Source organism: Cupriavidus yeoncheonensis, from assembly GCF_905397275.1.
In the GTDB taxonomy this organism is placed as follows: Bacteria; Pseudomonadota; Gammaproteobacteria; order Burkholderiales; family Burkholderiaceae; genus Cupriavidus; species Cupriavidus yeoncheonensis.
In genome coordinates, this window is sequence record NZ_CAJPUY010000023.1 from 1 (window position 1) to 56,047 (window position 56,047).

Annotated in this window: 52 protein-coding genes (1 of these 52 cut by a window edge); 23 read left to right on the top strand and 29 right to left on the bottom strand. The window is 66.0% G+C overall.

Annotation, left to right across the window (positions count from 1 at the left end; all coding sequences use genetic code 11):
- Window positions 1-237: 237 nt before the first annotated feature.
- The 3 genes from KHO22_RS25895 to KHO22_RS25905 form a co-directional block, all read right to left on the bottom strand.
- Window positions 238-1,227 carry a Bug family tripartite tricarboxylate transporter substrate binding protein gene (locus KHO22_RS25895; RefSeq protein WP_211950032.1) on the bottom strand — a complete coding sequence of 330 codons (990 nt, stop codon included), beginning with the start codon at window positions 1,225-1,227 and terminating at the stop codon, window positions 238-240.
- 68 nt (window positions 1,228-1,295) lie between these two features.
- Window positions 1,296-2,246, bottom strand: coding sequence for a tripartite tricarboxylate transporter substrate binding protein (locus KHO22_RS25900; protein ID WP_211950119.1), 951 nt, complete (start codon window positions 2,244-2,246; stop codon window positions 1,296-1,298).
- An 80-nt stretch (window positions 2,247-2,326) separates the two neighbouring features.
- Window positions 2,327-3,109, bottom strand: coding sequence for a GntR family transcriptional regulator (locus KHO22_RS25905; RefSeq protein ID WP_211950033.1), 783 nt, complete (start codon window positions 3,107-3,109; stop codon window positions 2,327-2,329).
- Window positions 3,110-3,210: 101 nt separating this feature from the next.
- On the opposite strand from KHO22_RS25905, the gene KHO22_RS25910 reads away from it, so the two are divergent.
- From KHO22_RS25910 to KHO22_RS25930, 5 genes are all read left to right on the top strand, one after another.
- Window positions 3,211-4,062, top strand: coding sequence for an amidohydrolase family protein (locus tag KHO22_RS25910; protein WP_211950034.1), 852 nt, complete (start codon window positions 3,211-3,213; stop codon window positions 4,060-4,062).
- Window positions 4,063-4,238: 176 nt separating this feature from the next.
- On the top strand, window positions 4,239-4,673 hold the full coding sequence (locus KHO22_RS25915; protein ID WP_211950035.1) for a cobalt-zinc-cadmium resistance protein: 435 nt from the start codon (window positions 4,239-4,241) through the stop codon (window positions 4,671-4,673).
- A gap of 191 nt (window positions 4,674-4,864) precedes the next feature.
- Window positions 4,865-6,232, top strand: coding sequence for a TolC family protein (locus tag KHO22_RS25920; RefSeq protein ID WP_211950036.1), 1,368 nt, complete (start codon window positions 4,865-4,867; stop codon window positions 6,230-6,232).
- A 2-nt stretch (window positions 6,233-6,234) separates the two neighbouring features.
- Window positions 6,235-7,395, top strand: coding sequence for an efflux RND transporter periplasmic adaptor subunit (locus KHO22_RS25925; RefSeq protein WP_211950120.1), 1,161 nt, complete (start codon window positions 6,235-6,237; stop codon window positions 7,393-7,395).
- Window positions 7,396-7,400: 5 nt separating this feature from the next.
- Window positions 7,401-10,517 (top strand): efflux RND transporter permease subunit, encoded by a 3,117-nt coding sequence (locus tag KHO22_RS25930; protein ID WP_211950037.1) that lies wholly within the window; start codon window positions 7,401-7,403, stop codon window positions 10,515-10,517.
- A gap of 87 nt (window positions 10,518-10,604) precedes the next feature.
- Here KHO22_RS25930 and KHO22_RS25935 read toward each other — a convergent pair whose 3' ends face one another.
- The 3 genes from KHO22_RS25935 to KHO22_RS25945 all read right to left on the bottom strand — a co-directional run bounded on the left by KHO22_RS25935 (window position 10,605) and on the right by KHO22_RS25945 (window position 12,774).
- Window positions 10,605-10,787 carry a hypothetical protein gene (locus tag KHO22_RS25935; RefSeq protein ID WP_211950038.1) on the bottom strand — a complete coding sequence of 61 codons (183 nt, stop codon included), beginning with the start codon at window positions 10,785-10,787 and terminating at the stop codon, window positions 10,605-10,607.
- A gap of 144 nt (window positions 10,788-10,931) precedes the next feature.
- On the bottom strand, window positions 10,932-12,158 hold the full coding sequence (locus tag KHO22_RS25940) for an MFS transporter (RefSeq protein WP_211950039.1): 1,227 nt from the start codon (window positions 12,156-12,158) through the stop codon (window positions 10,932-10,934).
- A gap of 262 nt (window positions 12,159-12,420) precedes the next feature.
- Window positions 12,421-12,774 (bottom strand): hypothetical protein, encoded by a 354-nt coding sequence (locus KHO22_RS25945; protein WP_211950040.1) that lies wholly within the window; start codon window positions 12,772-12,774, stop codon window positions 12,421-12,423.
- A gap of 300 nt (window positions 12,775-13,074) precedes the next feature.
- Here KHO22_RS25945 and KHO22_RS25950 point away from each other — a divergent pair, with 300 nt between their 5' ends.
- The 5 genes from KHO22_RS25950 to KHO22_RS25970 all read left to right on the top strand — a co-directional run bounded on the left by KHO22_RS25950 (window position 13,075) and on the right by KHO22_RS25970 (window position 18,176).
- The gene (locus KHO22_RS25950) at window positions 13,075-14,826 is read left to right on the top strand and encodes a methyl-accepting chemotaxis protein (protein ID WP_211950041.1); all 1,752 of its coding nucleotides are present in this window, start codon (window positions 13,075-13,077) and stop codon (window positions 14,824-14,826) included.
- Between the two features lie 383 nt (window positions 14,827-15,209).
- Window positions 15,210-15,803 carry an acyloxyacyl hydrolase gene (locus tag KHO22_RS25955; RefSeq protein ID WP_230427026.1) on the top strand — a complete coding sequence of 198 codons (594 nt, stop codon included), beginning with the start codon at window positions 15,210-15,212 and terminating at the stop codon, window positions 15,801-15,803.
- Between the two features lie 157 nt (window positions 15,804-15,960).
- Entirely contained in the window at window positions 15,961-17,145 is a 1,185-nt protein-coding gene (locus KHO22_RS25960; protein ID WP_211950043.1) for an MFS transporter, read from the top strand.
- A gap of 64 nt (window positions 17,146-17,209) precedes the next feature.
- A complete protein-coding gene (locus tag KHO22_RS25965; protein WP_211950044.1) occupies window positions 17,210-17,566 on the top strand; it encodes a DUF2880 domain-containing protein in 357 nt (118 codons plus the stop codon).
- Between the two features lie 166 nt (window positions 17,567-17,732).
- Entirely contained in the window at window positions 17,733-18,176 is a 444-nt protein-coding gene (locus KHO22_RS25970) for a phosphate-starvation-inducible PsiE family protein (RefSeq protein ID WP_211950045.1), read from the top strand.
- Between the two features lie 70 nt (window positions 18,177-18,246).
- On the opposite strand, the gene KHO22_RS25975 is transcribed toward KHO22_RS25970, so the two are convergent.
- Both KHO22_RS25975 and KHO22_RS25980 read right to left on the bottom strand, forming a co-directional pair.
- The gene (locus KHO22_RS25975; protein ID WP_211950121.1) at window positions 18,247-19,698 is read right to left on the bottom strand and encodes a sensor histidine kinase; all 1,452 of its coding nucleotides are present in this window, start codon (window positions 19,696-19,698) and stop codon (window positions 18,247-18,249) included.
- Entirely contained in the window at window positions 19,698-20,450 is a 753-nt protein-coding gene (locus KHO22_RS25980; protein WP_211950046.1) for a response regulator transcription factor, read from the bottom strand. The genes KHO22_RS25975 and KHO22_RS25980 overlap by 1 nt, the downstream gene beginning before the upstream one ends.
- Window positions 20,451-20,626: 176 nt before the next feature.
- On the opposite strand from KHO22_RS25980, the gene msrB reads away from it, so the two are divergent.
- The 4 genes from msrB (at window position 20,627) to KHO22_RS26000 (ending at window position 25,102) form a co-directional block, all read left to right on the top strand.
- A complete protein-coding gene (gene msrB / locus KHO22_RS25985) occupies window positions 20,627-21,145 on the top strand; it encodes a peptide-methionine (R)-S-oxide reductase MsrB (protein WP_211950047.1) in 519 nt (172 codons plus the stop codon).
- 36 nt (window positions 21,146-21,181) lie between these two features.
- Complete coding sequence (locus KHO22_RS25990) at window positions 21,182-23,014, top strand: cytochrome c biogenesis protein DipZ (RefSeq protein WP_211950048.1); 1,833 nt, start codon at window positions 21,182-21,184, stop codon at window positions 23,012-23,014.
- A gap of 25 nt (window positions 23,015-23,039) precedes the next feature.
- The gene (gene msrA / locus KHO22_RS25995) at window positions 23,040-23,774 is read left to right on the top strand and encodes a peptide-methionine (S)-S-oxide reductase MsrA (protein ID WP_211950049.1); all 735 of its coding nucleotides are present in this window, start codon (window positions 23,040-23,042) and stop codon (window positions 23,772-23,774) included.
- A gap of 413 nt (window positions 23,775-24,187) precedes the next feature.
- Complete coding sequence (locus tag KHO22_RS26000) at window positions 24,188-25,102, top strand: serine hydrolase (protein WP_211950050.1); 915 nt, start codon at window positions 24,188-24,190, stop codon at window positions 25,100-25,102.
- 146 nt (window positions 25,103-25,248) lie between these two features.
- On the opposite strand, the gene KHO22_RS26005 is transcribed toward KHO22_RS26000, so the two are convergent.
- From KHO22_RS26005 to KHO22_RS26035, 7 genes are all read right to left on the bottom strand, one after another.
- Window positions 25,249-26,022 carry an anti-sigma factor family protein gene (locus KHO22_RS26005; protein WP_211950051.1) on the bottom strand — a complete coding sequence of 258 codons (774 nt, stop codon included), beginning with the start codon at window positions 26,020-26,022 and terminating at the stop codon, window positions 25,249-25,251.
- 10 nt (window positions 26,023-26,032) lie between these two features.
- Window positions 26,033-26,542 (bottom strand): sigma-70 family RNA polymerase sigma factor, encoded by a 510-nt coding sequence (locus KHO22_RS26010; protein ID WP_211950052.1) that lies wholly within the window; start codon window positions 26,540-26,542, stop codon window positions 26,033-26,035.
- A gap of 34 nt (window positions 26,543-26,576) precedes the next feature.
- Complete coding sequence (locus KHO22_RS26015; protein WP_211950053.1) at window positions 26,577-26,732, bottom strand: hypothetical protein; 156 nt, start codon at window positions 26,730-26,732, stop codon at window positions 26,577-26,579.
- A 375-nt stretch (window positions 26,733-27,107) separates the two neighbouring features.
- Window positions 27,108-28,664: a UxaA family hydrolase gene (locus KHO22_RS26020; protein WP_211950054.1), complete on the bottom strand. Its 1,557-nt coding sequence runs from the start codon at window positions 28,662-28,664 to the stop codon at window positions 27,108-27,110.
- Window positions 28,661-30,265 carry an aldehyde dehydrogenase (NADP(+)) gene (locus KHO22_RS26025; protein ID WP_211950055.1) on the bottom strand — a complete coding sequence of 535 codons (1,605 nt, stop codon included), beginning with the start codon at window positions 30,263-30,265 and terminating at the stop codon, window positions 28,661-28,663. The genes KHO22_RS26020 and KHO22_RS26025 overlap by 4 nt, the downstream gene beginning before the upstream one ends.
- A gap of 35 nt (window positions 30,266-30,300) precedes the next feature.
- Window positions 30,301-31,632, bottom strand: a complete 1,332-nt coding sequence (locus tag KHO22_RS26030; RefSeq protein WP_211950056.1) for an MFS transporter — start codon at window positions 31,630-31,632, stop codon at window positions 30,301-30,303.
- A gap of 132 nt (window positions 31,633-31,764) precedes the next feature.
- Entirely contained in the window at window positions 31,765-32,964 is a 1,200-nt protein-coding gene (locus tag KHO22_RS26035) for a fumarylacetoacetate hydrolase family protein (protein ID WP_211950057.1), read from the bottom strand.
- 150 nt (window positions 32,965-33,114) lie between these two features.
- Between KHO22_RS26035 and KHO22_RS26040 the strand changes: the two genes are divergently transcribed.
- The 5 genes from KHO22_RS26040 (at window position 33,115) to KHO22_RS26060 (ending at window position 39,364) form a co-directional block, all read left to right on the top strand.
- Window positions 33,115-34,053 (top strand): LysR substrate-binding domain-containing protein, encoded by a 939-nt coding sequence (locus KHO22_RS26040; protein ID WP_211950058.1) that lies wholly within the window; start codon window positions 33,115-33,117, stop codon window positions 34,051-34,053.
- A gap of 200 nt (window positions 34,054-34,253) precedes the next feature.
- Entirely contained in the window at window positions 34,254-35,261 is a 1,008-nt protein-coding gene (locus tag KHO22_RS26045) for a LacI family DNA-binding transcriptional regulator (protein WP_211950059.1), read from the top strand.
- 93 nt (window positions 35,262-35,354) lie between these two features.
- Window positions 35,355-36,689: an FAD-dependent oxidoreductase gene (locus KHO22_RS26050; RefSeq protein ID WP_211950060.1), complete on the top strand. Its 1,335-nt coding sequence runs from the start codon at window positions 35,355-35,357 to the stop codon at window positions 36,687-36,689.
- On the top strand, window positions 36,686-38,371 hold the full coding sequence (gene ilvD / locus KHO22_RS26055) for a dihydroxy-acid dehydratase (RefSeq protein ID WP_211950061.1): 1,686 nt from the start codon (window positions 36,686-36,688) through the stop codon (window positions 38,369-38,371). Before KHO22_RS26050 ends, ilvD begins: the two co-directional genes overlap by 4 nt.
- Before the next feature lie 18 nt (window positions 38,372-38,389).
- Window positions 38,390-39,364 carry a Bug family tripartite tricarboxylate transporter substrate binding protein gene (locus KHO22_RS26060; RefSeq protein ID WP_211950062.1) on the top strand — a complete coding sequence of 325 codons (975 nt, stop codon included), beginning with the start codon at window positions 38,390-38,392 and terminating at the stop codon, window positions 39,362-39,364.
- Window positions 39,365-39,620: 256 nt separating this feature from the next.
- Here KHO22_RS26060 and phbB read toward each other — a convergent pair whose 3' ends face one another.
- Together phbB and phaP3 are read right to left on the bottom strand one after the other, a co-directional pair.
- Window positions 39,621-40,364 (bottom strand): acetoacetyl-CoA reductase, encoded by a 744-nt coding sequence (gene phbB, locus KHO22_RS26065; RefSeq protein WP_211950122.1) that lies wholly within the window; start codon window positions 40,362-40,364, stop codon window positions 39,621-39,623.
- Window positions 40,365-40,630: 266 nt separating this feature from the next.
- A complete protein-coding gene (phaP3, locus tag KHO22_RS26070) occupies window positions 40,631-41,188 on the bottom strand; it encodes a TIGR01841 family phasin PhaP3 (protein ID WP_211950123.1) in 558 nt (185 codons plus the stop codon).
- Between the two features lie 555 nt (window positions 41,189-41,743).
- Between phaP3 and KHO22_RS26075 the strand changes: the two genes are divergently transcribed.
- Together KHO22_RS26075 and KHO22_RS26080 are read left to right on the top strand one after the other, a co-directional pair.
- Window positions 41,744-41,995, top strand: a complete 252-nt coding sequence (locus KHO22_RS26075) for a DUF2188 domain-containing protein (protein ID WP_230427027.1) — start codon at window positions 41,744-41,746, stop codon at window positions 41,993-41,995.
- Window positions 41,996-42,081: 86 nt separating this feature from the next.
- Window positions 42,082-42,312, top strand: coding sequence for a DUF2188 domain-containing protein (locus KHO22_RS26080; protein ID WP_211950063.1), 231 nt, complete (start codon window positions 42,082-42,084; stop codon window positions 42,310-42,312).
- 154 nt (window positions 42,313-42,466) lie between these two features.
- On the opposite strand, the gene KHO22_RS26085 is transcribed toward KHO22_RS26080, so the two are convergent.
- Window positions 42,467-42,940 carry a cupin domain-containing protein gene (locus tag KHO22_RS26085; protein ID WP_420839654.1) on the bottom strand — a complete coding sequence of 158 codons (474 nt, stop codon included), beginning with the start codon at window positions 42,938-42,940 and terminating at the stop codon, window positions 42,467-42,469.
- Window positions 42,941-43,300: 360 nt separating this feature from the next.
- Here KHO22_RS26085 and KHO22_RS26090 point away from each other — a divergent pair, with 360 nt between their 5' ends.
- Both KHO22_RS26090 and KHO22_RS26095 read left to right on the top strand, forming a co-directional pair.
- A complete protein-coding gene (locus tag KHO22_RS26090; protein ID WP_211950065.1) occupies window positions 43,301-44,629 on the top strand; it encodes an MFS transporter in 1,329 nt (442 codons plus the stop codon).
- 305 nt (window positions 44,630-44,934) lie between these two features.
- Window positions 44,935-45,291, top strand: a complete 357-nt coding sequence (locus KHO22_RS26095) for a SpoIIAA family protein (protein ID WP_211950066.1) — start codon at window positions 44,935-44,937, stop codon at window positions 45,289-45,291.
- A gap of 163 nt (window positions 45,292-45,454) precedes the next feature.
- Here the strand turns inward: KHO22_RS26095 and KHO22_RS26100 are convergent, their stop codons facing one another.
- The 11 genes from KHO22_RS26100 to KHO22_RS26150 form a co-directional block, all read right to left on the bottom strand.
- Window positions 45,455-45,928 (bottom strand): SRPBCC family protein, encoded by a 474-nt coding sequence (locus KHO22_RS26100; RefSeq protein WP_211950067.1) that lies wholly within the window; start codon window positions 45,926-45,928, stop codon window positions 45,455-45,457.
- A 2-nt stretch (window positions 45,929-45,930) separates the two neighbouring features.
- Complete coding sequence (locus KHO22_RS26105) at window positions 45,931-47,031, bottom strand: saccharopine dehydrogenase family protein (protein WP_211950068.1); 1,101 nt, start codon at window positions 47,029-47,031, stop codon at window positions 45,931-45,933.
- 60 nt (window positions 47,032-47,091) lie between these two features.
- Window positions 47,092-47,574, bottom strand: a complete 483-nt coding sequence (locus KHO22_RS26110) for a DUF2269 family protein (protein ID WP_211950069.1) — start codon at window positions 47,572-47,574, stop codon at window positions 47,092-47,094.
- Between the two features lie 150 nt (window positions 47,575-47,724).
- Window positions 47,725-48,255: a GbsR/MarR family transcriptional regulator gene (locus KHO22_RS26115; RefSeq protein WP_211950070.1), complete on the bottom strand. Its 531-nt coding sequence runs from the start codon at window positions 48,253-48,255 to the stop codon at window positions 47,725-47,727.
- 153 nt (window positions 48,256-48,408) lie between these two features.
- Complete coding sequence (locus KHO22_RS26120; RefSeq protein ID WP_211950071.1) at window positions 48,409-48,828, bottom strand: RidA family protein; 420 nt, start codon at window positions 48,826-48,828, stop codon at window positions 48,409-48,411.
- A 78-nt stretch (window positions 48,829-48,906) separates the two neighbouring features.
- Window positions 48,907-50,502, bottom strand: a complete 1,596-nt coding sequence (locus KHO22_RS26125) for an EAL domain-containing protein (protein WP_211950072.1) — start codon at window positions 50,500-50,502, stop codon at window positions 48,907-48,909.
- A gap of 208 nt (window positions 50,503-50,710) precedes the next feature.
- A complete protein-coding gene (locus KHO22_RS26130; RefSeq protein WP_211950073.1) occupies window positions 50,711-52,804 on the bottom strand; it encodes an acetate--CoA ligase family protein in 2,094 nt (697 codons plus the stop codon).
- An 88-nt stretch (window positions 52,805-52,892) separates the two neighbouring features.
- Entirely contained in the window at window positions 52,893-53,291 is a 399-nt protein-coding gene (locus tag KHO22_RS26135) for a Zn-ribbon domain-containing OB-fold protein (protein WP_211950074.1), read from the bottom strand.
- Between the two features lie 31 nt (window positions 53,292-53,322).
- The gene (locus tag KHO22_RS26140; protein ID WP_211950075.1) at window positions 53,323-54,489 is read right to left on the bottom strand and encodes a thiolase domain-containing protein; all 1,167 of its coding nucleotides are present in this window, start codon (window positions 54,487-54,489) and stop codon (window positions 53,323-53,325) included.
- A 53-nt stretch (window positions 54,490-54,542) separates the two neighbouring features.
- Window positions 54,543-55,538 (bottom strand): Bug family tripartite tricarboxylate transporter substrate binding protein, encoded by a 996-nt coding sequence (locus tag KHO22_RS26145; RefSeq protein ID WP_230427028.1) that lies wholly within the window; start codon window positions 55,536-55,538, stop codon window positions 54,543-54,545.
- Between the two features lie 117 nt (window positions 55,539-55,655).
- On the bottom strand, window positions 55,656-56,047 hold the 3' portion of the coding sequence (locus tag KHO22_RS26150; RefSeq protein WP_211950076.1) for a DUF2889 domain-containing protein. 202 nt of this gene lie beyond the right edge of the window; 392 of the gene's 594 nt are visible here — the last part of the coding sequence; its start codon lies off the right edge, out of view; its stop codon occupies window positions 55,656-55,658.

Here is a 56,047-nt window from a genome sequence, read left to right on the forward strand (position 1 = left end):
GTTGAACAGTAGAAGCGCATCGTTGATAGCCAGCCGCTCAGGCGACGCGTTTCTTGCCTACTTCTTGTCGCTCGGACAAGAAGTAGGTCGCCGGCTACGCCGGCGAAACAGGGGCGCCTGCCAAGAACGACACGCCAATCAAAACCAACCGGCTACGCCGGCGAAACAGCGGCGCCTGCCAAGAATGATGAGCCAGTCATCACCAAAAGTGCGCCAACACACCCGCCCCATTCAAAATCAGTCCGGCTTGATCTGCGCGCGCGCGATGATCGGCTTCCAGCGCTGTTGTTCCTGGGCGATGAAATGCGCGAATTCCTGCGGCGTGCTGCCCACCACCAGCGCGGCATCGGCGCTCAGCCGCTGGGTCGACGCCGGGCTCTTTACCGCCTTGGCCGCGGCGTCGGCGAGCTTGTCGGCGGCCGGCTGCGCGAGACTTGCCGGGGCCAGCAGACCGTACCACTGCGTCATCTCGAAGCCCGGGTAGCCTTGTTCCGCGACGGTGCCGACATCGGGCAGCTGCGGAATGCGCTGCGACGTGCCCGTGGCGATGCAGCGCAGCTTGCCAGCCTTGATGAACGGCAGGATGGCCGGCGCGCCAACCGCTGCCGCATCGAGCCTGCCGGACAGGAGGTCGGTGATCTGCGGACCGCTGCCGCGGTACGGCACGTGGGTAATGAAGGTGCCGCTGGCGGCCTTCAGGTACTCGAAGGCAAGGTGGCCCGCGCTGCCATTGCCGGCCGAACCGTAGTTGAGCTTGCCGGGCTTGCTTTTGGCCAGCGCGATGAACTCCTTCAGGTTCTTCGCCGGCACGTCGGGATGGATCACGTACAGGCTCGGCACCTTGGACAGCAGGGACACCGGGCGGAAGTCCTTGTTCGGGTCATAGGGCAGCCTGGCGAAGATGTAGGGATTCACCGCGAGCGTACCGATATGGCCCAGGATCAGCGTGTGCTGGTCGTCGGCGCGCGCCACTTCTCCCATGGCGACGTTGCCGGCGCCGCCGGGCTTGTTCTCCACGAACACCGACACGCCAAGCAGCCGGGTCAGTTCGGCGGCGGTCGAGCGCGCTACGATCTCGGAGCTGCCACCGGGCGCGAACGGCACGACCAGGCGGATGGGCTTGGCGGGCCACGCCTGCGCCCGCGCGAGCGCAGGCGCAAGGGCGCCGGCGCCTAGCGCGGCGGCGAGCTTCAGGACGTCTCGGCGGACGGGGTCAAACTGGTTCATGCGTTTCTCCGGAGAGGCTTGAGGGTTCTTGAAGGCTGGGCGCTTGCGGTGGGTGACCGGCGCTCACGTTATTCGGGCTTGACGTTGCCGTCCCGGATGACCTTGGCCCACAGGCGGGTCTGGTTGTCGATATAGCGGGCGGCCTCGGCCGGCGGCGCGGCCACGACCTCGCCGCCCAGTTCCGCGATGCGCTTGCGCACGTCGGGACTGTTCATGACTTTCTGCAGCGCCTCGGACAGCTTGCCGGCAATGGGCTGGGGCGTGCCGGCGGGGACGAACGCGGCATTCCATTCATAGACTTCGTAGCCGGCCACGCCGGCTTCCTCCATGGTCGGCACCGACGGCAGCGCCGGCGTGCGCGTGTGGCTGGTCACCGCAAGCGGCCTGAGCTTGCCGGCCTTGATGTGCTGCAGGCTCGATGCCACGTTGGCGAAGAACAGCGGCACCTGGCCCGCGATGACGTCCGTCATGGCCGGGCCGCCGCCCTTGTAGGGCACGTGCAGCAGGTCCACGCCAGCGCGCTGCTCGAACAGCACGCCGGACAGGTGCTGGGCCGAGCCGTTGCCCGACGAGGCGAAGGCCACCGTGCCCGGCTTCTGCTTCGCGATGGCCAGGACATCCCTGACCGAGTGCGCGGGGAATCCCGGCGTGGCGACCAGCACATTGGGATAGCGCGCCAGCACGCCAATCGCCGTGAAGGCCCTGGCGGGGTCATAAGGCAGGCGCGGATACAGGCTCGGATTCACCGCGTAGGAAGAGGCGTCGACCATCAGCGTGTAGCCGTCCGGTGCTGCCTTGGCAACGTACGAGGCGCCGATCTGCCCGCCTGCGCCGGGCCGGTTTTCCACGATGACGGACTGGCCGAGCTCGCGCCCGAGCCCGGGCGCAATCAGTCGCGCCATCAGGTCGGCGCCGCCGCCCGGCGGGTAGGTCACGACAATGGTGATGGGCCGGCTCGGCCATTGCGCGGCCGTTTCCGTGGCCTGCGCAAGGGCAGGGGTCAGCAGCACGGTGGCCATCACGGCCCCTGCAATGCGTGTTGTCGAATGCTTCAAGCTGGTCTCCACTTCAATGGACTCATTTTTCTGGGCAATGGACGTCAGCGGATGTCCGCCTGGTAGCGGAAGGCATAGGCATCGCCCCTTGTCAGCCGGTACTCCGCGCAGTGGCCTTGCAGGTCGTAGGCGCGCCGCGTCACCAGTGCGCAGGGGTGGCCGTCAGGCAGTTCCAGCAGGCCGGCCTCGTCGGTATCCAGCGTGCGGAAGGTCACCTCGTCCTCGGCGCGATGGATGGTGATGCCACACTGCGAGCCCAGCAGCGGATAGAGCAGGTCGCCCCATTCGGCCTTGGGCAGGCGCTGCAAAGGCTCGCAGCGCGGCAGCGGCAGCCAGATCGATTCGAGCAGGCGCGGCTTGTCATCGAGCCAGCGCCGCCGCGAGATCGCCAGGCCGCGCGCGCCGGCACCGAGCCCAAACAGGGCGGCCATGCCCTGGTCCAGCCGCGCCGCGCGGCACGACAGGATCTCGGAACGCGGAATCGCCAGGCCTGGTTCGGTGCCCGTGGCCAAGCTGCCCGGTGCCCCTGCATCGGCCCGGAAGCGGAAGAACCGCATCATGCTGGCGCCCGTGAGCCCGTTGCGCACGAAGGTGCCTTTGCCCTGCACGCGCTCCAGCAGGCCTTCCTGCACCAGTACGGCAATGGCCTGGCGGATGGTGCCCAGCGCCATGCCGAATTCGGCGGCAAGCGTGTTCTCGGCGGGAATGGCGGCACCCGGCAGCCACTCGCCGGCCACGATCTTGCGCTGCAACTGCGCCGCAATCCGGCCATAGCGGCTGACGCCGGGGGCGGTTGCGGCACGGTGCAGCGGGTCGTTGTCTGGCATCTGGTGTCCGTGTTAAATTGATGTCATCTAGAGGACTAGAGATTATCTGCGGGTCGCCCGGGACCATATCCGGGCTTACCCGCATGCGAGGAAGGCTGACGATGATGCGCAGTGCGATGCCGCTGGTGGATTGCCACTTTCACCTGTTCGACGCCGGGGCCGGCATGCCGTCTGCCCGTTATCGGCCCGCGTACGCAGCGCGCATCGAGGACTGGCAGCTACTGCTGGCACCGATGGGAGAACCCTGCGGCGGCGTGGTTGTCCAGACCAGTTTCCTTGGCACGGACAATTCCGCGTTGCTCGCGGCGCTGCAAGCCCTGCCGGGACGGCTGCGCGGCGTCGCCGTGGTGGATCCGTCGGTCTCGGACGAGGCGCTGGCCGACATGAGCGCGGCAGGCGTGCGTGGCATCCGGCTCAATCTATTCGATGACCCGGACTGGGCACGCATCGGCACGGCGCCGTGGCGCGCGCTGTTCGCGCGGGTTGCCGCGCTGGGCTGGCATGTGGAGCTGCATACCGGGAACGGGCAGGGCGGTGCGCTGCTGGCTGGGCTCGACGCCGCGCTCGGGCATTGCCCCGCACCCGTCGTGCTGGACCACTTTGGCAGGCCCGGTGAAGACGGTCTGCGCGACGCCGTCTTCGATGTGGCGGCACGGATGCTGGCGCGCCGGCAGGTCTGGGTGAAGCTGAGTGCTCCGTACCGGCTGCTGCCCGGAGCCGACTGGCGTGCGCTCGCCAGGGCATGGGGCCGGACGGTGGGGCATGACCGGCTCTTGCTGGGCAGTGACTGGCCATGGACCAATCATGAGTCCGCGGCCCGCGCCGATGAATGCGCGGCGTTGTTCGGCTGGCCGTGCGAGCCAGGTGCCGGCGGCGAGGGATCGGATGACCGCGGGTTTGCCGAGTCGCTACGCTGGCGGAACGCGGCGGCGCTCTACGGGTTCGACTTTTAGGGCCTCCGTGTCTTTCATGCGCTTTCCCACGAAGCCCTGCTCTCACCCGTTCCGAAGGGAACGAACCGGCCCATGCCGGGTCAATCGTAATCGTTAAGTTACAATGTTGTCCTGCAGCACGGCCGGCGCTTCCTTTGCGAAGTGCGGTATCAGGCCCTGCTGAACGCCCCCGACCCATGCGATTTCTTTTCCTGCTGCTGACTGCCCTGTGCCTGTCGCTGCTCTCCTTTGGAGCGGCGGCGCACGCGCACGCGGGTTTGCAGGGAAATGTCGCCGCGGTGGCCGCCCGGGCTGCCGCCGTGCCCGACAAGGTCACGGAAGTCGCGGCGCTGCCGTCCGTTGACGAGATGGGGCGGGTGATCGCCCCCGGCGATGACGGCCTGCACGACGAAGACGCCATCGACGACCCGCCACCCGGCTACTGCAATATCTGGTCGGCGGACCTGCTCGATCCGCTGGACCTGCTGGACGAGATCGAAGAGTCCAGCGCCTTGTTCGACCTGCCGACCGCGAAGCTCGTGCTGCCCGCGGAAGATTTCTGGCAGGCGCCCTCCGGGCGCATCGCGCCACCCGCCACGGCTTTCTTCAAGCCGCCGATTTCCCTCGCCTGATCCTCTTCGCGCCCGGTGCGCGGCATTGCCGCGTCCGGGGTGCGTCCCATTGCCTGGCCCGACTTCCCGGCGCGCCTCTGCGCTAGCCGGCTGAGTCCGCTGCGGCCGTCCGCCTTTTTGCGTTGCGTTGCATGCGCGAGGGCGGGGTCGCGGCGTGGCGCAGGCAGCCGCATCGCTTGCTTTCCCGACTCATGACAAACACCAAGCTGACCCTGATCGCGTCGCTTTCGCTGGTGGCGTTCGCCGCCATGCCGGCGCATGCCAGCGACGACGTGCGCCCGCCGGCCGCTGTCGTCCTCGCCGCCGGCAACACAGCGCCCGCGCCCTCCGCCCCTCCCTCCGCTCCCGTCGGTCCGTCCTACGGCCTGCACGACCTGCTGGGGATGGCGCAATCCACCAACAAGGGGGTCGAGGCCGCACAGGCCAATGTCGACGCCGCCAATGCCGCCATCACCAGCGCGCGCGCCTATCCGAACCCGCAGGTCGAGGTGATGTACGGCCGCCTGCAGGGCAAGCAGCCCGGCGTCACCAGCGGCAATGCGCCGACCTACGCCATCACCCAGAAGCTGGACTATCCGCACCAGCGCAGCCTGCGCGAAGACATGGCCACGCGCGGCCTGGAAGCGTCGCAGGCGGTGCGGCAGGGCTTCCGCGCCGAGCTTGCCGCGCGCGTGAAGACCGCCTACTTCGAAGTGCTGCGCCGCGAGAGCGAACTGCAGGCGGCGTCCGAGGACCTGGCCATGACGCGCCAGATCCATTCCCGCGCGCGCCTGCGCGTGGAGGTGGGCGAGGCCCCGCGCTATGAACTGATCAAGGCCGAGACCGAACTGCTGGCGGCGCAGAAGAGCCAGCAGACCGCCGAGCTGCGCGTGAACCAGGCCAAGGCCGCGCTGCGCCAGCAGGTCGGCGGCGCGATGCCGGCGCAGTTCGCGCTGGACGGCAGCCTGGGCCGCGCGCCAGAGGTGCCGCCGCTGCCGCAACTGCGCGGCACCATGACCGCGAGCAATGCCGAACTGGCCCAGCGCCGCATGGAACTGGAGCGCGCGCGGCTGGGCGTCGATTACCAGCGCTCGCTGCGCTGGCCGGAAGTGGCCGTGCGCGCGAGCACGGACCGCCAGCCGGACAACAACGTGTCGCAGATCGGCCTGGTGCTGACCATTCCGCTGTGGGACCGCCGCAGCGGTCCGGTGGGCGAGGCCACGGCCCAGGCCACGCAGGCCCGCAGCGCGCTGGAAGCGCGTGAATTCGAGCTGGCCCAGGAGCTGGAAACCGCCTACCGCCAGTACGAGATCACCCAGTCGCAGGTGACCGCGCTCGAATCCGGCATCGTGCGCGAGGCCGAATCGGCGCTCAACGTGGCCGAGTCGGCGTACCGCTTCGGCGAGCGCGGCATCCTGGACTACCTGGATGCGCAGCGCGTGCTGCGTGGCGCGCGCAATGAACTGATCGCCGCCCAGTTCGACCTGCAGGTCGCCGCCATCCAGATCGAAAAGCTCATGTCGACGGCGCCGGGCACCATGCCCGCGGGCCTGCCGTCCTCCACCATCCAGAACCAATGACCATGCGTCCCAATTTCCTGCTTTCGCTGACGGCCGCCGCCGTCATGGTGTTTGCCCTGGCGGGCTGCTCGAAGGAGCCTGTCCCGGCCACCGAAGCGCCCAGGCTGCCGCCCGGCGTGGTCAGGCCCGAAGCCGGCCTGATGCAGTCGCTGAAGGTGGCGCCGCTTGCCACGTCCCCGTTCAGCGAGATGCTGCGCGTGGCCGGACGCATCGATTTCGACGAGCAGCGCGTGTCGCGCGTCGGCGCCAGCGTGACCGGGCGCGTGACCGACCTCTACGCGAGCCTGGGCGAGGAGGTCAGGGCCGGCCAAGTGCTGGCCCGCCTGCACAGCACCGAACTGGGCGCTGCGCAGATGGCCTTCCTGAAAAGCGAGGCGCAGCACGAACTGCAGGCCCGCAATGCCGAACGCGCGCAGCAGCTGTACGCCGCCGATGTGATCGGCCGCGGCGAACTGCAGCGCCGCCAGAGCGAGCTGGCCATTGCCTCCGCCGAGATGCGCGCCTATCGCGACCAGTTGCGCGTGCTGGGCATGTCGCCGGCCGCCATTGCCGAGCTGGCCAGGGGCGGCACGATCAACTCGCACTCGCCGGTGTATTCGAGCATCAGCGGCACCGTGGTCGAACGCAACGTTGCCCAGGGCCAGGTCGTGCAGCCGGCCGATGCGCTCTACACCGTGGCGGACCTGTCGCGCGTGTGGGTGGTGGCCGAGGTGCCCGAGCAGCAGGCCGCGCAGGTGGCCGAAGGGCAGAGCGTGGAAATCGAGGTGCCGTCGCTGGCCAATGGCAAGGGCGCCCAGACCATTACGGGCAAGCTGATCTATGTGGGCCGTACAGTGAATCCGCAATCGCGCACGGTGCTGGTCCGCACCGAAGTCGAGAACCGCGAGGGCCGTCTCAAGCCGGCCATGCTCGCCAGCATGCTGATCGCCAGCAAGCCGGCTGAACAGCTCGTGGTGCCGGCGTCGGCGGTGGTGCGCGAAGGCAATGACGAGCTGGTCTACGTCGAAATGGCCGACGGGCAGTTCCGCCAGACGCGCGTCAAGCTGGGCGCGGAGAGCGATGGCATGCGCGTGGTGCTCAATGGCGTCAAGGCCGGCGACCGCGTGGTGGTGGATGGCGCGTTCCATCTCGATAACGAGCGCAAGCGTCTCGAACAGGGCTGAACACCATGATGAAATCCCTGGTTGAAGCCGCCATCAAGCAGCGGCTGGTGGTGTGCGTGCTTGCCGTGGTGCTGTTCTTCTTCGGCCTGCGCGCGGCCACCAAGCTGTCGGTCGATGCATTCCCGGACGTGACCAACGTGCAGGTGCAGATCGCCACCGAAGCCACCGGGCGTTCGCCGGAAGAGGTGGAGCGCTTTGTCACCGTGCCGGTGGAAATGGCCATGACCGGCCTGCCCGGGCTGGAAGAGATGCGCTCGCTGAACAAGGCGGGCCTGTCGCTGATCACGCTCGTGTTCACCGATGCCACGGACGTCTACTTCGCGCGCCAGCTTGTCATGGAGCGCCTGATCGAGGTGTCCGGACGCATGCCTGAAGGCGTGACGCCGGTGCTCGGGCCGGTCTCGACCGGCCTTGGCGAGGTCTACCAGTACACGCTGGACCGCTCCGACGACGGCAACCGCGAGCTGACGCAGGAAGAACTGGCCGAGCGCCGCATCGCGCAGGACTGGGTGGTGCGCCCGCTGCTGCGTTCGATCCCCGGCGTGGCCGAGATCAACTCGCAGGGCGGCTACGTGCGCCAGTACCAGGCGCTGGTCAACCCGGAGCGCATGCGCCACTACGATGTCTCGATCCAGCAGGTCTACCAGGCGCTCGCGCGCAACAACGCCAACTCCGGCGGCGGCGTGCTGCCGCACTACGCCGAGCAGTACCTGATCCGCGGCGTGGGCCTGGCCAGGGGCGTGGACGACCTGGGCAGCATCGTGCTGAAGGAAGTCGCCGGCACGCCGGTCTACCTGCGCGACGTGGCCACCGTCACCATCGGACATGAGGTGCGGCAGGGTGCGCTCGTGAAGAACGGCCAGACCGAGGCGGTCGGCGGCATCGTCATGATGATGCGCGGCGGCAATGCCAAGGAAGTGGTAAGTCGGGTCAAGGCGCGCGTCGCCGAGATCAACGCCAAGGGCATGCTGCCCGGCAAGCTGCAGATCGTGCCGTACTACGACCGCAGCGAGCTGGTCGATGCCGCGCTGTGGACGGTGACCAAGGTGCTGCTGGAGGGCGTGGTGCTGGTCGTGATCGTGCTGTTCCTGTTCCTCGGGGACGTGCGCTCTTCGGTCATCGTGCTCGCCACGCTGGTGCTGACACCGTTGCTGACCTTCATCGTCATGAACCGGATGGGGCTGTCGGCCAACCTGATGTCGCTGGGCGGGCTGGCGATCGCGATCGGCCTGATGGTGGACGGCTCGGTGGTGGTGGTCGAGAACGCGTTCGAGCGGCTCGGCCACAAGGAGCCGGGGCTGACCAAGACCGAGATCCTGGTGAAGGCCGTGCAGGAAGTGGCCACGCCCGTGGTCGTCGGCGTGGGCATCATCATCCTGGTGTTCCTGCCGCTGATGACGCTGTCGGGCATGGAAGGCAAGATGTTCGCGCCGCTGGCGTTCACGATCTCGATCGCGCTGGCGATCTCGCTGTTCCTGTCGCTGACGCTGTCGCCGGTGCTGAGTTCCTACCTGCTCAAGGGCGGCGCCGAGCATGACACGAGGCTGATCGCCTTCATGAAGCGGCACTACCTGCGCCTGCTGCACTGGGCGCTGGGCAACAGCCGCAAGACCGTGATCAGCGCGGTGGGGGCCTTCGTGCTGACGCTGGCCATCGTGCCGCTGCTGGGCACTTCCTTTATCCCGGAGATGAAGGAAGGCTCGATCGTGCCGGCCATTGACCGGGTGCCGAACATCTCGCTGGAAGAATCGGTCAAGCTGGAGAAGGAGGCCAACAAGCTGGTGCTGAGCGTGCCCGGCGTGAAGTCGGTGGTGTCCGGCGTGGGCCGTGGCGAAAGCCCGGCCGATCCGCAGGGCCAGAACGAATCGACGCCGATCGCCAGCCTCAAGGACCGCGACGAGTGGCCCGACGGGTGGTCCCAGGATGACATCGCCAACGCCATTCGCGACAAGCTCAAGGCCATCCCCGGCGTGCAGATCGTGATGGCGCAGCCGATTTCGGACCGCGTCGACGAGATGGTCAGCGGCGTGCGTTCGGACGTGGCGGTGAAGGTGTTCGGCGACGACCTCGACCAGCTGCGCGAACTCGCGGGCGAGATCGCGCGTGTCGCGGGCGGCATTCAGGGCTCGCAGGACATCCGCATCGAGCGCGTGTCGGGACAGCAGTACCTGTCGATCGAGATCGACCGCCAGGCAATTGCGCGCTACGGGCTCAACGTGTCGGACATCCACGACATCATCGAGATCTCGATCGGCGGCAAGCGCGCCACGGACATCTTCGAGGGCGAACGCCGCTTTGCCGCGGCCGTGCGCCTGCCGGAGGAGTTCCGCGGCAATGTGCAGGCCATCCGCCAGTTGCTGGTGTCGACGCCCAACGGCATCCAGGTGCCGCTGCAGAGCGTGGCGAAGATCGAGGTCAACGACGGCCCCGCGCAGATCAGCCGCGAAATGGCCAAGCGGCGCGTGGTGGTCATGATCAATGTGAAGGACCGCGACCTCGGCGGCTTCGTTGCGGAGCTGCAGCAGGCCACGGGCGCCAAGGTCAGGCTGCCGGAAGGCTATTACCTCGAGTGGGGCGGCCAGTTCCAGAACATGGAACGCGCCATGGGCCACCTGAAGATCATCGTGCCGGTGACCATCGCCGCGATCTTCTTCCTGCTGTTCCTGCTGTTCAACTCGCTGCGTTTCGCCACGCTGATCATCACGGTGCTGCCATTCGCCTCGATCGGCGGCATCATCGGCTTGTTCGTCACCGGCGAATACCTGTCGGTGCCGGCGTCGGTGGGCTTTATCGCGCTGTGGGGCATGGCGGTGCTCAATGGCGTGGTGCTGGTGTCGTACATCCGCACGCTGCGCGATTCGGGGCTGTCATTGCATGAGGCGGTGGTGCAAGGGGCAACCCAGCGTTTCCGGCCGGTGATGATGACGGCGACCATCGCCATGCTCGGCCTGGTGCCGTTCCTGTTCTCGACCGGCCCGGGCTCGGAAGTGCAGCGCCCGCTGGCGGTGGTGGTGATCGGCGGGCTGATCACGTCGACGCTGCTGACGCTGGTGATGGTGCCCACCTTGTATCGCTGGTTCGACGACCGAAAGGCGGACCCGACCAGGGATGTACCGGTCTGATGCGGTGATGCTGCCGCGATGATCGGAACAAAGGCGCTTCGCGTGGTACGCGAAGCGCCTTTTTCTTTGACGGCCCGCCCGTGCGGGTTACGACACCGAAATCACCTTGATGTCTTCCCACTGCGGATGCAGCAGCCGCAGCGTGGCCACGATGGCCTTCGGGTCGTCCGCATGGCGCTCGGACAACGCGACAGCTTCCGTGGTGTTGATGACCGGCTTGCGGCCCTTCTGGCGGTACTCGATCTCGACGCTCTTGGTGACAAATGGCATGGCTGGGCTTTCCGGGAAATTGTTGCCTGGTTGCCTGGCCCGAGGGACGACGGTCAGGCAGGAACAATAACGGCAGGCCGGCGCGAGACTTTTGCTTCGGGGAAATACGGAGTTTGTTTCAGGTCATTATCCAAAGGCGCCGGTTCAGGGCCGTTCGGAGGCGAAGTACAGCAGTGCCAGTATCGGCATCGCGAAGCCGATGCCACTGGCCAGCGGCCAGCCGCCGTGCGCATAAGCCCAGCCGCCAAGTGCGGAACCGAGCGCACCGCCGACGAAGAACAAGGCCATGAACACCCCGTTCAGGCGGCCCCGGTGCTCGGGGCTCAGCGAGAAGATCGCCCGCTGGCTGACCACCAGGCTGGCCGAGAGGCCGAAGTCCAGCACGATGGCGGCGACGGTCAGCATGGCCAGTGCAAACATCGACCCGGGCGTGCCCGCCAGCCCGATCAGGAGCGATGCCGCGCCAAGCAGCAAGGCAATGGCCGTCGTGCGGCGCCCGCGACCGCGGTCGGCCAGGCGCCCGGCGATGGGGGCGGCGATCGCGCCGGCCACGCCGGCCAGCGCGAACAGCGCAATGCCGCGCTGCGACAGGCCGAACGCCGGCCCGGACAGATAGAGCGGAGCCGTGGTCCAGAACAGGCTGAAGGCGCCGAACATGCTGGCCTGGTAGGCCGCGCGCCGGCGCAGGACCGGTTGCGTGCGCAGCAGCTGCCACATGGAGGCCAGCATCTCGGCGTAGCGCAGCCCCGGGGGCGGCGTGCGCTTGGGCAGGCGACGCGCCAGGACGAACGACAACAGTGCCATGACCACGGCCGACAGGGCGAAGATGGCGTGCCAGCCCCAGAGATCGGCCACGATGCTGGCGATCGGGCGGGCCAGCATGATGCCCAGCAGCAGGCCGCTGGTGACACTGCCGACCGCGCGTCCGCGTGCGTGGTCGGGCGCAAGGTGGGCGGCAAACGGCACCAGCACCTGCACGGCCACGGAACAAAGCCCGATCAGCCAGGCTGCCAGCAGGAAGGTGACCGCGTGCGAGGCAAAGGCGGCAGCGGTCAGCGCCACGGCGTTGCCGGCCAGCAGCCGGCATACCAGGCGGCGGTTTTCCACCAGGTCGGCCAGCGGTACCAGCAACAGCAGCCCGAGGCAGTAGCCGGCCTGGACCAGCGTCACGATCAGTCCCGCCGAACCGGGCGACAGCTGAAGCGCCGCCGCAATCGGCCCCACCAGTGGCTGGGCGAAGTACAGGTTGGCGACGGTAATGCCGCAGGCGGCGGCCAGCAACGGTATCACCCAGGCGGGGACGGACTTCGGCGGCTCGATCGGGTGCGTGCCCGATGCGGTGGCCCCGCCGGTGGCGGACTGGACGGTCATGGCGATCTTCAACTGGGCGGCAGCGGGTGCCGGTTCTGGTACTTCCCGCGCCCGTTCGAAGTGGCGCCGGCGCAATCTCTGCATCCGGGGGGCGGGTGCAGGCAGCGTGCAGTGGCCGGCAGGTTAGCACTGATGCGGCAGCCGTGCAGGCGGCCAGTCGCCACGGTTCGGGCGGGGGAGCGGGAACGGGAGATGCGCCGGACGACCAGGGCCCGCGCGATTCGGACATCCGGGCCGCCGGATGATCCGGCGCGCCTGCCGGTCAGTGCCGTTTCAGCTCGCCCAGGTAGTAGTTGATCTCGGCCAGCAGCGTGGTGTGGAAGGTCTCGGGCAACTGCCGGTCGTCGGTCATGCACAGCAGGTCGTCGACGCGCCTGCGGAAGGCGCTTTCCACGCTGTCGCGGCGTTCCGCCGGCATTCCGGCGCACAACGCGGCCAGGAATTCGCGCAGCACCAGCAGGCGCGCGCCGTACTGCACCATGGCATCGCCCTGGGTTTTCAGGCTGCGCGAAAACTGATCGGGAACGGCGTCCGGCGCGGCGGCCTCGTGGGTCGGCACCGCGGCGTCTCCGGTGCAAGCCTGCAGCTTGCCGGTCAGCATGGATTTCCTGAACATGGCGGGCCTCCGTGAGAGCCTCTAACGCCCGGCGCGCGCCGGACGACGGTAAGGTGCATCTTGATGGCCTGGACAATGCCAGACTGTTCGCTAGCGGACACTCGAATCTGCGGGTCTGCAAGGCCGTAGTTTGCGGCGCATCAACGATCATGGCGCCGGCGATTACATCCGGTGACCCGCTGCCGTTAAGACCCGAAAGACCGCGCCGCGCAATTTCCAACAAGGCGCGCACCGCGCCCGCACAGGCATGCGGGCCGGGAGTATCGGGGTTTAACCAAGCCGGCAATTCAAGTTTCCGCCATGAGTCAGTTCATCCATACGATCAGGTTCAGAATCCTCCTGGTGTTCGCCGTCTGTATTGCGCTGATGCTGGGCATCGGGCTGTTCGCCCTGCAGACCATCGCCAGCCTGAACCAGAACATGCACAACGCGTACGAGCAGAACACCGTGGCCATCGGCCAGCTGGCGGAGGTACGCGTGGCGCAGCTCCATATCCGCCGCCTGCTCTGGAAAATCCGCGCGACATCGGAGGGCGCAACCAGCGCAGACATGGCATTGGTCCAGGAGCATCGCGCGAAGATGCAGAAGGGCTGGCGGGATTACTATCCCGCCCGGGTCACGTCCGGGGACGAGCGACGCGTGGCCGATGCGCTCGACGCCGCGCTTGGCCGCTTCGCGGACCTGGTCGCGCAGGAGATCCGTCTGCTCGATGCCGGCGACCATGCCGCGGCGGCCCGGCTGCAGGAGAACGAGCTCGTCGCGGCGGGCGACAAGGTCGGCGAGCTGATCACGCGCAGTGTGGAGGTCAACCTTGATCAGGCCGCGGACTATAACCGCAGCAGTCTTGCGCAGTCGCGCACGGCGCTATGGACGACGGGGGTGTTGATCGCGCTTGGCCTGCTGGTATCGGTGGCGGCGTCATACCATCTCCAGCGGACCATCATGGGGCAACTGCGCCGTTCCGTGGCGATTGCCGACGAGATTGCCGCCGGACACCTCGACCAGCAGATCGAGAGCCATTCGCGCGACGAGTTCGGACTGCTGCTGGACGCCATGGCACGCATGAGCCGCCAGCTCGCGCAAACCGTGCGGGGCATCCAGGTGTCGAGCGAAGCCGTGCGCGTGGCCTCGCGCGAAATCGCCAGCGGCAATATGAACCTGTCGGCGCGCACGGAGCAGCAGGCGGCTTCGCTGCAGGAAACCGCGGCCAGCCTGGCGGAGATTTCGCAGACTGTCCGCATGAATGCCGACAATGCGGCCCAGGCCAATACGCTGGCCGGCAATGCCAGGGACCTGGCGCATGCCGGCAACACGGCGGTGCAGGCCATGGTGCAGACCATGGCCCGCATCAGCGGCAGTTCGGACCGGATATCGGACATCACCACGCTGATCGAAGGCATCGCATTCCAGACCAATATCCTCGCGCTGAATGCAGCGGTCGAGGCCGCGCGAGCGGGCGAGCAGGGGCGCGGATTCGCCGTGGTGGCGGGCGAGGTGCGCGCGCTGGCACAGCGTTCGTCGGCCGCGGCCAAGGAGATCAAGGAGCTGATCGAATCCTCCGCCGGCATGGTCCGGGACGGGTCGACGCAGGCCGGAGAAGTTGGCCAGACTGTCGGGCAAGTGATCCGCGCCATCCAGCAGGTCTCGGACATCATGGGCGAGATTTCCGTGGCGTCCGGCGAGCAGAGCCAGGGCGTGGAGCAGGTGCACGTGGCCATCAGCCAGATCGACTCGGGCACCCAGCAGAACGCCGCGCTGGTGGAGCAGTCGGCGGCGGCCGCGCAGTCGCTGGAAGAGCAGGCCAATGCCATGGCCGATGCTGTCTCCGTGTTCCGGCTTGCCGGGGCGGGCGGGGCAGGTGCGGGCCATGGACCGCGCGGGGCGCAGGTATCGCGCGCATCGGGGGCAGCCGCCAGGCCAACGGAAGCTGCAAGCCGTGGCAAGGTGCAGGCGGGAGCGCGACCGGCCGCGGCCGCTCCCCGACCGACACGTGCCGAAGATGCCGGTCGTGACGCTGGCAATGACGCCGGCCACGACTGGCAGACTTTCTGACCCGCCGCCGGCGCGATCCGGTGGAGTGCCGTGGCAAACGTGCAAACAAGGCAAGGCAGCAGCAACTATTCGAGGCTTTGCCCTGATGGCGGATCCCTAGAATCTCTCACGTGGCATCTTGCTACACCCCCCGACTTCACAGCCCTCCGCATGGAGGGCTCTTTTTTCGCTCCCACCTTGGCTATGTCGAGGTGCACCTCGGGACGCGTTCCAGCCGGACATCAGCCAGCGCACGAATTGTTCCAAAAACGAAACACAGTGTGCAATCCATGTGACTTCTTGCGGTGCGGCGAACACTGCATAATGCGGCGCGGTGGCAGGTTCAGTGCATCCCTCGATGCGCGGTCGCCATGCCCCATTGTCCCGAATTCCTCCACACCGCCATGCCCAGCCGCCTTCCCCCGCCTTGCCTCCTGTCCCGCCGCGGCGTACGCGGTTTCGCGCTGGTTGCCGTCGCCGTGTCCGCCGCGTTGTCCAGTGGCGTGTCGCACGCCGGGCCATGGTTCGAGCCGGTGCGCCTGGGCGCGGCGGTCGGGGCCGGCAATGATGCCGCCATGGCGCGGCTGGAAGCCCGCTGGGATTTGAAGCACGACCTCTGGGCCACGTCGTCGCAATCGTTGCGCCTGCGCCTGGGGATAGAAGCGTCGGCAGGCGTCTGGAACCCACATGGCGGTGGCGGCAATGCCTTGGGCGATCTTGGCCTGACGCCGATCCTGCGCTTGCAGGGCGCAGGGTCCAGTGGCGTCTTCCTGGAGGCCGGCGTTGGCGTCCATGCGCTGTCGCGCACGCACCTTTCGGATGACAAGGTCTTTTCCACCGCGTTCCAGTTCGGCGACCGCGTGGCCGTCGGCTATCGCTTTGGCGACGCGCTGGACTCGGAGCTTGCGCTGCGACTGCAGCATTATTCGAACGCGGGCATCAAGGAGCCCAACCCCGGCATCAACTTCCTCCTGCTCCAGTATTCGGCTCGTTTCTGAGGCCGTCAGCAAGTATTGTTCAGGCATGGTGGCCGGCCGCCGCCGCCATGCCGGCTGCCCGCGCAGGCGTGCGCAGCCGTCTGCGCGCCGCACGGCGCGACCGTGCGGCTGACCGTGCGGCTGACGTGCGGTTGAGACCGGATCCCGGCAGGCAGACATGCAGGCATTGGCGCTGTTTTCCGTGCAGTTCATGCTCGCGGTGACATGGACGCTCTACGTGGCGTTCCTGCCCGCGCTGGCCGCGCAGGCTGGCCTGCCGGCCGCGAAGGTCGCCTGGATCCTGCTGATGGACCAGGCCATCTTCGTCCTGATGGATTGCGCGCTCGGCATCGCCGCCGACCGGGTGGCCGATGCCATGCGCCGGCTTGGCGGATGGGTGCTCGCCGCGACCGTCGTTTCGGCCGTGGCCTTCGCCTGCCTGGCGAAGTCCGCGTCTCCGCCGATGCTGCTCGCGCTCACCGCGTGCTGGGCGGCGACCTCCTCGGCGCTGCGGGCCCCGCCCATGGTGATCATCGCGCGCCGGCTGCGGACCTCGGCGCCCGCCTTCCTGGTCGGGTGCTCGCTGCTTGGCGTGGGGCTGGCGTCCGCGCTGGCGCCCATGCTCACCGTGTGGATGCGCGGGCTTGCGCCGGCGTTGCCGTTTCTTGCGGCAAGCCTTGGCCTGGTTGCCGCCGTGTTCGCCTTGCAGTGGGTCGAGCGCCACGCGGGTCCCCGGCCGGTCGCGACGCCGAACACGGGGCGCGCCGGCGGCATTGTCATGGTGTGGCTGCTGCTGGCCGCCGTATTCCTGTTGGCGCTCGGTTTCCAGGTCCATAGCACGGTGAATGCCGCGCCGGCCTACCTGAAGTTCGTGAAGCAGGCCGACCTCGTGCGCGTGATGCCGGCTTTCTGGATCGGCTTTGCGCTTGGCGTGCTGCTGCCCGCGTGGCTGCCGCGCGGACGGTTTCCGATCCAGTTCGTGCTCATGGCTGCCACGGTGCTGGGCAGCCTGGTGCTGGCCGGCATTGCCATGGCGCCCTCGCTGGGCTGGCTGCTCGCGGCGCAATGCGTGGCGGGAGGGCTGTGGGGCGTGGTGTTCAGTGCCGCGGCCAGCGCCGCGATCGACGCCGGCCATGTCGGCCGCGAGGGCAAGCTCACCGGACTGGTGTTTGCGCTGGCGGCGCTGGCGGCTTCCGTGCGCATTGCCATGGTCGCGTCCGGCACGGCCAGGCTGCCCGCGGTGGCCGCCTGGCTGCCATGGCTGCCGGCGGCGGCGTGGGGTGTCGCGGCCGTGCTGCTGGTGCTGTTCGTGATCCGCAATCTGCCGCTGCTGGCCGTCAGCCCGGCGAGCGGAGATGCCTGATCGGGAGCACGGCCGGGGCGCCCCCGCGTAAAATGTGGCGCTCCCACCTGTTCAGGAGATCTCCATGACGCTCGTCTTGTCCCGCCGAACCCGTGCAGCGCTTTCGGCGGCCGGCCTGCTGCTGGCTGCCGGCACGGCGCTGGCCGCCGATCTCGAGATGCCAAGGCCGCGCGGCAAGGACGAAGCCCCGGGCGCGCCGGTGGCCTGCAGGAAATCGGTGCGGGAAAAACTGCCGAATCCCGACCACTTCAAGTGGGATGGCAGCACCTATCGCAAGGTCGCCGAAGACGCCTACAGCGTGGTGGCTGATGTCGAGTACATGGGAGCCGACGGCGCCCAGCGCAAGGCCAAGGTTCAATGCGACGTGATCCGGGCGCCGGGCGACCGGTTCGTCGTGACCAAGGTCCGGCTGCCCGAATAGCGCAACGCGCGCCCCGTGCCGTTGGCGTGATGTGGGTTCAAAGGCAGATATCAGGGCGCACTGATCGCCGCATGGCACCAAATGCTAACTCAGGGGCGGCAGGTGCAAAGTCACGCCTACGCGCGACGCGTATCTTGAAATGTCCGCTTTTGACAAGGAATCGGCCATGCAAGAAGGCAAATTCACCTCGAAAATCACCTACTGGTTCGAACAAAGCGTTCTGGTGGCCGCTCAGATCCTGCTGATGGCAGTAATCCTGGCGATGGTCATCCAGCTTTGGGTCATGTTTTCCTCCGATCTCGTTGAGCGCGTTCGCAGCATCGATACCGTTCCGGAACTCATGAAGTCGGTGCAGACAGCCTTTTCCGGTGTGCTGCTCATCATTCTCGGGCTCGAGCTGATGGAAACCTTGCGCGTGTATTTCAAATCGCACCGCGTCCGGCTGGAAACCATCCTGGCCGTGGCCATCATCGCCGTCGGCCGCCACGTGATCAATCTGGATGTGGAGCACATGGCGGGCGCTTCCCTCATCGGCGTGGCCACGGTAGTGCTGGCGCTGACGGGCGGTTACTTCCTGGTTCGATTCAAGGCGCCGCCATCTACGGACTAAGGCCGGGAATTCAGGCCTGGTCTGGCTGGCAAGGAATAGGTCCGTCTCATCGCCAGCCACAGCACGCTTCTCAACCGATCGATTTCGGCACGCCAGCCACGCGCAACTCAAAGCACAAGGTTGTTCCGCTGGCGCCTTCGACCAGCCTTACCTGGCTGTGGTTGAGCTGCAGCATGCGCTGCACGATCAGCAGCCCCAGCCCGCCGCCCCGGTGCGCGCCGCCCGACGGGAACGGGCGCTGGAAGAGCGACTCGCGTAGCGCCGGCGGAATCCCGGGCCCGTTGTCGCTGACGGTCACCGCCACTTTGCCGTCCCGATAAGCCAGGTCGACTTCGACCACGCCTTCCGCGGGCGTGTGCCGGATGGCGTTGTCGAGCAGATTGGTCATGACGCGCTCGATCATGCCGAGGTCCGCCGTCACGGCCGGCAAGGCCGGGGGCAGACCCGCGCGCAGTTGCAGATGCTTGGCCTGCGCCGGCAGTGCAAACTTCTCGAGCACATCCTGGGTCAGGTCCACGATCGAGAAATCCTCCGGAGCCGGCTGCACCATGCCGTGTTCCAGCCGCGCCAGTTCGAACAGCGACTGCGCGAGGCCGCCAACCTTGACGCTTTGCGCCAGCGCGATCGCCAGGTAGCGCTGGCGCTCCTCGGGACCGAGCTTGTCGGCCTTGAGCGACAGCGTCTCCAGATAGCCGTGCAGCGACGCCAGCGGCGTGCGCAGGTCGTGCGAGATATTGGCGACCATCTCGCGGCGCTCCTGATCCTGCTGCGTCAATGTGCGCCACTGCGCTTCGATGCGATCCGCCATCTGGCGGAACGCGGTCTCCAGCGCGGCGATCTCGTCGCGCTGCTCCGGCGCCGCCACCGCGGCTTGCGGGACGCCGCCGGAATTGAACTGCCGCATCGCTTGCGTCAGCCGCCGGAGCGGCCTGGTGATCAGCGCAAAGGCGACCAGGCCCGCGACCAGGCCGAGTGCCGCCACGAGCGCCATCGACCACAGCGTGGTCCGCAACACGGAGTTCTCTGTCGCCTGCGCCGCCAGCTTGTCGTGGGTCTCGCCCATCAGCACCACGTAGATGTAGCCACCCTGCCGCAGCGGCGCCGCGCTGAAGACCTTGCGGGCCGTCGCGCTGCGCGGATCCTCGCCGAGGATGGGCAGCGCGCCGCCATCGATCAGTGCCTTCACCGGCGCCAGATCCACACGGTCCCGGATCAGGTGTCCGATCGGCGCATCGTGGCCGCGAATGCGGCCGGCATCGTCGAGCAGGTAGACTTCCACGCTCGGATTCAGGACCATCAGCTGCCCGAACAACTGGCGCAATGCCACGGGGTCAAGTGCACTCTGGTCGACCAGCAGCGCATTGCGGCCGATGTATGCCGCCAGCCCGCGCGACAAGCCCTGCACCACTTCTTTCTCGTGCATGGCATTGGAGCGGACCTGCAGCCATGCCGACGCGCCGCAACAGGCCAGCAGCAGGGCGGCGAAGACTGCGGACAGCCGCTGGGTCAGCGAAAGATTCATCATGGCTCTCCCGCGCCGCCGACCGGGCCGACCGGGCCGACAGCGCCGGGCTCGGCCGCGAACCGGTAACCGCGCCGCCACACCGTCAGGATGCGCTGCGGCTGCGCCGGGTCTGCTTCGATCTTGGTGCGCAGCCGGTTGATATGCGTGTTCACCGTATGCTCGTAGCCTTCGTGCTGGTAGCCCCACACCGCGTTGAGCAGATCCATCCGCGAAAACACCTTGCCGGGATGGCGCGCGAAGAAGTACAGCAGGTCGAACTCGCGAGGCGTCAGGTCGAGCCGCTTCCCGTCGACCGTGGCCTCGCGCGCCAGCGGATCGATCGTCAGGCCGCCAAGTTCGAGGCTGCCGGCGTCGGCGCGCACGTCCCTGGCCATCGCCTCGACGCGCCGCAGCAGCGCCTTGACGCGCGCCACCAGTTCCAGCACGGAGAATGGCTTGGCCAGGTAGTCGTCGGCACCCAGCTCCAGGCCGAGGATGCGATGCACTTCGCTGGAACGCGCGCTGGTGATGATGATCGGCGTGTAGCGCGTCATGGCGCGCGCACGCCGGCAGATCTCCAGGCCATCCACGCCGGGTAGCATCAGGTCCAGCACCAGCGCGTCCCAGCCGCCCTGTTCCAGGAGCCGCAGGCCTTCGGCACCGTCGGCGCTGTGGACGACCTCGTAGCGCTCATCGCGCAGATGCATGGCCAGCACGTTGGCGATGCCAACGTCGTCCTCGACGAGCAGAATGCGTTTGAGGTGTTCCATGAGCGGTTCGCCGGTCGATCGTCGACAGGCCAGGAGTGGTCGCCGGTAATGACACTATTGTGCAGAATTCCGGCCCACCGAGTTATCACGGATTGTTTAAGGTTTGGCGAGGACTCCGATACGGCTTCGCGCCTAGGATGCTGTCACGATCGGTTCAAACTGCATGGGAGTCCATCATGCGCATCAGCAGACGCTTTTTGTTGTCCGGCGGCGCCATGGCCGCCACGCTTGCTGCCGTGGGCGGCTGGCGCGCGCTGGCCGGCGGCACGCCCGCTGCCGGCGACACCCGCAAGGCCGCGGAGCGCTTCGAGGTCACCCTGAGCGACGAGGCATGGCGCCAGAAGTTGTCCCCGGCCCAGTACGCCGTGCTGCGCAATGAAGGCACGGAGCGGCCCTTCAGCAGCCCGCTCAACGACGAGCACCGCAACGGCATCTTTGCCTGTGCCGGTTGCCAGCTCGACTTGTTCTCTTCGAAGACCAAGTTCGACAGTGGTACCGGCTGGCCCAGCTTCTGGGCACCGCTGGAGCATGCCGTGGCCACCACCGAGGACCGCGCCTTCGGCATGCTGCGCACCGAGGTCCATTGCCGGCGCTGCGGCGGTCACCTGGGGCACGTCTTCGACGACGGACCGAAGCCGACCGGCCTGCGCTATTGCATGAACGGCGTCGCCATGACATTCCGGCCCGCCGCCTGAAGCCTCCCACGGCACACACAAGGCACCCACAAAATCATGCTGCTCCTGATCCTGGCCTATCTCGGCGGTGCGCTCACCATCCTGAGCCCATGCATCCTGCCCGTACTGCCGTTCGTGTTCGCCCGCGCCGACCAGCCCTTCGCGCGCAGCGGCCTGCCGCTGCTGGCTGGCATGGGCATGACTTTCGCGCTCGTGGCCACGCTGGCGGCCGTGGGCGGCGGCTGGGTGGCGCAGGCCAACCAGTTTGGACGCTGGCTCGCCATTGCACTGCTGACCGTGTTTGGCCTGACGCTGCTGCTGCCGCGGTTTGCCGAGCGTCTGATGCGCCCGCTGGTCAACGCCGGCAGCCGCCTGTCCAACTTCGCGCAATCCGGTGGCCGCGCGGCCAGTCCCGGATCGTCGTTCCTGCTTGGCATCGCCACCGGGCTGCTCTGGGCGCCCTGCGCCGGACCGATCCTGGGCCTCGTGCTGACTGGCGCGGCACTGCAAGGCGCCAGTCTGGGCACCACGCTACTGCTGGCGGCATATGCGGCCGGTGCGGCGACGTCGCTGGCGCTGGCCCTGCTGATCGGCGGACGCGTGTTCGCGGCCATGAAGCGTTCGCTCGATGCCGGCGAATGGATTCGCCGCGGCATCGGTGCCGCCATGCTGGCCGGCGTGGTGGCGATCGGGCTGGGTCTCGATACCGGCGTGCTGGCGCGTGTATCGACGATTGCCACGGGTGGACTGGAGCAGCACCTCGTCGACAGGCTGGCCGGCAACCATGCCGCCGAAAAGCAGGACGGCACGATGATGGCGAGCGCGAATCCGGAGAGCACGGTGCCGGGCGCCGCCAGTGGGGGCGCGATGATGATGCGCGCCGGGGGCAGGGCAGCGGCGCTGCCGGTCGAAGGCCAGTTCCCGGGACTCAACGGTGCCGTCGAATGGCTGAACTCCCCGCCGCTGACCGCCGAGGGCCTGCGCGGCAAGGTCGTGCTGGTCGACTTCTGGACATACTCCTGCATCAACTGCCTGCGCACGCTGCCCTATGTGAAGGCGTGGGCCGACAAGTACAAGGACCAGGGGCTTGTCGTTATCGGCGTCCACGCACCGGAATTCGCGTTCGAGCGCAATATCGACAACGTGAAGAAGGCCTCCCGCGATCTCGGCGTGACCTACCCGGTGGCGATCGACAACAATTTCGCCATCTGGCGCGCCTTCGGCAACCAGTACTGGCCCGCGCACTATTTCATCGACCCGCAAGGCCGTATTCGCTTCCACCATTTCGGCGAGGGTGAATACGAACGCTCCGAAGCCGTGATCCGCCAACTGCTGGAAGAGGCCGGCCACGCCGATGTGGCCAAGCGTGCGACGGCCATGCCGGCCACGTTGAACGACAAGGCCGGCAGTGGGGTGCAGATGGCGGCGGACAACGGTGCGATGCGATCGCCGGAGACCTATGTTGGCTACGAACGCGCGGAGAACTTCGGCTCGCCTGGCGGTGCGGTGCATGACCGGCCGCAGGACTACACGGCGCCCGCGAAGCCCGACCTGAACCGATGGGGCCTTGCCGGCAACTGGCGCGTCGGCGCGGAGCACGCCACGCTTGACCGGCCGAACGGACGCATCGTCTACCGCTTCCACGCACGCGACCTGCATCTCGTGCTCGGCCCGGCCCAGGACGGCAAGCCGGTCAGGTTCCGTGTGACGATCGACGGCGCCGCGCCGGGCGCGTCGCACGGCACCGATATCGCGCCGGATGGCACCGGCGAGGTCACGGCCCAGCGTCTCTACCAACTGGTGCGGCAGGACGGCGAGGTCAGGGACCGCACCTTTGCCATCGAATTCCTCGATCCCGGCGTGGAGGCCTATGCCTTCACATTCGGCTAACCCTTCGAAACCAAGGAACCTCATCATGAACGCGATTGCAGCACTGCGGCACTGGACGCGCTCCGCCACGCTCAAGCTCGTGGGCGTCGCCATGCTGGCGGCCGTTGCCACCAGTTGGGGGCAGCCCGCACTATCGGCCGAGGACGCGGTACGCATCCCCGCACCCTCGCAGGACGAGAAGCCCGGCGATGCCCACACCGCGACGGCCGTGTTTGCCGGCGGCTGCTTCTGGGGCGTCCAGGGCGTATTCCAGCACGTGCGCGGCGTAACGCGTGTGACATCAGGCTATGCCGGCGGCGCGGCCAGCACGGCGCAGTACGAGAGGGTAGGCTCAGGCACGACCGGCCACGCGGAATCCGTCGAGATCCGCTACGACCCGGCGCAAGTCAGCTACGGCAAGCTGCTGCAAGTCTTTTTCTCGGTGGCGCACAACCCGACCCAGCTCAACTACCAGGGGCCCGATCACGGCACGCAGTACCGCTCCGCGATCTTCCCGGTCACGCCTGTACAGCGCACGATTGCCGAGGCCTATATTGCCCAGCTTGGTGCAGCCAGGGTTTTCCGGGCACCCATCGTGACGCGCGTGGAGGACTACAAGGGGTTCTATCCGGCGGAAGCCTATCACCAGGACTTCCTGACGAAGAATCCGAACTATCCGTACATCGTGATCAACGACCTGCCCAAGATCGGCAACCTGAAGCAGATCTTTCCAGATCTCTATCGCAACGATCCCGTGTTGTTGACCAAATCCGGTTCCTGACACCGCAATACGGGATTCTGCCTCGTGCAAGAATCCCGCAGCGCCCGGCACAGGCACGCCACGCCCTTCTCGGACCGCCGAGGGGCTCGCCGTTTGTGGCGTTTTTCCACGTCGAATGGGTGTCAGGACTGTGATTTCTGTCGTCGTGGGTTTGGAGTCCCATCAGCCTCCTGAATGCTGGCCAAGCACTGGCACCTTGACGAGCGGCTTGCAATAATTGAAAGCGCGGTGCGAACGCCAATCGATTCACGGCGCAGAGCCGACAGGTGGCGGGTTGAGAGTTGCGCGAACCATCTGAAGCTGGAGAGAGCGGTTCCAGGGCAACACATGCCCGGCTCGGCTATGGCGCGCGCTTCCGCTTCCTTTTGGATCGTCGGAGTCGGTAGCGCTTGTCTTCCCCTCGCCAGGCAAAAATGAAGAGACTCGTCGTGTGCTTGCTCCTGGTTTTGGCGCCGCTGAGAGTGGGCGCGGCGATGCCTTACCTGTACTCGCGCAGCGCCGTTGTCTACGACATGGGGCAAGGTCGGGTCCTGCTGGAGAAGCAGGCGGACGCAGTCGCGCCAGTGGCCTCGCTGACAAAGCTGATGACTGCGATGGTGGCGCTGGACCAGCATCCGGCGCTGGACGAACCTCTGACCATCGAGCCCGCCGACGTCGATCGGATCAAGCGTTCGCCCTCCCGCCTTCCGGTCGGTACCACACTCGCACGCGGTGAGATGCTCCGCCTGGCCTTGATGGCATCGGAGAATCGATCGGCTTCTGCATTGGCGCGCTCCATTGCCGGCGGGAAGTCGATGTTCGTCGCGAAAATGAACGAGAAGGCCAGCGCGCTTGGCATGCATCACACCCGCTTTCAGGATCCGACGGGACTGTCGCCACACAATGTATCCAGCGCGCGCGACCTTCTGAGCATGGCAGACGCCGCTTCGCACTACCCGTTGATTCGCGAGTTCACAACGCTTTCAAACCACCGCGTCGAAGTGGCTCGGCGTTCGTTGCGCTATCGCAATACCCTGCTTATGCCGCGGGAGCCAGACTGGGGTATCCAGCTGTCAAAAACTGGCTTCATCAACGAAGCGGGCCACTGCATTGTATTGAAGGCCGACTTGGGAAGCGGTCCGGTGATCATCGTACTGATGGGAGCGGCGTCTAACTGGAAACGGACGGCTGATCTGATTTCGATTCGCCATTGGCTGGGAGGCAAGGAAGTGAACGGCGCCATGCAGCAGGCCGCCTACCCGGCAAAGCCGATATCTCACCATCGTGCGAAGGCGGTGGTGCATCACGGAAAAGTCAGGCAAGCTCCTTATCGGAGTCACCGTACGTGAAAAGAATGGCGGTAGCAGACCGCGGAGCCGCACGCGTGGGGAGTCCATTGCATCGGGCTTCGTCGAATCTGCGGTCAATCAGGTGGTCAGCAGGCGGTTCGTCAAACGGCAGCAGATGGCCTGGCGTGGTGACGTGGCACCGCGACTTACTGCCATGCCTGCGGATTGCCGCCCAGGCTGCTGCAGACGTCCATCGCGATCTCGCGCAGGCGCGGCTCGCTGCGCTGGCCCGAGAGCGCGTAACCGGCACCCGCGCTGGCCCAATAAAACGTGCGCCGGTCGTCCTGGCGCAGCACACGGAAGGAGGCGCGCAGGGGCGCGGCCCCGGTGATATACAGCGTGAGGCGCCCGCCCACCTGGTTCTGGTACATCAGCTGTGCCGCCGGACCGGTCGTGCCGGGCAACAGCCGCCCGCCCATCAGCGTGTAGCCGTACTCGTCCAGCGCCGGAACCGTCAGCGTGCGCCCCAGTCCGTGCGACAGCCACGCCATCAGGTGCCCCTGGTCGGTAGCAGTCACTTCCACCGGGTGGCGCGGCTCTGGCGCGTAGATCGCGTAGGCGAGGTCAGCATGGCGGGCGAAATCCCAGGGATCCGCCTCGTGCGCTGGCAGCCACGCGGCGCCGGTGCCGAGCATCGCGCCCGCGCCGACCCAGGCCAGTGCCGCCGCTGCGCGCCGCCACCACGCGCGGCGTGGCCGCACCAATACATAGCGCACATCCGTCGGCAACGGAAACAGCGACCTGAGTGCGGCGGTCTGACGCCGGTAATCCTCCACACGTGCGGCGGCTTGTGCATCGTGCGCCAGCGCGGCCAAGACCTCGGCCTGATCATGCGGCGCAAGCTCGCCATCGACCAGCGCCGAGAGCCGCTCCAGCTCCCGGCCGGTCGTCGGCGCGGTGGAACTGCGATTGTCCGTCATGGCCTCTTCCTCACGACTTTGAAAACCTGGCCCGGCTTTCAGCGTCGCCGCCGCGGAGCAGCACGCGCAGGTGCTCGCGCGCCCGCGACAGCCGCGACATCACCGTCCCCACCGGCACCCGCAAGATGGCGGCGGCTTCCTGGTAGCTCAGTTGCTCCAGTGCCACTAGCAGCAACACCTCGCGCTGCTCCAGCGGCAGGCGGTAGAGCGCGCGCTGCACATCGAGCAGTAGCAGCTCATCGACTTCCCCGTCCCGCGCTTCCAGCCGCTGCCACACAGGGTCATCGGCATCAAGTGCCAGCTCGCGGCGCTTGCGCAACTGGTCGATATAGAGGTGGCGCAGTATGGTCATCAACCAGGTGCGCGTATTGCTGTGGGCACGTAGCAGCGAGGTGCGCCCGAGAGCGCGCTCGACCGTGTCCTGCACCAGATCGTCCGCCCATGCGGCATCACCCGTCAGCGCGCGGGCATAACGGCGCAACTGCGGCAGGCAGGCGGCGAGGTCGTCGCGCAAGCTCACCGGGATGAATTCTCCGCGTGGTCGACCCCGCCCGTCAGTAGCCGCCGCGATACCCGTCGCCCGTGCCCCGGCTACTGCCACGCTGGGATTGGGCTGAGCTGCCGGGGGAAGCTGTGCCACTGTCGGTGGAGCACGCGGCCACAACCATCATGGCAAACAGCAAGCCAGAAATCAGATGCAGCACTTTCATTTCGGTCTCCAGAAGGCAGGCCGCGGAGGCAGCACTATTCCGCCTCGAAATCGGTGCTGCTCGCCTGTCAACTCTGTAAACGCGCCGCGGCGGTGCTTTATTCCGCTGTCATGGAGTTTGTTCTACGCCATGCCGCCCAAGCGTTCGCCAGTTGTCCTCGCTGAAGCCGTGACAGCGTCGAGTTGAACAATATCGAGGAAGGACTCGCCCGTCTCGGGCGAGTGCAGGACGCGTCGGGGCGGCGTAGATCCGGCAGCCGAAACGTCCTGGTGTTCCCGTACACCTGTACCTTGCATCCGACCATGACAGGCACGCTCAGCGTAGGGCCGGATGCGAAGGCCGGTGGCGAATGGCGGCGGTCACGCCGACACCTCGTCAGGTGATCGCGCCAAGCTGCCAGGGAACGAACTCGTTCTGGCCATAGCCGTGCAATTCGCTCTTTGAGCGCTGTCCCGACGCTGCCGCCAGCATGAGGCGGAAGATCTCTTCCCCAAGCGCGTCGATGGTTTGCGTGCCATCGATCACGGTGCCGCAGTTGATGTCGATATCCTCCTGCTGGCGCTGCCACAGGGCGGTATTGGTGCCGAGCTTCAGGGACGGGGCCGGCGCACAGCCATAGGCGGAGCCGCGCCCGGTGGTAAAGCAGATCAGGTTGGCGCCGCCGGCCACCTGGCCGGTCGCCGAGACCGGATCGTATCCAGGGGTGTCCATGAAGACCAGGCCGGCTGCCTCCACGCGCTCCGCATAGCCGTATACGTCGACCAGGTTGGTAGTGCCGCCCTTGGCCACGGCACCGAGTGATTTCTCCAGGATCGTGGTGAGGCCGCCCGCTTTGTTGCCCGCTGAAGGGTTGTTGTCCAGGCTGGCGTTCATGCGCGCGCAGTAGGCTTCCCACCAGCGGATCCGGTCGAGCAGCTTGTGCCCGACTTGCGGTGATACGGCACGGCGCGTCAGCAAATGCTCGGCGCCATAGATCTCCGGCGTCTCCGACAGGATGGCGGTACCCCCGTGCGCCACCAGCCGGTCGACGGCCGCGCCAAGCGCGGGATTGGCGCTGATGCCGGAATAGCCGTCGGAGCCGCCGCATTGCAGTCCGACCACCAGGTGGCTGGCATCGACGGGCTCGCGTCGGACCCGGTTGGCGTCGGGCAGCATCGCCTTGATCTGCTCGATGCCCGCCGCCACCGTACGGGCCGTGCCGCCGGTGGCCTGGATGGTCATGGTTTTCAGCGCGGCACCGCATGCCAGTCCCTCGCTGTCGAGCAGGCCGTCGATCTGGTTGGTTTCGCAGCCCAGCCCGACGATCAGCACGGCGGCAAAGTTGGGGTGGCGCGCGTAGCCCGCCAACGTGCGCCGCAGCAGCGCCAGGCCTTCGCCTTCGCCATCCACCGCGCAGCCTTGCCCGTGCGTCAGGGCCACTACGCCATCCACGTTCGGATAGTCGGCAAGAGCCTGCGGATTGATCTCGCGCCGGAAATGCTCGGCGATGGCGCGTGCCGCGGTGGCAGAGCAATTGACGGACGTCAGGATGCCGATGTAGTTGCGCGTGCCGACCCGCCCGTCGGCACGGACGATGCCCATGAATTGCGCGCGCTGCGTCGCCACCGCTGCAGGGCGCTTGCCGCTGCCGAACGCGTAGTCGCGCTCGAATTCGCCGATGGCCAGGTTGTGGGTGTGGACATGCTCGCCTGGGGCGACCGGGCGCGTGGCGAAGCCGATGACCTGCCCGTAGCGGCGCACCGGCGCGCCGGCCTCGAGTGCGCGCACTGCCAGCTTGTGCCCTGCGGGCACCAGGCCGCGTACCACCAGGCCAGCGCCGAGGCGCGTGCCTGCCACCAGCTGCGCACGCGCGATGACGACATCGTCATCCGGATGCAGCCGGATGACGGGTTCGACGGCGGTTGCCGCATCTTGTTCCAGGACGGCGCTCATGCTGCGGCCTCCAGGTCGTGCGCGCCTTGCAGCGCGGCGCATGTCGGCACGCCGTCAACCAGGCGCGGCAGCTGCCACGGGTTACTGTCGCGCAAGGCCGGTGGGAGCACGGGATCGGGATAGTTCTGGTAGCACACCGGGCGCAGGAAGCGCTCGATGGCGGCGCTGCCGACGGAGGTGCCGCGCGCATCGGTGGTAGCCGGGTAGGGGCCACCATGGACGATGGCGTCGCCGACTTCCACGCCGGTCGGGTAACCGTTGAAGAGCAGCCGGCCGACCTTGCTTTCCAAGCGCTCGATGAGCGCGGCATGGTGATGGAGGTCACCGTCATCGGCCATCAGCGTGGCCGTAAGCTGGCCGCGCATCCGTTCGGCAAAGGCCAGGAAGTCGTCTTCGGAATCCAGCGCGACGATCACCGTCGACGGGCCGAATACTTCCTCCTCCAGCGCACGATCCTCCGCAAACAGCGCGCTGCGGTCTGCCTTCAGCAGATGCCCGCCGATGCGGCCGTCCGCTTGCTTTGAAACCAGGGCTTCCACGCCGGGGACCTCGCGCAAGCCGGCCAGCCCGCGCTGGAAATTGTCCCGGATGCCGGCGCCCAGCATGGGCTGCGGCTCGGCCAGCGCCAGTGCCGTGCCGAGTTCGGAGACGAACGCATCGAATGCCGGTGAGCGGATGCCAAGCACCAAGCCCGGGCTGGTGCAGAGCTGGCCGCAGCCGAAGGTGACCGAGGCCGCCAGTTCGCGCGCAATCTGTGCGCCGCGAGCGGACAGTGCCGAGGGCATCAGGAACACCGGGTTCACGCTCGACATCTCCGCAAACACCGGAATCGGATCCGGCCTCGATTGCGCCATATCGAACAAAGCCCGGCCCGCAGCCAGCGATCCGGTAAAGCCCGCTGCCTTGATGTGCGGCGCCCGTACCAGTGCCGCCCCGGTGGCGGCGGTGCCGAACACCATGTTGAATACGCCCGCCGCTGCACCACTGCGCGCGATCGCGCGTTCGATCGCATCGGCAACGTATTCAGACGTGACCATGTGACCCGGATGCGCCTTCACCACCACCGGGCAGCCCGCTGCCAGCGCCGAAGCGGTGTCGCCACCGGCCACCGAGAATGCGAGCGGGAAATTGCCGGCGCCGAAGACCGCCACCGGACCCACGCCGACGCGGTACTGCCGCAGGTCGGGCCGCGGCAGCGGCTGGCGCGCAGGCTGCGCGCGGTCGATGCGGACATCGAGGAAGTCGCCGCGCCGTACCGTGGCCGCGAACATGCGCAGCTGATTGCTGGTGCGCTTGCGCTCGCCTTCCAGCCGCGCCGGCGGCAGGGCGGTCTCGCGGCTGGCCGCCGCGATGAACGCCTGGTCCAGCGCATCGATTTCTTCGGCGATGGTCTCCAGCAGCGCGGCGCGTTCGGCAGGGCTGGTGGCGCGGAATGCGGGGAAGGCCTGGTGCGCGGCCAGCGCGGCTGCTGCAACTTCGGCTTCGGTGGCTTCGTGGAAGCTGACCGGGTACCGTTCGCCTGTCACGGCGTCGTTGCTGTGCAGCAGGGTGCCGGCGGCACGGCGCTCGCCGCCGATGTAGTGAAGTCCGAGGATGGTCATGTGAGTTTTCCGGATGCAGGGAATACGGGACGCCGTCAGGCCGCCTCGGAGGAGCCAAGCCGCAAGGTCGAGTCGCGGCGGGTCCGTGCGCCAATGCTCATCAGCAGCAGCACGCCGACCACGCCTGCGATTGTCAGGGCCAGCATGCCCGCTTGCTGGCTATGGAATGCGGATTCGACAGCGGTCTTCAGCGTCGGCGCGATAAAGCCGCCGAGATTGCCCAGCGCACCGATCAGGGCGATGCCGCTGGCCGCGGCGGTGCCACTCAGGTAGGCGGTGGGCAGCGTCCAGAACAGCGGCTGGACCACGACAAAGCCGACGGTAGCCAGGCAGAAGGCCATCAGCACGGGCACCAGCTCGTGCCCCAGCGTCGACAGTGCGATGCCGGTGGCCGCCATGGCGAGCATGGCCATGGCGAATTCCCGTTGCTTGCCCCTGGCGTCCGCGATGCCGGTGATCAGGCGCAGGGAAATCAGCGCGCACAGCCACGGAATCGCGGTGAGCAGGCCGACCTTGGCGCCAATCGCCATGCCGGTCAGCTCGGAAATACGCGTCGGCAGGTAGAAGATGACGCCGTAGACGCTGACCTGGATGGCGAAGTAGATGGCGACGAAACGCAGCACCTGCCAGTTGCCCAGCGCGCTCAGTGCGGTTGCCGGGCCATGCGCGGTCTTCCGGTTGTCTTCCGCGGCGATAGCGGCTTCGAGCGCAGTCTTCTCGTCGGCGTTCAGCCACTTGGCATCGCGCGGCTTGCTGGCCAGGTAGAAGAAGGCGATCACGCCCACTACCGACGCCGCCAGGCCTTCGATGATGAACATCCATTGCCAGTTGCGCAGGCCCAGCTGGCCACCCATCACATCGAGCAGCAGTCCCGAGACCGGCCCGCCCAGTACCAGTGCCACCGGCAAGCCGAAGTAGTAGACACCAAGTGCCTTGCCGCGCTGGCTGGCAGGGAACCAGTAGGTGGAGTACAGGATCACGCCCGGCGAGAATCCCGCTTCGGCGACGCCAAGGATAAAGCGCAGCACGTAGAACGAGGTCTCGTCGTGCGCGAACATCATGGCCGCCGACGCCAGCCCCCAGGTGACCATGATGCGGCTGAGCCAGACCCTGGCGCCGACCCGGTGCAGGATCAGGTTGCTGGGGATTTCGAAAACGGCATAGCCGATGAAGAAGATGCCGGCGCCAAGCGCATAGGCCGCATTGCCGATATTGGCATCGACCATCAGGGCTTGCTTGACGAAGCCGACGTTGGAGCGGTCGAGCATCGACAGCGCGAACATCAGTGCCAGGAAAGGCGCGAGGCGCAGGCGTGCCTTGCTTACCGCGCTTGCGAGCGGATCGTGGTTGGCAGCTTGAGTCTGCATGGGTTGTCTCCGGTACGAAGCCGCGCGTCGCGGCCTCATGTGATGGATTGCGGCATCCCCGTCTTTTGCTCGCGCGAGGGTGGCTGCGGTGTTCAGGGTGGGGCGCCGTGGCGCCCGCTCAGAGATCGTCGTTCAGAAAGTGGTGTGGCCGCGTGCGGCCAGGTTGGCCATGAGGGCGCGTACGCCGAACGTCCACGGAGCGATACGGTCGCTTCGGCCCACGCGGTTGACCAGGCTGCCGAGCTGGCGGCTGGAGATGGTGACGAGATCGCCATCCTTGTGCGTGAAACCGCCGCCCGCGCTGTCGCGGTCTTCCGCTGGCGCGAACAGCGTACCAAGGAACAGCATGGCGCCATCGGGATACTGGTGGGTCGTGCCCATGGCCTGCCCGGCCAGCTCCAGCGGGTCGCGCGTGATCTGGTCCATCGAGCTGGTGCCGGACAACACGAAGCCGTCCGGGCCATCGACGCGCAGGTTCACCGTTGCCCGCCGCACGTCGTCCAGCGAGAAGCTCTGGTCGAACAGGCGCAGGAACGGACCGATCGCGCAGGAGCCGTTATTGTCCTTGGCCTTGCCCAGCAGCAGCGCACTGCGGCCCTCGAAATCGCGCAGGTTGACGTCGTTACCCAGCGTGGCACCGAGCACTTCACCGCGGCTGTTGAGGGCCAGCACGATCTCGGGTTCCGGATTGTTCCATGCGGAGCCGGGATGGAGGCCGATTTCCGTACCGGTGCCCAGCGCCGAAAGCAGCGGTGCCTTGGTGAAGATCTCGGCGTCCGGGCCGATGCCTACCTCGAGATATTGAGACCACATGCCATGCTCGATCAGCAAGGCCTTGAGTTCGCCCGCCTCGCGGGAACCCGGCCGGATCCGGGACAGGCGCTCGCCCACCAGCGCCTGGATCCTGCTGCGGACCTCGGCGGCGCCTTGCGGGTCGCCCTTGGTCTGCTCCTCGATGACGCGCTCGACCAGGCTGCCGGCGAAGGTTACGCCTGCCGCCTTGATCACCTGCAGGTCGCATGGTGCCAGCAAGCGGGCCAGACCGTCGCCGCCACGGGGATCGGCCGTGTTGACCAGCAGGTCGTCGAGCTTGCCAATCCAGCGCCCGGGCGCATGGCGCACCACCTTGAGCGGGTCGTCCTGTTCGAGCAGGGTGCTCATGGTCGGGGCGACATCGGAAATGTCGAATACACCATCCGGCCGCAGGACCACGACGGCCGGGCCTGCCGGAACGCCGTCACCGGCCGGAATCCATGCGCGGCCGACCAGCGTCCCCGCCAGCCCGTCGGCAGGAAGCGTTTGCGTAGCGCTGAGCGTGAGCGGCAATGCCATCGATTGTCTCCACCTGATGTTGTTGTCATGAGCGCCGCGACTACCCGCAGCGTTGGTGGAACTCTACGTGGCAGTCCGATAAACATCCAATCGATTATTGGGTAGAATTCATTCCGTTTAGTTATCGATTCAGCCGGGTTTACCCCGCTCATGGCCAGACAAACTGCTTCCGCCCCTTCCGCCGTGCTCGCAAAGCTGCGCTTCCGGCATCTTCAGCTGTTGGATGTGCTGGGACGCAGCCGCAATTTGCGCATCGCGGCCGAGCAACTGCACATCACCCAGCCGGCTGCCACGAAGATATTGAGCGACATTGAAGACACCCTGCAGGCCAGGCTGTTCGATCGCTTGCCAAGGGATATGCGCCCGACGGAATTGGGCGAGTTCGCGCTGCGCTACGCGTCGACGGCGCTGGCCGAACTCGGCAAGTTTGTGAGTGAACTGGAAGCGCTGCGGGCCGGCGGGCACGGCCACCTCACCGTTGGCGCGATTTCGGCGTCGGCGGCGCAAGTGGTGACCACGGCGATCCGCGAAATCCTGCAGCAGCGCCCGCGGCTGGTCGTCAAGCTGATCGAGCAGAGCAGTGACCAGCTCGCCGTCTGGCTGGAAGACCGGAAGCTGGACATCATGGTCGGGCGCCTGACCGAGCCACGCCACCAGGCGATCTTCGATTTCGAGGCCCTGTCACCAGAGCCGGTCTGGGTCGTCTGCCGGCCGGGACATCCCTTGCTGGACAGGCCCAGGCTGGAAATTGCCGACATCGGCGCATGGCCGTGGATCCTTTATCCGCAGCTCACCGCCATCCGGCAACTGTTCGATGAAACCATTGCGGCGGCGGGCATCCAGGGCCTGGTCGGCATGGTGGAAACACCGTCAATCTTTTCCACGCTGGAACTGCTGCAGGCGACGGATATGCTTTCGCTGCAGCCGCGCGCCGTGGTCGAGCGCTTCGTCGCGGAAGGCATGCTGGCGCAGGTGCCCGTGCCGATCCGGCGCGCCATGTCGAGCTACGGCATTGTCACCCGCAAGAATGAGTTGCCGTCGGAGGCCATGCTGCAGTTCATGGCGGCGCTACGGGCGGCGGTCAGGTGAGACAGGGCGGGAGTCAGCGATAACGGGCGGCCCCGATGGGCTGCCCGTAGATCTGTCGTCCCCGGCGGATGGCCCTGGCTTGCACCAACAGCAAATAGGCGAGGACGCAATGGAGGATCGTGGGCCACACCGGCCATTCAGAAGTGTTCGTTTAGAATCAGGCGCATTCCCTAAAACGCGCCGCTGATCCTGACAGCACCATGAGCAAGAGGCTTACCAGTATCGACATTGCCCGCCTCGCGGGCGTGTCCCAGACCACTGTTTCCCGTGTTCTCCAAGATCTGCCGTCAGTAAAACCGGAAACCAAGGCTCGGGTCCTCAAGGTCATACAGGATCATGAATACTCCCCCAGTGCCGCAGCTCGCCAGATGAAAACCAGGCGCAGCGGCACGGTCGCGGTCGTCGTCGCAAGCCTGTCTAATCCGCTATACCCATTGCTGCTTCAGCTATTGGTGGAGCGCCTCGCGAGCCGCGGCTTCCGCACGACGGTTTGGGAACTGGACGGCGTCATGGACGATGCAACGGTGCGCGCGCTGGCGGAGAGTGCGACCGACGGCGTCATTTTTGCCGCCGCGCTCGATGAATCCAGAGAGCTGCTGACCAGGGTGGCGGCAGAAAAGCCGATCATCCTGATCAACCGATCCGTCGGTACCAATCTCTTCGATACGATTGTCAGCGACAACTACGCCGGTGGCCGACGCGTCTCAGAGTACTTCCTGACCGCGGGACGCAAGCATATCGGATTGATTTCCGCAAAATCGAGCAAGAGTTCGAGAGCCAGCACGATTCGCGAACGCGAACGAGGGTTCATGGAAGGGCTCGGGGATGTGGCACTTGGACCGGCTTTCACACGTGCCGACGCGGCGGACTTCGGCTATGAATTCGGTTTCGACGCCATGCAGACGTTGCTGACCGACAGCCCCGAAGTGGACAGCGTGTTCTGCACCAATGACATCGTGGCAATCGGCGCACTGGATGCCGCCAAACGCTGCGGGCGGTCGGTGCCCGATGACATGTGGATCGTGGGTTATGACGATATTCCCATGGCCCGGTGGGAATGCATCGGGCTGAGCACCGTTCAGCAACCGCTGCCGGCGATGGTGGGGCAGGTGGTCGAGCGACTTGAGCGTCGCATGGCGGATCCCCTTCTGGCCCCGCAGACCTTTGTGATGCCGAACGACCTGGTGCTGCGCCGCACAACATCTTGAGATTGATTCCGCAAAGCATCCGCCTATAATGACTACGTAACCATTCGTGCTGATGCGGTTGGCTCGCGCCCACCGCAAATTTTTGGGGGAAAAATGACTACGTATTCATTCGAGGCCATTGCCGAGCCACCGCGCTCGACGCCGGTGGTCCGGACGGCAGATATCTGCGTGGTGGGCGGGGGCGCCGCCGGTGTGGCGGCAGCCATATCGGCAGCCCGTGCCGGTGCAAAGGTGCTGCTGCTGGAACGCGAGGGCTTCCTCGGCGGCACCTTGACCTCAGTCAGCCTGGGCAGCATCTGCGGTCTATATGCGGTCACGGAGTCGGAAGTCCGCCAGATCGTCGGCGGCTTCTGCAATGAGGTCATCGAACGCCTGCATGCTCTCGACGGGGTGGGCGAGCCAACGCGGTGGCTGGAGACGGCCTCGTTGCCGTATGACCTCTTCGCGATGAAGGTCGTGCTCGACCAACTCATCCGGGACGCCAGGGTCGAGGTGCTGTTTCATTCGATGGTCGTGGGTGTGGCCATGGATGGCCCGGACGTCGATGCCGTGCTCATCGAAACCAAGCAAGGCCGCCTGGCGATCCGGGCCCGTGCATTCCTGGACTGCTCGGGCGATGCGGATGTCGTGAAGTTCGCCGGAGCACCGTTCGAAATCTCCACGGGTGATCTGCAGTTCCCGACCACAATGGTGCGCTTTGGCGGTGTCGATACCACGGTGCTCGGCAATCTGAGCCGGGCGGCGTTGCGCGAGTGTCTGGAACGCGCCGTGGAAGACGGCTACGACCTGCCCCGAACGGCCGGCGGTGTATTCGCGGAGCGGCCGGGTCTGGCGCATCTGAATATCACGAAGGTCGCGGTGGATGGCAAGTCTCCTGATCCGTTCGACGTCAGCGTGATGTCGCGGGCGGAGTTGGCCGGGCGGGAACAGGTTTGCCTGTATCTGCAGGCGTTCCGCAAATTCGTACCGGGCTTTGAATCGGCGTTCGTGATGGATACCGGCGCCGTGATCGGCGTGCGCGAGAGCCGGCGCACGGTCGGCAGCTATGTCCTGACCGATCAGGACGTGCTCGAAGGCGCGCGGTTCTCCGACGCTATTGCCTGCTGCGCCTGGCCAATGGAAGACCACGCGGCGGGCCGTGCCACCAAATGGATCTGGTTGCAGCCGGGCACGTACTTCCAGATTCCGCTGCGCTCGCTGACGCTTCCCGGCTTCGACAACCTGATGGTGGCGGGCCGCTGCGCATCGGCCACGCATGGCGCGCAGGCGTCGATCCGCGTCACCGCGCAGTGCTTTGCGATGGGCGAGGCGGCGGGCCATGCGGCTGCAGCCGCCGTGACGCGGCAATGCAGCGTGCACAGCGTTCCCGTCACCGACATCCGGCAGGCCCTGGCCCGCAACGGCGCATTCCTTGGAGACGCGCAATGACTTCACAGAAATACCGTAGCAATTTCGTCCCCGGCACGACGCGCTGGGCGCTGCGCAAGGCGCAATGGCAGGCGCTTGGCCTCAGCGACGCGGACATGGAGAAGCCGAAGATTGCCGTGGTCAACACGTCGTCGGAACTGTCGAGCTGTTTCAGTCACCTCGATGGAGTGGCCGTGCAGGTGAAGGCGGCGATCCGCGCGGCCGGTGGCGTGCCGTTCGAAGTGCGCACCGCCGCGCCGAGCGATTTCATCACCAGTGCGGGCAAGCAGGGGCGCTACATCCTGCCGTCGCGCGACCTGATCGTCAACGACATCGAAGTGCAGGTCGAGGGTGCGCAACTAGACGGCATGGTTTGCCTGGCATCGTGCGACAAGACCACCCCCGGCCAGATGATGGCCGCGGCGCGGCTGAACATTCCGACGATCGTCGTGATCTGCGGCTACCAGGCCAGCGGCCAATACAAGGGCGAGCATGTCGATATCGAGGACGTGTTCGAGAAGGTCGGGATGCATGTGACCGGGCAACTCTCGTTCGAGGATCTCGACGGCATGTGCAAGCGCGCGGTGCGCAGCCCGGGCGTTTGCGCCGGGTTGGGCACGGCCAACTCGATGCACATCGTCTGCGAGGCACTGGGCCTGACCCTGCCGGGCGCGAGCCCGGTGCTGGCGAATTCGCCGGCGATGGTGGAGCAGGCCAGGGCTGCGGGGGCGCGCATCGTCGAAATGGTCGAGGCAGGCCTGACCCCGCGCAGCATCCTGACCCCGGGGGCGTTCCGCAATGCCGTCAGGGTTGCGCTTGCGCTGTCCACGTCGATCAACGTTCTGCGCCATCTGCAGGGCGTTGCCGAGGAGGCGGGCACCGATGTCGATCTCTATGACCTGTTCGACCGCCTTGGGCGCGAAGTGCCGCTGCTGGCCACCGTCAAGCCAAATGGCCCCCATCGCACGGAAGAACTGGAAGCGGCGGGTGGCACACTGGCCACCATCAAGCGCCTGGCGCCGATGATCGAGCAGGATTGCCTGACCGTGTCCGGCAAGACCTGGAGTGCGATTCTGGATGCTTATGAGGCCCCGTCGCCATCCATCCTGCATACGCTCGACGATCCCGTTTCGACCAAACCGTCCCTGGTCATCCTGAAGGGATCGCTGGCGCCCGAGGGCAGTATCCTGAAACTAGGCAACGCTGGCGAAAAGGCGGAGCGCTTCCGTGGCAAGGCCATGGTGTTCCACTCGCAGGAGGAAGCCATTGCTGCGCTGGCGGACGGCAAGATCACCGCCGGCACCGTGGCCTGCCTGCGCGGCATGGGCCCGATTGGCGGGCCGGGCGTAGCACTGGCTTCATCGTTCGTTGCAGCGGTGGAAGGCGCCGGGTTCAACGGCAAGGTGGCGGTCGTGACCGATGGCCAGTTGTCGGGCCTCAATCGCGGCGTGGCGGTCGGTCAGGTCTGCCCGGAAGCCGCCGCGGGAGGGCCGCTCGCGCTGGTTCAGGATGGCGACGATATCGAAATCGATATTCCCGGCCGGCAGATCAACCTGCTTGTCGATGAGCGCGAGATGGCCGCGCGGCAGGCCCGGGCGGTGCCGATCCTGGGCGCCACGGAGCAGGGCTGGCTGAACATCTATAGCAAGACAGTGAAGCCGCTGGCTCGTGGTGCGGTACTGATCCCGATCCATCCCCGTTGAAGATTATCTGGAGGAGACATGAAAGCAATTTTCAGAATTACCTGGCGTGCGGCCATCGTTGCTGCAATGCTGGCGTCCGGCATGGCCACGGCAGCGTACCCGGACAAGCCGGTACGTATCGTTGTGCCATACCCGCCCGGCGGCGCATCCGATACCACTGCACGGGTGCTGAGCGAAAAGCTCAAGGAAGTCACCGGCGGCACCTTCGTGGTGGAAAACCGGCCTGGCGCGAACGGCAATATCGCTGCGGAAATGGTGGCGAAATCGCCGGCGGACGGCTACACGCTGCTGATGGCGAACGTCGGTCCGAACGCGATCAGCCAGGCCATCTATCCGCACCTGAACTACGACGTCAACAAGAGCTTTGCGCCGATCGGCCAGACCACCACGGTGCCGATCGTGCTGGTTGCCGGCCCGAAGGTCAAGGCGACGGACATCAAGGGCCTCGTGGCCGAAGTCAAGGCCAACCCCGGCAAGTACACCTTTGCCTCCGCCGGCAATGGTTCGTCGAACCACCTCGTTGGTGAAATGTTCAAGTCGGGCCTGAAGCTCGACATGATGCATGTCCCGTACAAGGGGGACGGCCCGGCGATGACGGACGTGATGGCCGGTCAGGTCTCAATGATGTTCACCACGGCGGTTGCCGCGCGTCCGTACATTACGGGGGGCAAGCTCAGGCTGATTGCAGTGGCCAGCAAGAAGCGCGTGCCGGCATTTCCGAGTGCGCCAACCATTAGCGAGACGGTGCTGCAGGGCTTTGATGCCTCCTCCTGGGGTGGTCTTGTTGCCCCGGCGGGAACCTCTCCGGAAGTTGTCAGGCAGCTCAACGCCGCGCTGGTCAAGGTGCTGGCCATGCCTGACGTGAAGGACAAGCTCGCGACCCTCGGTGCGGAAGTTGTAGTCAGCAAGCCCGAAGAGTTTGCCGGCTATATCAGGAGCGAAACAGATAAGTGGGGTGCGGTCGCGAAGGCGGCCAATGTCGTGGCCGAATAAACGCGATAGGGCAGCGCGCTGGATGGGCGGTGAGCGGCGGTACGCTGTTCACCGCATTCTTGCATCAGCGCCGGAATGACATTAGCGCGATGGCGACTCCAATTGGACGTCGGCCGTTGGAGCCTCTTCACCCTGCGACGATGGCTGACCCAGCTACACTGCACTCGATCTAGCCAGCGGTGCTGAAGCCTAGTGCCGGCACGCCCGGGCACGGTGGGTCGAGTCGAACGCGAGCGGGACGGCACCCGATCAGCCCTTACTGCATGTGCTGCCCGCCGTTGATGGCGATATTGGACCCGGTCACGTAGGCCGCTTCTTCCGAGCAAAGGTAGGCAACCAGAGCTGCGACTTCTTCCGGTTTTCCGACGCGGCCGACTGGAATTTGCGGCAGGATCTTGGTCTCCATGATTTCCTTGGGCACGGCGTTGACCATCTTGGTGGCAAGGTAGCCTGGAGAAACGGTGTTGACCGTCACACCCTTCCTTGCCACTTCCAGCGCCAGCGACTTGGTGAAGCCGTGCATCCCGGCCTTGGCGGCCGCATAGTTGGTCTGGCCGAAGGCGCCCTTGGATGCGTTGACCGACGAGATATTGATGATGCGTCCCCAGCCGCGTTCGACCATGCCTTCGCAAAGCGGCTTGGTGAGATTGAATACCGAGTCGAGATTGGTCCGCATGACGGCATCCCAGTTCGGCTTGTCCATCTTCTTGAAGGCCATGTCGCGGGTAATGCCGGCGTTGTTCACCAGGATATCCACGCGACCTACGTCAGCCAGGATCCGCGCCGCGCAAGCCTGGCAGGCATCGTAGTCGGATACGTCAACCTCGTAGGCACGCATCTCGCGGCCAGTGGCGGCCATCGCGGCAAGCCAGTCCCGAGCGTTGGCATTGCCCGGCGAGTGCGTCACCACCACGGCATAGCCTGCGTCGTGCAACCTGATGCTGATGGCTTCTCCCAGCCCGCCCATACCACCTGTTATTAGTGCGATTTTCTTTGTCATCCTGCTTGCTTCATGCTCGTAAAGTTGAAAGACCCCTGCCTTGCCGGGAAGGGCTCTTGCCCTGGTTGCCCCGAGCAAGCCCATTGCCCTCCCGCGGGAAAAGCGAAACCGAACCGGGCCGGATGAATTCCGGTCCCGGTTTTGATGCTTATGCGGGAAAGTTGGCGTCGCGGTGCGGCAAGCCAGGAGGGTTGATGCCCCTGGCCTGCAAGCCTGCGATCTCTGTTCGGCGCGCTGGCCTGGCCTGCATTGCCAGCGCTATGCCGTTACTGCTTGGAAGCGCGGGGCGCTGCCTGCTGTGCCGCGCCGGAGGCGGCTGCGGCCGTCGTGGCAAAGTTGGCCTTGGCGATTTCAGCCGTCTGCTTTGCCGCGTTCTGGAACGACTGATAGGTGCTGCTGGCGGCTGCTACGCTCGATTGCAGCAGCGCGGTGATCGCTTCGGAACCGGCCGGCGCGCTCTTCACGAAGGTGTCGACAAAGGCTTGCGCATTGCGGTTGTGCTGCTCGTACTGGGCCTCGACTGCCTTGCTCAGTTCCGCCTGGGTGCTCGATGCGATCTCGTACACATGGCGTGCATACGCAACCGCCTTCTCCGCGGCAGGCTGGGCCGGATTGCCCTTCACGGCGAGCACTTCACGCAGGTCCTTTCCGGCCAGCACCGCTTCGACATTGTCCTGCCCGTCAGCAAGCGCCGTCCTGACGGCTTGCAGATTCAGCTCGGTCAATTTCTGGAAGCCGTCAAACGCCAAGTTCGTCAGCGCGAACAGATGGCGTAGATTGGCATTTTGCGCTGCAGCAAACTGATCCGGCATAAAAGGGGACATGCGTAATCTCCTGTGGATTGATGAACCGGGCGCTTGAAAAATATGATGCAAAGGGCGCACGGCAAGGTGCGAATTCCAGATTGGCAGCGCCGCCAATCCTGTGGCGCACCATCCGAGTGCAAATTCTAGAGTGTTTCTTCTAATTCGATCCCTAGGTACATACCCAAAAAGTCTTTAAACACAGACAACAAAAGTGCTGTAACAGTCATATTTATTACATATGCTTACGCAGAAATGTTGCGGTGCGAAGTGAATGTGGGCGCTCATCACGCTGGCAGGCCCGGCTACGCGCAATTGACGAAACATCGGGGCGTGCAATCAAGCTAGACGCGTGTGGCTCGCGTTCTTCGGCGTGGCAGTTCTCCACGGTGGCAAACGAACTGCCACTGACCGCGTTTCATCTCAGCAACGGGGTCGCGCGGTTCTCGCCGCGCAGGTCGACGCATCGGCTTCCCCCTGTTGAGGAAAGCACATCCAACTACTGGCTTCTAGTCAGTTGCGAATATAGGAAGTTGCCCGACACCGTGATTTGGTTTTTCGATCTAAAACACGAACATGGCAACACTTGAAAGAGGTGAGCAGATGTCGACAAAGATTATCCGGGTCCTGCTGACGGAGGAATCACGGTGGGCCGTAGAAGCTGACGACACCCTTGGCACACGCGTCATTTATCCATCCCGCGGCGCAGCCATTGCTGCGGGTGTGCGCATGGCCATGGCGGAGGATGCGGCTCTGCTGATCCATGGCGTCGATGAAGAGCCAAGCGCTCTTGATTTTAGCGACTGCATTACGCCGTTAGCCTTTTAATCGTTGCCCAAGGCAGGGTGTAGCAGGCATGCCCGCAAGCATCAAGGCGGGCTCACGTTTCTCTCCACCAACTTCAGGAGACAGCCATGGTAGGCCACAACGTTCATGTCGTGCCGGCCGGGGACCGCTGGGCCGTCGTGGCGGACGGCGGACACGGCCGCGAAACATTCCGCACACAGGAGGAGGCGGTCGCCTCCGGCACTGAGAAGGCCAGGCAGAGGGAGGTCGACCTGTTCGTCCACGGCCGCGACGGCCAGACTCGCGCGCGAAATTCGTATGGACAAGACCCGCACAACATCCGAGGCCGACCCATGTGACGGTGGCCGGTTGCCCGACCGGTTGAATCCACAGCCGAAGGCGGCCGCTGTGTGACGGGTCGGGCAGGCAGCAACTGGCCGCCAGGACATGGCCGGAGGGCAGGGGGCGATTACGAGCGGGCTTTTTAGTTTCTGCCTTCAGCGCGTTGATATTTCAGGGAAGCATATGGGTATCCCCGGCGGCCTGCGGCGGCAACTTGACTACCAGCGATTTGAAATCGCCGCTGGTTGCGATCGAACCCGCGTGCGCGACTCCCTTTGGAATGACAATCAGGTCGCCCGGGCCGACCTCGCGCTGTTCGCTGCCCAGCCAGAACGTGCCCTTTCCTGAAATGACATACTGGATCTCGTCAGCGCTGGTGTGGTAGTGCTTTGGAACGTTGCCCGATTGCACTCCAATGGTCCCTTGTGGTGTCGCCACCAGCCCTTTCGTACGTAGCGTGCCCATATTGGGAACCTGCGGTCCGATATCTTCATTGCGCATGGCGACCAGGTTGATGATCTGCGGTGCCAATGTGGTGCGAGGGGTTTGCGCGTGGGCCGGTGGCAGTCCCGTACGGGCTGCAAGGTAGCCACAGGCAAATGCGATCGGGACAGCGGCAAGAACGACAAAGCGATGCATATTCATCTCCTCTTCATTGGCCTGCGAGCATTGGATCGCTACGACGCTTAGTGCGCGCGATAGACTGGATTGTCTCACCACGATCCGCGCCCAGAATTGAGCTGGCTATGTTTGGTCAGTATGTTTTTCGCGTGCGTTGCTGCGCGTCCTCCTGTCGCGCTGCCGGCACCCCGCTGGGCTAGCACTATCCCTTAGTGTCCCCTTTTGTCAAATTTCTGTCCCACCATGTCAAATCGCCCGGCGGCGAGTTCGCATACTGCCAGCGCACCGTCGGCATGGGGAGTGAGGAGGGCTGGCGGGCATCCGACAAGAACATGGCAACCGCCAGCGGGCCGCGCGCCGGCCCGTTCCGGAGACACATCAATTATGTCCCTTCATTCCTTGGGTCCGCAGCAAGGTGGCAACAACGACTATCTCGTGAGCCGGTCGCGCGCCTGGTTCGCCTTCGCGATGACCTTCGCGCTGATGTTGTTCGACTACATCGACCGCCAGGTCATTGTGTCAATGTTCCCGCACCTGAAGGCGGCGTGGGGCCTGTCGGACAAGCAGCTTGGCGCGCTGGTGTCGATCGTTTCCGTCGTGGTGGCACTGGGTGCCATGCCCGTGGCGCTGCTCGCCGATCGGGTCAGCCGGGTGAAGAGCGTGGTCGTCATGGCCGGCGTCTGGAGCCTGGCCACGATCTCCTGCATGTTCACGCGCAACTACGCGCAACTGTTTGCCGCACGCGCGGTGGTGGGGGTCGGCGAATCCGGCTACGGCTCGGTGGGGGCGGCGCTCATCGGCAGCCTGTTTCCCGCGCGGCTGCGCTCGATGCTGCTGGGCGCCTTCTTCGCGGCGGGCTCCATCGGCGCGGTGCTCGGCGTTGTGCTGGGCGGAGTGATCACGGCGCGCTGGGGATGGGAGGCGGCCTTCGGCGTGGTGGGCGTGCCTGGCCTGTTGCTGGCAGTGCTCTACCTGTTCGTGCCCGACTACAAGACCGTGGCCCTACAACAATCGACTGGCGCGCGGGGCGGCACGCTCGCACAGCTCGCCGCGGCCCTGACGAGCTCGCGCACGCTGTGGTGGACTTGCCTGGGCGCCGCGCTGCAACTGGTGGTCGTGTCAACGGTCTGGGCCTGGCTGCCGAGCTACTTCCATCGCGCCCACGGCACGCCGGTCGACCAGGCCGCCATGCAGGCGGCCCTGATCGTGCTGTGCAGTGCCGCCGGCTCGTTCTTCTGGGGCGTGATTGCCGACCTCTTTGCCAGCAGCCGTCCGCGCAACAAGCTCACGGTGCTCGCGTCTTTGTGCCTGCTGACCACGCCAGTACTGGTCGTCGCCTTCGGCGCGGCACATTCCATGAACCAGCAGTTCCTGCTGATCGCGCTGGGCGGGTTCCTGATGACCTGTGCAGTCGGACCGGCCTCGGGCGTGGTGCTGGACGTGGTGCACCCCGGGCTGCGCTCGACGGGCGCAGCGGTCCTGTCGCTGTTCCAGAACCTGTTCGGCCTGGCGATCGGGCCGTTCGTGGGTGGTGCGCTTTCCGACGCGCTGGGGTTGCAGATGGCACTGACCATCATGCCCGCGTTCGGCGTGCTGGCCGCGCTGTGCTTCCGGCGCGCGGCGCGAACGTATGAAGGCGACCTGCGGAAGATGGCTTCGGCCGCGGCGGATACCACCCAGTCCGCCGGTCTGGCGCCCTCGCAGGCGGCATGACCCGCATGCGGGCGGCGTTGTCGCCCGCGTGTTCCCGGTCTTGATGTACAGGACCTGGTTGCAGGCGTGGGACGTCTCGACCTCGCCTCAGGGTGGCCTCAAATCTGACGTGGAGCCCCTTGCCGTCCGGCAAGGTGTGGTGAACGACAAGCATCAAGTACCGACAGCCCCACTCGGATCGCCTTCATGTTCAATCGAGCCCTTATCAGCGCAAGCCGAACCATGTGGGAAGGGGTACCATCAGATCGAATGCTGGTCTTATCCATTCGGAACTTGCAACGTCTCCCTAGCCAAGTGGTCCTGCCATGATCCTGTATCACACTGACCCCGGTTCCCCCGTCATCGAAATCTCCGTCGAAGGCAAAATCACCGACCACGATCTGCGCGCAGCCATCGAGCGCATGCGTGGTGATCTCGAACTGAACGGCAAGACCCGCGTGCTCGAACGCATCGAGCATTTCACCGGCATCGAGCCAAAGGCGCTGTGGACCGATCTGACGCTCGGCGTTCCGCTGGCCCGCAGGATCACGCGCGCCGCCGTGGTGGCCGACGCGGGCTGGATCCACGCTTCGATGCATCTGGCGCGGTTCTTTACGAAGGCCGAAGTCAAGGCGTTCCACGTCAACGAGCTGGAGGAGGCGCGCGCCTGGATCAACGCCTGAGCTCCGTGCGGCGAATCGCACAGTCTAGTTGTCGGTACCCCGGAGTCAGTTCGTTGGGATGATCGGCTGGTTCGCCAACGCGACCTTGCTTGCCTCCCTCGCGGTCTAAGCCTGCCAATCCACGATCATGGACGGATGAGGAGATGGCATTGGTACGCAGATATCATCCACCGGCAATCTCGCCAGGGTAAATCCGGCGCAGATAATCCGCCATCGCAGCAAACCGCCGTCGGGATTCACGCTCGAAGACCCAAGCCGCAAGCGGATCAAAGATGCGCAGGGATGGCCGCAATTTGATGCTGAACGTATAGATCAACTCTGACTGGCCTGCCTCAATATCCCGGTGGCGCATCGACGCTGCCCAGAACTCGATCAGACCCGAGGGAGGGACACTTGCCGCCGCCGCAATCTCCGGGGGGCGGTAGCTCACGAACTGCGTACGCATCCTGAGGCTGCGCATCCAGCCGCGCCCGATGTTGGCGGTAATGGCTCCGACATAAGGATGTGTACCACCTCCCTCAACCTGCGCGGATGAGAGCAGGGTATCCCAGAGAAGGCGCTTTTCGTGGTTGTGGAATGCCTCGAAGGCGTCGACGGCTGAGCCGGGCATGGTCAGGATCAGGCGTCGTCTGGCCATCGTCATTGCTCCTCGACAGATGTGCTGATACCCCACAGCCGGAACAGCGGCTCGAATTCTGCCAGGTCGAGCAACCCCATGCAGGCGCGGGCGCCGCGAAACGGCGGCGGCCCGGCAAGCAACTTGCGCGTGACCAGCAATGCCGCCATGCAGGGCACCTCGGGCCCGTTCTTGTGCGGAGCGGTCAGGTGCCATACCGACTGGCCCGGTGTCCCGTCCGGACGCACGCCGCCTACACTGACCCGCATGCCGCCGTTTTCGCTGCCGAACCGGTCCAGCAGCATCGTCGACATGCGATCGAGCAGCCGCGCGCCGCGCGCAAGGGGAACGGCCAGACCGTGCCGGCGTAGTGCGCCGGCAAGCCACAGCACCGCATGCTGGATCCGCAGCTCGAGCGCTGCATGAAACTCTACGGTCCGCACGGATGGGTAGCGCTGTGGAAATAGCGCGAGGTCAGGGACATCGCAAGCGGCAGCCAGGCGCGTACCCAGGCCGGGGAATATCATGGTGCGCAGATCCTGCCAGCCATATGCCTCCCGCCATGAACCGTCTTCCCACCTCGGGATGGGTGCGCCGGCGTAGCTGAATACAGCCTTGAGCGTGGCCACGCCCCTGGGCGCCTGCTGACCCGGCGCAATCGCTACGCTGATGCGATCCACCCGCGAGAAGCCTGCGGAAAGCTTGTCCACGACGGCGCTGGATAGCGCGGGAACGCTGCTTGCCCCGCTGACGGCGCAGATTCCGGCGCTGCGTGCCCGGATGTCCAGATGCCTTGCGAAGCCGGCCACGAAGTCGCGGCCATCGGAAAGGTCCACGTAGTGCGCACCGAGCGCGCATGCGGCCTCCGCGACGCGGTAGTCCTGACCCTGGAATGGCCCGGCGCAATGAACGACCAACTCTGGTCGCAGCTTGGCGAAGTCCGTCCGGAAACTGGGCGAGAGGATATCCAGCCTGGCGGTGCGCACGCCTTGCGTGCACGGCAGCGTACTCGATGAACGTTCGCTGCGTCCCGTGGCGATGATCTCATGCAGGGCGTCCGCCGCGAGGCTCCTGCAGATTCGCGCCCCAAAATTGCCCGTGCCGCCGACTATCACGATCCTCATTTCTGCTCCCCTGACTGCTTGATCCTTAACACAAGGCCGGGATGATCCTGGCGGTGCTGTTCATAGCCCCGTCAAAGCGGGCTTGGTCACCATCAGAAAGTACACGGCAAGCATCGAGCCGAAGGCCGGATATCCAAGCCATTCCCACAGCCGCGCGCAACGCCAGTAGCGCTGCGGCAAGGTAGTCTGGCCGGCGGCCAGGGCTCGGGCAGCCATGTCGGCCATGTGAAGCTGGAGCTTTACGACCGGCAGCCAGCAGGCACCTGCGAGCAAGAACAGAACCACGGATCCGATCAGCCACGGTGTCTCCCACCCCCACCCAGCCGCATGCGCAAGCCAGAGCCCGGACAACGGCTGAAAGACCGCGGCTGGCGCGGTGAACCAGAAATCGGCGCGCACCACAAGCCGGGAAACCGCGGCAATCACCGGGACGGATCGCGTCCGGTTCGCGAAGAAGAAATAGAACGCGGTGCCGAATCCAGTGCCAGTCAGCACCACGGAGGAGATGATATGAAGAGCCTTGACGGCCAGATAGGCGTTCACGACGCGTGCCTTCCTGTCAATGAGGCCGAGGTTCCGGACTGACTGCTGTCACGGGCATGGCAACATCCGGTTTTCTTGCTCTGTGATTTCCACCCAGACAGAAATCACGGGTCAGCGAGCATTTCGCCCGTGCACGAATCGTCTTGCAGGCTACTGTTTGAGGCGCCTCACCGTTCGGCTCAGCTTCGCCCCAAGACCCAATGTCTTCATCAGCGTATCGGGCTTCATGCGCAGCATCTCGTCGGACCAGGTGGTGAGCGTTTCAAGGAACGCCAGGGTGTTGCGGATGCGCGTTTGCGCTTCCGCATCTTCTTCACTGAGTTCCGGGCTTGCAAGGCTATCCCGCAGCATGGCCAGTGTGGGATCGAGTTCGCGCTGGCGGCGGCCTTCCACGATCAGGCGGAAGAGTTCCCAGATGTCGGTGGACGTCTCAAAGTGGTCGCGGCGGTCGCCCATGATGTGGACAACGCGAGCCAGCTTCCAGGCTTGAAGCTCCTTCAGGCTGTTGCTGACGTTCGAGCGCGCAACGCCGAGCGTCTCGGCAATGTTATCCGCGGTGACCGGGCGACCAAGCAGGTAGAGCAAGGCGTGGATTTGCGCGACGGTCCGGTTCACGCCCCAACGGGTACCCATTTCTCCCCAGTGGAGGATGAAGCGTTCTGAGACGGGGGTGAGTTCCATGATTCAAAGCCTAGTTTTTTCAGTTATTTCTGTCAAGACAGAAATAACTGAAAAACACGAGCTTGATCGCAAGTCTGGGCTGGCCTGCCAGGTTGGATCGGCTGCGGGTGCATGGCAGCGAACCAACGGGGATGGCCGTCCTCGGACGGCCGACTACACGGCGCGTGTCACAGCTACAGCCTTGATTTCGACGTACAGCGTCGGCCTTGCCAATGCGGCCACGCCCAGTATGGTCCAGGCCGGTGCATCCGCATGGATATATCGGTCCTTGATCTCACGGAACACCGTGAGCTGCTTGTCGACATCGACGTGATAGCTGACCAGCTCGACCAGGTCCTCGAATCCCAGGCCAGCCGCCTGCAGGATTGCGCCCAACCTCCGGAATGCGAGATCGATCTGCTCCTCGACAGCCGAGGGCACGGTCCCGTCTGCGCGCACGCCGATCTGGCCTGCGATGAACAGCAAGCCGCCAGCGGCAACGGCCGGCGCATAGTTGAACGCCTTGAAGACTTCCGTGCTGCCGAACACGGGGTGCGGATTGGAAAGGGTGATTGTCGTCTTGGATGATGGCATGGCTAGCACCTGGGGAATATGAGAGTGCAGAGAGGCGCGACTACGAGGCAAGCGCTGCAGCAGGATCGCGTGTCTCCTCTAAATTGCCAGCACGCCCTCCGCCTGGCGCGGTGCACGATTCCTGCTGGCAAGCCATGTCACCAGCGCATCCTCTGACATCGCTTTGGCGTAGTACCAGCCTTGCACGTACTGCACGCCTTTGTCGAGGAGCCACGCCACCTGAGACGCGGACTCCACGCCCTCCGCGACGATTTCCAGGCGCAGTTCGTGGGCCATCGCAATGATGTGAGGGGCGACGACGCTAGAGGCCGTATCCTGCGCAATCGTGTCGACGAAGGACTTGTCGATCTTCAGAACGTCGATCTGGAAGGTTTGCAGATAGGACAGGCTCGAGTAGCCGGTCCCGAAGTCGTCGATATAGACGGGATGGCCGGCCGCCCTGAACGCGGCAATGACATCGCGCGTCGTATCGGCATCCATGAAACTGCGCTCGGTCGCTTCAATGCGGATCTGCCTGGGAGCAATGCCGGTTCCTGCAAGCGATGACCTGAGAACGTTCAGGAATCGGAGGCTGCGAAGATCCTCGCTGCTGACGTTGATCGAGACGTAGAACGTTGGATTCTCGGCGAGAAACTGGCCAAGTTGCGCGACGGTCTTTTCGAGTACCAGATCCGTCAAAGCCTGGATGAGGTGATTCTCCTCGGCGACCCGCACAAATACCTCGGGCGAGACCGGTTGACCGTGCAGGGTCCACCGCAGGAGCGCTTCGACGCCTACACATTCGTTGTCGGCAATGCGGACAATGGGCTGATAGACCACGTCGATCTTGCGCCGCGAAATGGCCCATTCGAGGGTTGCGGGGAACGAGAGCTGCCACGAGATGCGCTTGTACGCAAACCATCCAAGCATGGCGCCGGCAGTGACGCCAAAGGAGAGCCACGCGGCCAGCAGCTTTGGCCAGGTGCCCGCGACGCTGCTGCGAGGCGATTTCACGACGACGGCGAGTTGCCGTGTCGAAGACTGGGCGACCGCGTAATTCCATTCGTCGCTCTTCACGTTGCCACCATGCTTCCAGGCGTCAAGCATGTCGTCCGGGTCCGCACCGGTCGAGACCGCGATGAGCGTTCCGGTCGTGGTCTGGATTGCCGCGATCGGACGTCTGGCCGGATCAATGAGATCGACGTAGGATGCGCGATCGATGGAAACGTAGTGGCCGCTGCGACCGATCTGGATGTCACTGCGCTCGTCGCTGAGCGGACTCTTTTGCCTGAACCACACGATATACCCGTCACTGCTCTGGTAATCGGGGCGAGGCAGCGTCAGGTCCTTCGCACGTACGTCGCCGAGCAGTGGCGAGCAAAGGTACTGCCCCTCGGCGTATGCTCCGGCATCCTGAACGTATCGATAGTTGTAGATGACGCGCGCCGCCTGTTCGAGACTCGGGGGCGAGCAGGGGGCACCCGGATGTCGGTCGAGATCGGCCAGGGCGGCGAAGGCCTGGGATGTGACGACGTCCGTGCGCATGATCGCCTTGCCGGCGAAATCCAGGATTTCCGCCCGGTCCCGCCTTTCCACTTCCTTCTTCGCGACATAGAGGCTGGTGAGCACCGGGCCGACGGTCGCGAGACACCCAAGGGCTATCGAAGCCGAAATAATGGTGATGCGCTTGATCATTTCGCACCCGAGGGATGGACGACAGGGAACGAAGGACAGGTTGAAGGCGGGCCTGCGCCCGCCTCGGGTGTCCGGAAAGCCAGAACATCAACGTAAAGGATAGTCGAAGGCGCACGGCTTGCGTCGCAAAGCCTTTAGCTGCACATATTGACCGGTCTCCGAACGAAAGAACGAGCGCGCGGGCGGCGTGCGCGTTGAGCGCGATTGACTACTCGAGATCGATCACCGCATCCACCGCATACGCCCCCTGTCCCTCCGGCATGGCGATGACGGGATTCAGGTCGATCGACTGCAGGCGCGGACCCGCGGCCACGGCAAACGACGACAGCCGTGACAGCGTCTTCGCCAGCGCCGCAACGTCCGCGACCGGCCGTCCGCGCGCGCCCAGCAGCAGCGGCGCACCCTTGATCGAGCGGATCATCTCCTCGGCCACGTCCTCGCCAAACGGACAGCGGTGGAACACCACGTCCTTCAGGATCTCGACGAACACGCCGCCCAGGCCGAACATTGCCACCGGCCCGAACGTCGGGTCGCGCTGGATGCCCATGATGCATTCCACGCCGCCACTGAGCTGGCGGGCGACCAGCACGCCCTCGATACGCGCGGTGGGCGCGGCGGTGCGGGCGCGGTCCAGCAGGGTGGCGAAGCCGGCGCGCACGGCCTGCTCGTCGCGCACGTTCAGCAGCACGCCGCCGATTTCCGACTTGTGCAGGATGTCCGGCGACAGGATCTTCATCACCACCGGGAAGCCGATCTCGCGGGCGGCGGCGACGGCTGCCTCCACCTCGGCGCAGGCACGCTCGGGGGCGCTCGGGATGCCGGCATCGGCGAGCAGGCGCTTGGCCTGCGCTTCGGTCGGGGTCTGTGCCGGCAGGGCGACCGCGCCCACCTCCGGCGCCGGCGCCAGCGTCCTGCCGGCGAACGCCTTGCCGAAGCGGCCCATCGCGGCGATGGCCGTCACCGCGCGGTTGGGGTCCTCGAACACGGTGAAGCCCGCGGCTTCGTAAGAATCGAGCACGTCGCGCGGGCCGCGCAGCACCAGCACGTAGAGACGGTCCGGGAAGCGCTCGCGTACCTTCGAAAGCTGCCCGCGCAGCAGCGGGGCGACTTCCGGCGTGGAGCCGGCGTAGCTGAAGAAGCCCAGCACGGACGTATAGCCGCCCTCCAACAGCATCGCCTCGGTGAACGGCGTGATCAGCGACGGGTCGTTGATGAACTGGGCCGTGGTGTCCACCGGGTTGCGCGGCGCGCAGATCGGCAGCATTTCCAGCATGCGTTGCTGCGCGGCGGCGGGCATCTCCGGCATCGGCAGGCCGAGGTCCTCGGCGGCGTCGGAGACGATCACGCCGGCCCCGCCGCTGACGGTGATCACGCCCAGCGTGTTGTTCTGCGGGAATACGCCGCGCGTGGCCAGTCGCACGATGTCGAGCATCTCCTCGGTGGTGCGGGCACGCACCACGCCGAGTTCCTCCAGCACCGCATCGACCACCGCATCGTCGCCCGCGATGGACGCCGTGTGCGAGCGCGCCGCCGCGCCACCCACCTCGCTGCGGCCCACTTTCATCATGACCACCGGCTTGCGGGCCGCGCGGGCCGCCTGCAGCGCCTCGACCAGCCCGTTGCCGTCGTTGATGCCTTCCGAGTAGAGGGCGATCACGTCGGTATTGGGGTCGGCCACCATCAGGCGGACGATGTCGCCCAGCGTCAGGTCGGCCTCGTTGCCGGTCATCACGATGTTCGACGGATACACCCCCGCCTCCATGGCGGTCGCCACCAGGTGGCTGCCATAGGCGCCTGACTGGCTGACGATGCCCACGCGCCCCGGGCGGACGCCTGCCATCGTGGCGAACGACGAGAAGCTGCCGACAAAGCCGGTCTGCAGATTGACCAGCCCCAGCGAGTTCGGCCCGAGCAGGCGCATGCCGCCCTGGCGCGCGGCGGCGACCAGTTCGGCCTGCATTGCCACGCCTTCGCCGCCCACTTCCGCAAAGCCGGCGCTGAACAGGATGGCGCCCGGCACGCCGCGCTGCGCCAGCGCCGTCACGGTCGCCAGCACCTGCGGCGCGGGCACGGCGACGATGGCGACGTCCGGCACCTCGGGCAGTGCGTCGACCGAGGGGTAGGCCGTCAGGCCCTGCACGGTCGCGCGGTTCGGGTTGACGGGCAGGATGCGCCCGGCGTAGCCGAGCCTGAGCATGGAAGCGATGGGGCGGCCGCCGATGCGGGCGGGGTCGTCCGAGGCGCCGATGACGGCGACGGAGCGCGGCGCCAGCAGGCGGTCCAGCGATGGGGTGGTGGTCATGGGTGGCGTGTGCGAAGTGGGGGTGTCACAGGGGCACCGGCCGCCCCGGATGGAGGCGGCCGACATCTGGCAAGGCGGGCGAGACCGATCAGACCGGCCGGAAGGTCGGCATCGGCGGCCCGTTGTCGGTGGGCGTGAAGGTCAGTTCGACCTTCTGGCCGATGCGCACCGTGTCGAGGTCGCAATCGACGATCTGCGTCATCATCGTCACGCCTTCTTCCAGCGTGACATAGGCCATGCAGAACGGCGTCGGGCCGGCGCGGCGGGTCACGCTGTACGAATAGACGGTGCCGCGCCCGCTGGCCTGCTTCCAGCTCGTGGTGCCCATGCAGTGCGGGCACAGCGTGCGCGGATACCAGTGCGGCTTGCCGCAGTCGTCGCAGTGCTTCACCAGCAGGCGGCCGTCGCGCGCGGCGGCCCAGAACTCGGCGTTGTCCGGATACTCGGTCGGCGCGCTGAAAACGGTGGGGGTGTGAGGTGTGGTCATGGCTTGAATCCGTGTAGGGTCTGTCGTTTGCTCACTCGCGTTCGAGGATCAGCGTGGCGCTGCCATGGCGCGAGCCGAGCAGGCCGCCGGTGCCCTGGGCGAGGGCGAGATGGCAGTTCGGCACCTGCACGGCCGGATGCGCTTCGCCGCGCAGCTGGCGCACGGCCTCGATCACCTTCGTGATGCCGCCGCGGTTGGCCGGGTGGTTGTTGCACAGGCCGCCGCCGTCGGTGTTGAAGGGCAGCTTGCCGACGCCGGAGATCAGGTTCCCGTCCATCACGAACCTGCCGCCTTCGCCCTTCTTGCAGAAGCCGAGGTCTTCCAGTTGCATCAGCACGGTGATGGTGAAGCTGTCGTAGATCGACGCGTACTGGATATCGGCCGGCGTCACGCGCGCCTCGGCGAATGCCGCCGCGCCCGACACCTTCGCCGCCGACCACGTCAGGTCGACCTGTCCGCCGAGCTGGCCCTTGACGTGCTCGCCGGCGCCGAGGAGTTTCACCTTCGGGCGGTTCAGCTTCGCGGCGATCTCGGGGCGGGCCACGATCAGCGCGCCGCCGCCGTCCGACACCACGCAGCAGTCGAGCTTGTGCAGCGGGTCGGAAACGAGGTCGGAGTTGACCACGTCTTCCACGGTCACCACATTGCGCAGCATGGCGTGCGGGTTGTGCTGGGCATGGTGCGACGCGGCCACCTTGATCCACGCCAGTTGCTCGGCCGTGGTGCCGTACTCGTACATATGGCGCTGGGCGACCATCGCGTACGAGTTGACGGTGAGGGGGCTGTAGGGCGCCTCGAACGGCATGTCGGGCAGGTTCGGGCCCCAGTTGCGCGCCTTGGTGCCGCTCGAGCCTTCCGAGCGCGGGCGGCCCGCCAGCGTGATCAGCGCCACATTGCACTTGCCCATGGCGATCGCCTGCGCCGCGTGCGACACGTGCGCGAGATACGACGACCCGCCGGTCTCGGTGGAGTCGACGTGGCGGACCTTCAGGCCCAGGTAGTCGACGATGTTCAGCACGCCCAGTCCGGGCGCGTCGCCGGCGCAGAAATAGCCGTCGACATCGGCCATCGTCAGGCCGGCGTCTTCGAGCGCGCCCTTGGCGCATTCGGCGTGCAGCTGGGCGACGGTCTTGTCCGGCGCCTTGCGGGTGGGGTGCTCGTATGCACCGACGATATAGGCCTTGCCATTGATGCTCATGCTTGCTTCCTTGCAGGGGAGGGGGTGATCGGGATGGGGACGGAACAGGCCTGTCATTCCGGCTCGATGCCGGCGAGGGAGATCAGGCGCTTCCACATCTGCTGGTCGGCCACGATGGTGGCGCGCAGTTCGGCGCTGTTGCCGGGGAACGGCGTGGCGCCGCGCTGGGCGTAGTGCGACGTGGCCTCCGGGGAGTTGACGAACTCCAGCGTGTAGCGCGAGAGCTTGTCGACGATGGGCTGCGGCGTGCCGGCCGGGGCGAACAGCGCGGTCCAGGAGTTCACGCCGGCGCGCGGCAGGCCGGCCTCGGCCATGGTCGGCACGTCCTTCAGCTGCGACAGCCGGGCCGCGCTGGTCACCGCCAGCGCGCGCAGCTTGCCGGACTGGATGTGCGGCACGGCAGCCGAGACTTCCACCACGCCATAGTCGACGATGCCCGTCATCAGGTCGGGCAGCAGGCCGCTCATGGCCTTGTACGGCACGCTCGTGGCCTCGATCTTTGCCGCGTCGTTGAAGTTGGCGACGATGGTGCGGTAGCCCGTGCTCGGCGTGCCGTAGTTCAGCTTGCCCGGGTTGGCGCGGCCGGCCTTCACCAGGTCGGCCACCGTGCGATAGGGCGAATTGCCCGCGACGACCAGCACCACCGGCAGCAGCGACATGCGCGCGATGGGCACGAAGTCCTTCAGCGGGTCGTACGGCAGCTTCCTGAACAGGAACGGGTTGGCCGCCATGGCGCCCGAGGCGGACAGCAGCAGCGTGTAGCCGTCCGGCGCGGCCTTGGCGACGTAGTCGCTCGCGATGATCATGTTGCCGCCCGGCTTGTTCTCCACGACGAAGCTCTGGCCCAGCTTCTGGCCGAGGTACTTCGCCAGCAGGCGGGTGTAGTCGTCGGCGCCGGTGCCGGCGCTCGTGATCGACACGATCCGGACCGGACGGTCCGGATACGTCTGGGCCGACTGTGCCCGGGCCGGGGCGGGCAGGGCCAGCGCGGTGGTCATGGCCACGAGCGCGGGGATGAAACGTCGGGTGCGGCCTGCAAAGCTTGTCATGGTGTCTCCTCCATGTCGTGATGGATGGTGTTGTCTGGTGCTACGAGGGTGCTTACAGGGGTGCTGCGGGCAACGCCGGGCCCTGGCCGTGTTTCCGGCCATGTGGCGGTGATCCCGTCAGGCGGAAGGTGCGGTGTCGCCGAGGTCCTCCGGCATCCGGCGCCTGACCGGCCACAGGTACTCCACCACGGGGCTGTCCATGCGATACGTGTGGCACGAGCCGATCAGCGCGGGGCGCGGCATCGGCCCTTCGCCGTCCATCGGTCGGCGCCCGTTGCGCTCGGCGCGCATGATGGCCATGGTCGACTGCATGGCGGTGGTCGCCATCGGACCCAGCAGTTCGGTCAGGTGCGTGCAGCCCTTCACGCCGCCCACGATGGCCTTCGCCTGCTGGCGGAAGCCTCCGCGGATCTGCAGGCCCTTCAGCCCGGCATAGGCGGATTCGATCTCCGGGCAGTACTGGGTGGGGCCAGCCTCGATGCGTGCCGTCACGTGGTGGATGACCATGT

Bases quoted from the DNA above. Each gene is read 5' to 3' on its own strand.
- KHO22_RS26145 (WP_230427028.1), bottom strand. From the start codon at position 55,538: ATGACAAGCTTTGCAGGCCGCACCCGACGTTTCATCCCCGCGCTCGTG.
- KHO22_RS25925 (WP_211950120.1), top strand. From the start codon at position 6,235: ATGCGTCCCAATTTCCTGCTTTCGCTGACGGCCGCCGCCGTCATGGTG.
- ilvD (WP_211950061.1), top strand. From the start codon at position 36,686: ATGACTTCACAGAAATACCGTAGCAATTTCGTCCCCGGCACGACGCGC.
- KHO22_RS26075 (WP_230427027.1), top strand. From the start codon at position 41,744: ATGGCAACACTTGAAAGAGGTGAGCAGATGTCGACAAAGATTATCCGG.
- KHO22_RS26120 (WP_211950071.1), bottom strand. From the start codon at position 48,828: ATGCCATCATCCAAGACGACAATCACCCTTTCCAATCCGCACCCCGTG.
- KHO22_RS26140 (WP_211950075.1), bottom strand. From the start codon at position 54,489: ATGAGCATCAATGGCAAGGCCTATATCGTCGGTGCATACGAGCACCCC.
- msrA (WP_211950049.1), top strand. From the start codon at position 23,040: ATGAACGCGATTGCAGCACTGCGGCACTGGACGCGCTCCGCCACGCTC.
- KHO22_RS25965 (WP_211950044.1), top strand. From the start codon at position 17,210: ATGACGCTCGTCTTGTCCCGCCGAACCCGTGCAGCGCTTTCGGCGGCC.
- KHO22_RS26060 (WP_211950062.1), top strand. From the start codon at position 38,390: ATGAAAGCAATTTTCAGAATTACCTGGCGTGCGGCCATCGTTGCTGCA.
- KHO22_RS26035 (WP_211950057.1), bottom strand. From the start codon at position 32,964: ATGGCATTGCCGCTCACGCTCAGCGCTACGCAAACGCTTCCTGCCGAC.
- KHO22_RS26115 (WP_211950070.1), bottom strand. From the start codon at position 48,255: ATGGAACTCACCCCCGTCTCAGAACGCTTCATCCTCCACTGGGGAGAA.
- KHO22_RS26020 (WP_211950054.1), bottom strand. From the start codon at position 28,664: ATGAGCGCCGTCCTGGAACAAGATGCGGCAACCGCCGTCGAACCCGTC.
- KHO22_RS25960 (WP_211950043.1), top strand. From the start codon at position 15,961: ATGCAGGCATTGGCGCTGTTTTCCGTGCAGTTCATGCTCGCGGTGACA.
- KHO22_RS26045 (WP_211950059.1), top strand. From the start codon at position 34,254: ATGAGCAAGAGGCTTACCAGTATCGACATTGCCCGCCTCGCGGGCGTG.
- KHO22_RS26025 (WP_211950055.1), bottom strand. From the start codon at position 30,265: ATGACCATCCTCGGACTTCACTACATCGGCGGCGAGCGCCGTGCCGCC.
- KHO22_RS25930 (WP_211950037.1), top strand. From the start codon at position 7,401: ATGATGAAATCCCTGGTTGAAGCCGCCATCAAGCAGCGGCTGGTGGTG.
- KHO22_RS26005 (WP_211950051.1), bottom strand. From the start codon at position 26,022: ATGACGGACAATCGCAGTTCCACCGCGCCGACGACCGGCCGGGAGCTG.
- KHO22_RS25955 (WP_230427026.1), top strand. From the start codon at position 15,210: ATGCCCAGCCGCCTTCCCCCGCCTTGCCTCCTGTCCCGCCGCGGCGTA.
- KHO22_RS25905 (WP_211950033.1), bottom strand. From the start codon at position 3,109: ATGCCAGACAACGACCCGCTGCACCGTGCCGCAACCGCCCCCGGCGTC.
- KHO22_RS25900 (WP_211950119.1), bottom strand. From the start codon at position 2,246: ATGGCCACCGTGCTGCTGACCCCTGCCCTTGCGCAGGCCACGGAAACG.
- KHO22_RS26030 (WP_211950056.1), bottom strand. From the start codon at position 31,632: ATGCAGACTCAAGCTGCCAACCACGATCCGCTCGCAAGCGCGGTAAGC.
- KHO22_RS25980 (WP_211950046.1), bottom strand. From the start codon at position 20,450: ATGGAACACCTCAAACGCATTCTGCTCGTCGAGGACGACGTTGGCATC.
- KHO22_RS25935 (WP_211950038.1), bottom strand. From the start codon at position 10,787: ATGCCATTTGTCACCAAGAGCGTCGAGATCGAGTACCGCCAGAAGGGC.
- phbB (WP_211950122.1), bottom strand. From the start codon at position 40,364: ATGACAAAGAAAATCGCACTAATAACAGGTGGTATGGGCGGGCTGGGA.
- KHO22_RS25945 (WP_211950040.1), bottom strand. From the start codon at position 12,774: ATGTTCAGGAAATCCATGCTGACCGGCAAGCTGCAGGCTTGCACCGGA.
- KHO22_RS25895 (WP_211950032.1), bottom strand. From the start codon at position 1,227: ATGAACCAGTTTGACCCCGTCCGCCGAGACGTCCTGAAGCTCGCCGCC.
- KHO22_RS26040 (WP_211950058.1), top strand. From the start codon at position 33,115: ATGGCCAGACAAACTGCTTCCGCCCCTTCCGCCGTGCTCGCAAAGCTG.
- KHO22_RS25990 (WP_211950048.1), top strand. From the start codon at position 21,182: ATGCTGCTCCTGATCCTGGCCTATCTCGGCGGTGCGCTCACCATCCTG.
- KHO22_RS25940 (WP_211950039.1), bottom strand. From the start codon at position 12,158: ATGACCGTCCAGTCCGCCACCGGCGGGGCCACCGCATCGGGCACGCAC.
- KHO22_RS26090 (WP_211950065.1), top strand. From the start codon at position 43,301: ATGTCCCTTCATTCCTTGGGTCCGCAGCAAGGTGGCAACAACGACTAT.
- msrB (WP_211950047.1), top strand. From the start codon at position 20,627: ATGCGCATCAGCAGACGCTTTTTGTTGTCCGGCGGCGCCATGGCCGCC.
- KHO22_RS25915 (WP_211950035.1), top strand. From the start codon at position 4,239: ATGCGATTTCTTTTCCTGCTGCTGACTGCCCTGTGCCTGTCGCTGCTC.
- KHO22_RS25910 (WP_211950034.1), top strand. From the start codon at position 3,211: ATGATGCGCAGTGCGATGCCGCTGGTGGATTGCCACTTTCACCTGTTC.
- KHO22_RS26080 (WP_211950063.1), top strand. From the start codon at position 42,082: ATGGTAGGCCACAACGTTCATGTCGTGCCGGCCGGGGACCGCTGGGCC.
- KHO22_RS26105 (WP_211950068.1), bottom strand. From the start codon at position 47,031: ATGAGGATCGTGATAGTCGGCGGCACGGGCAATTTTGGGGCGCGAATC.
- phaP3 (WP_211950123.1), bottom strand. From the start codon at position 41,188: ATGTCCCCTTTTATGCCGGATCAGTTTGCTGCAGCGCAAAATGCCAAT.
- KHO22_RS25920 (WP_211950036.1), top strand. From the start codon at position 4,865: ATGACAAACACCAAGCTGACCCTGATCGCGTCGCTTTCGCTGGTGGCG.
- KHO22_RS26000 (WP_211950050.1), top strand. From the start codon at position 24,188: ATGAAGAGACTCGTCGTGTGCTTGCTCCTGGTTTTGGCGCCGCTGAGA.
- KHO22_RS26125 (WP_211950072.1), bottom strand. From the start codon at position 50,502: ATGATCAAGCGCATCACCATTATTTCGGCTTCGATAGCCCTTGGGTGT.
- KHO22_RS26135 (WP_211950074.1), bottom strand. From the start codon at position 53,291: ATGACCACACCTCACACCCCCACCGTTTTCAGCGCGCCGACCGAGTAT.
- KHO22_RS26095 (WP_211950066.1), top strand. From the start codon at position 44,935: ATGATCCTGTATCACACTGACCCCGGTTCCCCCGTCATCGAAATCTCC.
- KHO22_RS26050 (WP_211950060.1), top strand. From the start codon at position 35,355: ATGACTACGTATTCATTCGAGGCCATTGCCGAGCCACCGCGCTCGACG.
- KHO22_RS25975 (WP_211950121.1), bottom strand. From the start codon at position 19,698: ATGAATCTTTCGCTGACCCAGCGGCTGTCCGCAGTCTTCGCCGCCCTG.
- KHO22_RS26015 (WP_211950053.1), bottom strand. From the start codon at position 26,732: ATGAAAGTGCTGCATCTGATTTCTGGCTTGCTGTTTGCCATGATGGTT.
- KHO22_RS25950 (WP_211950041.1), top strand. From the start codon at position 13,075: ATGAGTCAGTTCATCCATACGATCAGGTTCAGAATCCTCCTGGTGTTC.
- KHO22_RS26085 (WP_420839654.1), bottom strand. From the start codon at position 42,940: ATGAATATGCATCGCTTTGTCGTTCTTGCCGCTGTCCCGATCGCATTT.
- KHO22_RS25970 (WP_211950045.1), top strand. From the start codon at position 17,733: ATGCAAGAAGGCAAATTCACCTCGAAAATCACCTACTGGTTCGAACAA.
- KHO22_RS26130 (WP_211950073.1), bottom strand. From the start codon at position 52,804: ATGACCACCACCCCATCGCTGGACCGCCTGCTGGCGCCGCGCTCCGTC.
- KHO22_RS26100 (WP_211950067.1), bottom strand. From the start codon at position 45,928: ATGGCCAGACGACGCCTGATCCTGACCATGCCCGGCTCAGCCGTCGAC.